Here is a 57,671-nt window from a genome sequence, read left to right on the forward strand (position 1 = left end):
AGCGCGTCGCCATCGCCCGCGCCTTCGTGAACCGCCCGATGCTGCTGATCGCCGACGAGCCCACCGGCAACCTCGACCCGCAGACCTCCGTCGGCATCATGAAGCTGCTCGACCGCATCAACAGGACGGGGACCACCGTCGTCATGGCGACCCACGACCAGAACATCGTCGACCAGATGCGCAAGCGCGTCATCGAGCTCGAAAAGGGCCGCCTCGTCCGCGACCAGGCGCGCGGCGTCTACGGATACCAGCACTGAGCCTGTAGCGAGTAGGAGAAAGCAGATCCCATGCGCGCTCAGTTCGTGCTCTCCGAGATCGGCGTCGGCCTCCGGCGCAACCTGACGATGACCTTCGCCGTCATCGTGTCCGTGGCCCTGTCCCTGGCCCTCTTCGGCGGCGCCCTGCTCATGCGCGAGCAGGTCAGCACGATGAAGGACTACTGGTACGACAAGGTCAACGTCTCCATCTTCCTCTGCAACAAGAGCGACGGCGCCACCTCGGCCAAGTGCGCCAAGGGTGCCGTCACCGCGCAGCAGAAGGAGCAGATCGAGTCCGATCTGAAGGAGATGGACATCGTCGAGACGGTCCATCACGAGTCCGCCGACGAGGCCTACAAGCACTACAAGGAGCAGTACGGGGACACCGCGATCGCGTCGGTCGTCACCCCGGACCAGATGCAGGAGTCCTTCCGGGTCAAGCTCAAGGACCCCGAGAAGTACAAGGTCGTGGCGACCGCCTTCGCCGGGCGCGACGGGGTCGAGTCCGTGCAGGACCAGCGCAACATCCTGCAGAACCTCTTCGACCTCATGAACGGCATGAACATCGCCGCCCTCGGCGTCATGGGCCTGATGCTGGTCATCGCGCTGATGCTGATCGTCAACACCGTCCGCGTCTCGGCCTTCAGTCGGCGCCGCGAGACCGGCATCATGCGGCTGGTCGGCGCCACCAACTTCTACATCCAGATGCCGTTCATCATGGAGGCCGCCTTCGCCGGTCTCCTTGGCGGCGCCGTCGCCTGCGTGATGCTGCTCGTCGGCCGGTACTTCCTGATCGACCACGGCATCGCGCTCGCCGACAAGATGCAGCTGGTCAACTTCATCGGCTGGGACGCCGTCCTCGCCAAGCTGCCGCTCGTCATCGCGATCGGCCTCCTGATGCCCGCTCTGGCCGCCTTCGTCGCGTTGCGCAAGTACCTGAAGGTGTGACAGTTCACTCGGCGTGACCCGATGGCGCCGTACGGCCAACCGCCGTACGGCGCCATCCGCTTGTCCTAGAGTGGGCGACATGCGTGCCGGTGCCGGCCCCGAATTCTGTCGACGGCCCCGCGGAGTTCTCCGTGGGGCCGCCTTGACGTTGGTCTTCGCCGGCGTGCTCGGCACGGCCGCGGCCACCGGCTCCCTGCCGCGGCGGGAGGACGCCCGCGAGGCCGCCCCCGCCCCGACGGCCACCCGCGCCACCGTCGACCGGGCGGCGCTCGCCCGCGCCGCCGCCGAGGCCGTCGCCGACGGCAAGTCCGGCAAGAAGGCCGCCGAGGACTTCGTCAGCCGCAGCGGCGACCGCTGGAGCGCCGTCTACGACAAGCGGGAGTACGCCGAGTTCGAGCAGGCCCTCGACGGCGCCTACACGGGAGTGGGCCTCTCCGCCCGGAAGGCCGCCCCGGACCGCGTCGAGATCAGCCGCGTCCAGTCCGGCGGGCCCGCCGAGCGGGCCGGGCTGCGCCCCGGCGACCGGCTCACCGCCGTCGACGGGCGCCGGATCGGCGGCCTCTCCGTCTCCGAGATCGTCTCCCTGCTGCGCGGCGACGGCGTCCCCGGCACCACCGTCACCCTGGGCCTCGAGCGCGGCCGCGCCACCTGGACCCAGACCCTGCGCCGGGCCCGCCTCGCCACCGACCCCGTCACCGTCCGCCGGCTCGACGACGGCACCCTGCTCATCCGGGTCGCCGCCTTCACCAAGGGCACCGGCGAGCGAGTAAGAGCCGCCGTGCGCGCCGCCCCGCCCCGCGCGGGAGTCCTGCTCGACCTGCGCGGCAACTCCGGCGGACTGCTCGCCGAGGCGGCCGGCGCCGCCTCGGCCTTCCTCGACGGCGGCCTCGTCGCCACGTACGACGTCGACGGCGAACAGCGCGCGGTGTACGCGGACGGCGGCGGCGACACCGCACGGCCCCTGGTGACGCTCGTGGACGGCGGCACCATGAGCGCGGCCGAGCTGCTCACCGGCGCCCTGCAGGACCGGGGACGGGCGGTCACGGTCGGCTCGCGCACCTTCGGCAAGGGCTCCGTGCAGATGCCCAGCACGCTGCCCGACGGCTCCGTCGCCGAGCTCACCGTCGGCCACTACCGCACGCCCGCCGGGCACGCGGTGGACGGCCACGGCATCACCCCGGACGTCGTGGTCGGCAGCGCGGCCGGCGACCGGGCCGAAGAACGGGCCCGTACGGTATTGAGTGGCCTCGGAGGGGCCCCGTAGTGCGAAAATGACCGCACTATGGCAAAGGGACTCGTCAACGTGCAGGGCAAGCCTGCGAAGAAGAAGGCCCAGGACAAGGGGCCGGAGCGCAAGCTCATCGCGCAGAACAAGAAGGCGCGGCACGACTACCACATCCTCGACACCTACGAGTGCGGTGTCGTGCTCATGGGCACCGAGGTGAAGTCGCTGCGGATGGGCCGGGCGTCGCTCGTCGACGGCTTCGTGCACATCGACGGCGGGGAGGCGTGGCTGCACAACATCCACGTGCCCGAGTACTCCCAGGGCAGCTGGACCAACCACTCGGCGAAGCGGAAGCGCAAGCTGCTGCTGCACCGCGCCGAGATCGACAAGCTGGAGCAGAAGGCCTCCGAGACCGGTCACACGATCGTGCCGCTCTCGCTGTACTTCCTGGGCAGCCGGGTGAAGTGCGAGATCGCGCTGGCCAAGGGCAAGAAGGAGTACGACAAGCGGCAGACGCTGAAGGAGAAGCAGGACACCCGCGAGGCGAGCCGTGCCATCGCCGCGGCCCGGCGCCGGCAGCGCGCTGCCCAGGCGGCCCAGCGCGGCTGAGCCCGCCGGTCAGCCGCCGGGAATACGCTGGCGACCGTCGGCGTTGGTCGCGTACGATGGGCCACGCACCTCACAGAGGGTGCGCGGATTGAAAAATCAACATGGGGATGATCGGTTTCGACAGCGGATGTCGAAGCAGGGGAAGCGTGTCGAGGAAGCGGCAATGATCTCGTTAACCACGCGCCGAAACCAATAATCGCCAACACCAAGCGCGATTCCTTCGCCCTCGCTGCCTAAGTAGCGACTTGCGAAGTGTCAGCCCGGGGCTGTTCCCGACCCGGATCCTGGCATCAGCTAGGGAACTAAACCTTGATCCCGGTCACGGGGTGAAGAGGGAAATCAAACAGTGACTGAGCCCGTTCCGGACTTGTCTGGGTGATCCGGAGGGCCGAGAAACTCGTACCAGACTGCACACGGAGAAGCCCTGATTCCGCACCGTTGGACGCGGGTTCGATTCCCGCCATCTCCACCGAGAGCCCGAGGGGACCTGTCCCGCTCGGACACCTCATCCCATGTGGGCGAAGGCCCGGTGGTCCCAGGACCGCCGGGCCTTCGTCATGCCCGCCTCCGGCCCCCTTGTGGGCTTGGTCTGGACCTGACACCCTTCGGTCGCCGCCCCCCACGCCACGGCATCCCCGGAGGTACGTATGCGCCACAAGGGACTCCTCGCGGTCCTGCTCATGCTCCTCGCCCTCCTCGTTCCCACCGCGGGGCCGGCCACCGCCGCCTCGCCCGTCCAGGTCTACGGCGCCTGGCACTGCGGGGACGACTACTGCACCTGGTCCACCGTGCGCGACGTCGCCGAGTTCGACGCCAGGAACCACTGGCTGATCGACCGCGGCGACGGGCGGCCGTCGGTCAACCTGGTCGTCCTCAGCTTCGTCGAGCCCCTCAAGCTGCTGCACCGCACCAACGACGCCGGCACCGCGAACGGCGTGCCCGTCGGCATGAGCCGGGAGATCGTCCAGTACTTCACCTCGCACGGCGTCCGCGTGATGCTCTCCATCGGCGGCATCACCTACACCGACGAGTGGGACGCGGCCCTCGCCGAGAACGCCGGTCAGCTCGGGCGGAACGCGGCGGCCGTCGCCACCGACCTCGGCGTCGGCATCGAGATCGACTACGAGCAGAACACCGCCCCGAACCTGGCCGGACTGCAGGCCTTCATCGACGCCTACCGGTCCGTCCACCCGTACGACGCCACCGGCGCGGACCCGGCCGCGCGGCTCACCATCGACACCGCCGCCGGTGACCGCTGGCTGATCGACGTCAACCGCAAGGCGACGGCCGACTGGCTCCGTACGGACCGGCCGGTGCTCGACTACGCCAACGCGATGGTGACCGCCCGCCCCGCCTCGGCGAGCACCCACATCGCCAACTGGCAGGAGCACCTCGACGGCAAGTCCCAGTACTCCCCGCCGGTCGCGCCGCTCGCCCCCGCCAAGTTCACCGCGGGGCTCTACATCGCCTACGGGCGCAGTCCGCTGCCCGAGTGCACCGACTACGCGAACTCGCTGCAGAAGGCGACGGCGGACTGGGTGCGGAACGCGGCGCCGAACGGCGCCGGGACGTCGGCGGGACTGCTCGGGTACATGTTCTGGGCGGCGGAGAAGCCTTCCACCCGGGGGCTGGGGACCCAGGAGCCGGACGGCTGTGAGGGCGGCGTCGGGAGCGGGGCGACCGCGCTCGGGGCGCAGGTGCCGATGGGGCCGCTGCGGCAGAGCTGATCAGCGGCGTGCGCGGCGGCCCGTGCCGGTCGCCGCGCACACCGCGAGAGCCAGCGCCGCCGCCGCGGGTGGGACCAGGAAGCCGTACGTCGGGGCCGGGGCGTGCTCGGCGAGCCAGCCGCCGGTGGCGGAGCCCGCGGCGACGCCGCCGAGGAGGGCGGTCACCGCGAGGGTCAGGCCCTCGTTGAGCTGGGACGGCGGGGTGAGGCGCTGGACCAGGGCCATGCCGGTGAGCATCGTCGGGGCGATCGCCGCCCCCGCCGCCAGGAGGGCGCCCGCCAGGGCGAGCAGCGAGCCGGTGAGGGCGGCCGGCAGGGGGAGGGCCATCAGGGCGGCCATCACCCCGAGGCAGCTCGCGAGCCCGGCCGAGCGGCGGGCGTGGCCGTACACCAGGCCGGCCGCGCAGGAGCCCGCGGCCTGGAGGGCCAGGACGGGGCCGGCGGCCGGGCCGTCCACGTACGCGAGGGTGACCACCTCCATCGCACCGAAGACCGCGCCCGCGGCGAGGAAGACCGCGAGCAGCGCCGGCATGCCGGGGGCGCGCAGCGGGGAGCCGGCCGAGGTGCGCGGGGCGACCGGGGGCTCGGTGGCGCGCTGCGCGGCGAAGATCAGCATGCCGGTGAGGAAGAAGGCGGCGGCGACCAGCGTGCCGGCCTCCGGGAACAGGGCCGAGCAGAGGAACGCGGCCAGGACCGGGCCGAGCATGAAGCACAGCTCGTCGGCGGCCTGTTCGAAGGCGTTGGCGGTGTGCCGTGCGTCCGGGTCGTCCCGCAGGAGGTGGGCCCAGCGGGCGCGGGACATGCCGCCGGTGTTCGGGGCGGTCGCGGTGGTCATGGTGGCCGCGAAGAGGGTCCAGACGGGGGCGTGGGCGTGCGCGCAGAGCAGCAGCGTCAGCTGGCCGAGGACCGCCCAGACGGTCGCGGGCACCGCGACGCGGGCCTGTCCGTGGCGGTCGACGAGCCGGGCGATCCACGGCGCGGTGAGCGCGCCGACCACCAGGCCCGCCGCGCTGACGGCGCCGGCGAGGGCGTAGGAGCCGTAGACCCCGGCGATCATGACGACGGAGCTGACGCCGAACATGCCCGCGGGCAGCCGGCCGAGCAGATTGCCGAGGGTGAAGGCCCGGGCGCCGGGGATCGTGAAGAGCCGGAGGTAGGGGTTGGCGGGGGAGCGGGCCTCGGCACGGCCGGCTTCCAGGGCATGGCCGGCCTCGGCGGCCCGGTGGGCGGCGGGGAGTTCGTAGCGGGGGGCCAGGGCGGGGCCCGTGGGGGTGAGGATCAGGTCCGGGTGGGGCATGGAGCAAGCGTCCGGGGGCGCGCCCCCGGCGGTCCAACACCTATTCGGTGGTGATTCACGCACCTGCGTTGTTAGATACCGGCCGTGGCCTCCTCGTACGACCTCGACCCCCGTCTCCTGCGCGCCTTCGTCGCCGTCGCGGCGGAACTGCACTTCACCCGCGCCGCCGGACGTCTCTTCGTCGCCCAGCAGGCGCTCAGCCGGGACATCCGGCGGCTCGAACGGGAGCTGGGCGCCGAGCTGTTCGTGCGCACCACCCGGCAGGTCGCGCTGACCCCGGACGGCGAGCGGCTCGTGCCGTACGCGCACGCGGTGCTCGCCGCGCACGACGAGCTCGCGGAGGCCTTCCGCGCCGAGCCGCGCCCGCTGCTCGTCGACCTCAACAGCGCGGGCCTCGGTCACGAGCGCGTCGTGCACCGCGCGCGCGAACTCGCCCCGGAACTGGAGCTGATGGCCCGCTACGAGAGCGGCCTGACCGGCGCCGTCCAGGAGATCCTCGCCGGGCGGCTGGACGCCTCCTTCGGACGCTACGGCGGGCTCGCGCCCGGCCTGCGGGCCCGTCTGGAGGCGCAGTTCGTGCGGTACGAGCCGATGGCCGTGCTGCTGCCCGAGAGCGACCCGCTCGCGGAGCTGGCCGAGGTCCCGCTCGGTGCCCTCGCCGGCCGTGCCGTCTACGCGGGCGCCGGCAACGACCGCACGCCCGAGTGGACCGAGCTCGCCGCCGGGCTCTTCGCCGGGCACGGCATCCGCGTCGCCCCGCCCGCGCCGCTCGTCGTCGGCAAGGAGGAGTTCCGCCGGGTCATGGCCAAGGCTCCGACGCCGGTGCTGGCGGTGGTCGACTTCCCGCCGATGCCCGGGAGCGTCCTGCGGCCCCTCGTCGACCCCGTGCCGCTGTCGCCCGTGAGTCTGGTCTGGCGCAAGGGGTTGCGGCATCCTGGCCTCGACGCCCTGCGCCGGGCCGCCGCCGAGCTGTCCGCAAAGGAGGGCTGGTACGAGCGCCCGGCCGGTTCCTGGCTGCCGGAGGGGGAGGTGCTGGGGGCGCTCACAGCATCCGCGAGCGCCGGGTGAGAGCAAGGTTCCGCACCCGTCACCTCCCGCCACCGTCCTGAAACGCGGCCTTTCTAGCGTCGCCGGAAAGACATACGACACCGTGGAGGTACGACATGGGCGGCCGGTGGATCGAACGGTGGGAGCCGGAGGACGAGACGTTCTGGCGCGAGGGAGGAGAACGGATCGCGCGCCGGAACCTGTGGTTCTCGGTGCTCGCGGAGCACATCGGCTTCTCCATCTGGACCCTGTGGTCCGTCATGGTGCTGTTCATGGGGCCCCAGTACGGCGTCGACCCGGCGGGCAAGTTCTTCCTGATCGCGACCGCCACCCTCGTCGGCGCGTTCATCCGGGTCCCGTACACCTTCGCCGTCGCCCGCTTCGGCGGCCGTAACTGGACCGTCCTCAGCGCGCTGCTGCTCCTGCTGCCGACCGGCCTCGCCTACGCGGTGATGGAGCCGGGCACCTCGTACGGCACGTTCCTGCTGGTCGCCGCCCTCACGGGGGTCGGCGGCGGCAACTTCGCCTCCTCCATGACCAACATCAACGCCTTCTTCCCGCTGCGGAAGAAGGGCTGGGCGCTGGGTCTGAACGCGGGCGGCGGCAACATCGGCGTCCCCGTCGTGCAGCTCGTCGGTCTCCTGGTCATCGGCACCGCCGGCGCCCTGCACCCGAGGATCGTCCTCGGCGTCTACCTGCCGCTGATCGTCGTCGCCGCCGTGTGCGCCGCGCTGTTCATGGACAACCTGGCGCCGGTCAGGAACGACACCGGGGCGGTCAAGGAGGCCGTGCGGGCCCGCCACACCTGGATCATGGCCTTCCTCTACATCGGCACCTTCGGGTCCTTCATCGGCTACAGCTTCGCCTTCGGCCTGGTCCTGCAGACCCAGTTCGGGCGCACCCCGCTGCAGGCCGCCTCGCTGACCTTCGTCGGCCCGCTGATCGGGTCGCTCGTCCGGCCGGTCGGCGGCGCGCTCGCCGACCGGTACGGCGGTGCCCGCATCACCCTGGCCACCTTCGCCGCGATGAGCGCCGCCGCCGGAGTCGTCCTCTACGCCTCCGTCGCCGCGTCCCTGGCCGTCTTCCTCGTGGGCTTCATCGCGCTCTTCGCGCTCAGCGGCCTCGGCAACGGCTCCACGTACAAGATGATCCCGGCGATCTTCCTGACCCAGGGGCACCGCAAGGGCCTGTCGGGCGAGGTGGCGGAGGCGTACGGGCGGCGGCTCTCCGGCGCCTCCATGGGGCTCATCGGCGCGGTCGGCGCGCTCGGCGGCCTCGGCATCAACCTCGCCTTCCGCCAGTCCTTCCTGACGGTCGGCTCCGGCACCGGCGCCTTCGTCGCCTTCCTCGCCTTCTACGCCGCGTGCATGGTGGTCACGTGGGCGGTATACCTTCGCCGGCCCGCCGCCCTGGCGCCCGTCCCCGACACCGCCGCCGGTGCCGAGCCGACGGAGGCCGGGACGCGCGAGGCCGCCGAGGTATGAGCCGGGCGCCGGGACACGAGCCGAGGGATGCGTCACAGTGGCCCGGCACGGCCGTAACGACCAGGAAATACGCGTGAACCGATACCGACACGCGGCCCCGGCACCCTCGGCCGACAGGGACGAGGACGACAGGGGCGAGCGCGACATGGACGAGCAGCGGGAACAGGGCCCCCTGGCGGGCTTCACCGTCGGGGTCACGGCGGCACGGCGAGCGGACGAGCTGATCGCGCTGCTGCGCCGCCGGGGCGCCGGCGTCGTCCACGGCCCCGCGCTGCGGATCGTGCCGCTCGCCGACGACACCGAACTCCTCGCCGCCACCAAGGACCTGATCGACCATGTGCCGGACGTCGTCGTCGCCACCACGGCGATCGGCTTCCGGGGCTGGGTCGAGGCGGCCGACGGCTGGGGCTTCGGCGAGCAGCTCCTCGACCGGCTCCGCGGGGTGGAACTCCTCGCCCGCGGGCCCAAGGTGAAGGGCGCGGTGCGGGCGGCCGGACTCACCGAGACCTGGTCGCCGTCGTCCGAGTCGATGGCCGAGGTCCTCGACCGGCTCCTCGAGGAGGGCGTCGCCGGCCGGCGGATCGCCCTCCAGCTGCACGGGGAGCCGCTGCCCGGCTTCGTGGAGGCGCTCACGGCGGGCGGGGCGGAGGTCGTGCCCGTCCCCGTCTACCGCTGGATGCCGCCCGAGGACCTCGGCCCGCTCGACCGGCTGCTCGACGCGACGGTGGCCCGCGCGCTGGACGCGGTGACCTTCACCAGCGCTCCGGCCGCGGCCTCGCTCCTGGACCGGGCGCGTGAACGAGGGCTGCTCGACGAGCTGTTGGCGGCGCTGCGGCACGACGTGCTCGCGGTGTGCGTGGGCCCGGTGACGGCGCTGCCGCTGCAGGCCCTCGCCGTCGACACCCACCAGCCCGAACGCTTCCGGCTCGGCCCGCTCGTGCAGCTGCTCTGCCAGGAGCTGCCCGCCCGGGCCCGGGTGCTGCCGGTCGCCGGACACCGGATCGAGATCCGCGGCCACGCGGTCCTGGTCGACGCCGCCCTGCGCCCGGTCCCGCCGGCCGGCATGGCCCTCCTGGGCCTGCTGGCCCGCCGCCCGGGCTGGGTCGTGGCCCGTTCGGAGCTCCTCCGCGCCCTTCCGGGCGCGGGCCGCGACGAGCACGCGGTGGAGACGGCGATGGCCCGGCTGCGGACGGCGCTCGGCACCCCGAAGCTGATCCAGACGGTGGTGAAGCGTGGCTACCGGCTCGCACTCGACCCGGTGGCGGACACCAAGTACGGGGACGCCGACGAGGCCGGCCGACCGGTCTCCTAGGCGGGCGTCGTCGTACCGCGGCGGCTCCCGGTGTACGCGGCGTCGTGCCCGTTCCGCCGGCCCCGGGCGTGCACGGCCAGGGCGCGCAGCAGGCAGCCGAAGCCGGCCAGGGTGAGGGCCGCGCGGACCAGGTTCCAGGCCACCCAGGGACCCTCGAAGGCGGCGCGGGCCCGCACCGGGTCGGCGGCCGCGGCGAGGGCGTCGTTGAGGGGGACGTTCGCCGCGGAGGTGACGACGAGGACGGCCGCGTAGAGGGCGAGCGCGGCCCAGGTCCACCCGCGGGCGGGCCCGGCGCGGTGCTGCCGGGCGGCCACCGCCGTGAGGAGCAGCGCCCCGAAGAACGGGGTGAAGAAGACCGGGTTCTGGATCACGTCGTTGATGTTCCGCATCACCTCGACGTAGACCCGGTCGTCGCTGCGCGCGAGCGCCGGCATCACCGAGCACGCGTACGCGAACCAGATCCCGGCGACCAGCCCGGTCGCCGCCGTCGCCGTGCCGAGGACCGCCCCGGCGCCCTGTCCGTTCCTGCTCTTCTGCGTCATGCGCCCATTCAAGGGGCGGCGGCCGGGGCGGGGACATCGTCGCGCGTCGCAGGGGCATACGCGGGCGTCTACGGGACGCGGGCCCGCAGCATCGGGGCCCGGGGGTGGGACTTCCCGGGCCCGGGTCGGAAGATCATGATGATCAGGCGGGAGCCCGGCGCCGTCAGGGGCTGGGCGGCGCAGATGGTGACGTGGCCCGGGCCCAGGAGGGCGTGGCGGAGCGGGCGCTCGTCGCCGTCCGGGTGGATCGGGGCCCCGCCGGCCTCCCACAGCGGGCCGAGGTCGGGGTCGGCGCGGACCTCCCGCTCGATGCCGCGCAGGGTCTCGTCCTCGTGGCGCACGGCCAGGGCCGCGCGCAGCTGGGGGAGGACCAGCGGGGCCCACACGGTGCGCCAGTCGGTGATCGTGGTGTCGCGGGCCTCCTTGTCCAGGAGCATCCAGCGCATCGTGTTCGCGGGGGCGCGGCCGCCCGGGTACAGGTCGGCGAAGTGCCGGTTGTACGCGATCAGGTTCCAGGAGGCGTCGGTCACGTACGCCATGTGGCCGATGCCGTCGACGGCCTCCTGCCACGCGCCCGGGATCTCCAGGCCGGAGGAGGCGTGCAGCGGTCCGGGCGGGTCGCCGATCCCGGCGTAGCGGCAGAGCAGCACCCATTCCTGCTCGTTGAGGCCGAAGAGGCGGGCGACCTGCCGCAGGTAGTCGACCGGCGGGTTCGGGTAGCGGCCGGTCTCCAGGCGGTTGTACGTGTCGACCGCGCGGCAGGTGAGCTCGTCGACCTGGTGCTGGGACAGCCCGCGGGCGCGCCGGCCGCGGCCGGTCGGCCGGGACAGGCCGTGCGTCTCGGGTGCGATCAGTTCGCGGCGCTCCCTGAGGAGGGCCCGAAGCGCCGTCTTGTTCACCGCACCCCCCGATAAGTCCGTGTGTGAATTGGTAGGAAAAACGGTCCGTAGATAATAAACAGTTGAACGTTAATGCTGTGGGGGCCCCGTGCTGACCTGCACGGACGCACCCGGACAACCGGACGGCCCTCCCCCGAGCGGTCCGGTTTCCGGTCGGCCCGGGCGGCTCCCCCGTACGCCCGGGCCGACCCGTTCCGGCGTGCCGCCGGCCGCCGCCGCGGGTCCGCCCGAAGTACCCCTAGCCACCCGCCCCGTCCGTGGGCACTCTGGTCGAGACGTTCCCGGACCAGGGGGTGGCAGGAGCATGACAGTGCGGTTCGACTCCGGACGCGTCTGCCTGGACCTCGCCGCCGAGCCCCTCGACCACCCCGAGGCCCTCGCCCGCCTCCTCCGCACCACCGGCCTCGTCCCGCCCGGCACCCGGCTGCGCGCCCTCGACGCGCGCTGGCTCGCCGCCTTCCGGGAACTGCGCGACTGCGTCGCCGAGCTCGTCGGCGCCCAGGTCGAGGGCCGGCCCGCCCGGCCCACCGCCCTGGAACTGCTCAACGCCCTCGCCGCCGCCTCCGCGCCGCCCGCGCCCCGGGCCGTACGCACCCGGTCCGGTGCCCTCGTCCGCACCCTGAGCGGCGAGCCCGACTGCCGGGCCCTGCTCGCCGCGGTCGCCCGCGACGCCGTCGACCTGCTCACCGATCCCGCCGCCCGCGCCCTGCTGCGCCGCTGCGAGGGGCCCGGCTGCCGGCGCTGCTACCTCGACACCTCCCGCGGCCGGCGCCGGCGCTGGTGCTCCAGCGAGGTCTGCGGCAACCGGGCCCGGGTCGCCCGGCACCGCGCGGCCCACCCGCGGCCCGCTCGCCACCAGGCCTGACACGGCACCAGGCCTGACACGGCACCCCCCGGTGGCGTAGCCTCGAAGGCTGCCCAGTGCACGTGAGAAGGGGGCCCGGTGGCCGCGCAGGAAGCCGTCGACACGGTCAGAGACCGCGAGATCGGTGTCGAACAGGAACATCTGGATCGGGTCTACCGGCGTCTCGAGGAGAAGATCCACGAGGCCGAGTTCCTGATGAACGACGCCGCCCAGCGGGGCCAGGTCGGCACACCCGGCGCCCTCGCCGAGCGCGACGCCCAGGTCTTCCGGGCCGGAATCCACCTCAACCGGCTCAACAACGAGTTCGAGGACTTCCTCTTCGGGCGGATCGACCTGCTCTTCGGCAAGGACGGCAAGAAGGGGCCCGACGGCGCCTACACCTCCGTCGAGCCCGCCGAGGACGCCGTACGCGCCGACGGCACGGCGGACATCGGCGAGACCCTGCACATCGGCCGCATCGGCGTCCTCGACGCCGACTACGCCCCGCTCGTCATCGACTGGCGCGCCCCCGCGGCCGCCCCCTTCTACCGCTCCACCCCCGTCGACCCCGGCCGGGTCGTGCGCCGCCGCGTCATCCGCTCCAAGGGCCGCCAGGTCCTCGGCGTCGAGGACGACCTCATGCGCCCCGAGCTCCAGGCCACCCTCGACGGCCGGCCGCTCCCCGTCATCGGCGACGGCGCCCTCATGGCCGCGCTCGGCCAGGCCCGCGGCCACACCATGCGCGACATCGTCGCCTCCATCCAGGCCGAGCAGGACCTGGTCATCCGCGCCCCCGCCGCCTCCGTCACCTACGTCGAGGGCGGGCCGGGCACCGGCAAGACCGCCGTCGCGCTGCACCGCGCCGCGTACCTGCTCTACCAGGACCGGCGCCGCTACTCCGGCGGCATCCTCATCGTCTCGCCGACCCCGCTGCTCGTCTCGTACACCGAGGGCGTGCTCCCCTCGCTGGGCGAGGAGGGCCAGGTGGCCATCCGGGCCCTCGGCTCGCTGGTCGACGGCGCCGAGGCCGACGCCTACGACGAGCCCGCCGTCGCCCGGGTCAAGGGTTCCTCCCGGATGGTCGCCGTGCTGCGCAAGGCCGCCCGCGGCGCCCTGGAGACCCCCGCGCCCAAGCCGGCCGGGGGACAGGGCGGCGGACAGCTCGCGCTGGGCGAGGACGAGGCCCCGCAGGCCCCGGCCGGCACCCCGACCCTGCTCCGCGTCGTCGCCTTCGGCCGCCGCCTGGAGCTCGGCGCCGACGAGCTCCGGCGCATCCGGCACAACGTCCTCGGCGGCACCGCGCCCGTCAACCTGCTCCGTCCGCGCGCCCGCCGGCTGCTGCTCGACGCGCTGTACGCCAAGTCCGGCGCGGCCGGCCGGCACAGCGACCCCGAGCTCGCCGCCGAACTGCGCTCCTCCTTCGACGAGGACGTGTCCACCGAGGACTCCTTCCTCGGCTTCCTGGACGCCTGGTGGCCGGAACTCACCCCGCGTCAGGTCCTCGACGCCATGGGCGACGAGAAGCGGCTCGGCCGCTGGGCCCGCCGGATCCTCAACCCCGGCGAGGTGCGCCGGCTCGCCCGCTCGCTGCGCCGCCCCGGCCTCTCCGTGCACGACGTGGCCCTCCTCGACGAGCTCGCCATGCTCCTCGGCACGCCGTCCCGGCCGCGCAAGAAGCGCGAGTACGACCCGCTGGACCAGCTCACCGGCCTGGAGGAGCTGATGCCGGTACGGGAGGAGACCCAGCGCGAGCGGGCCGAGCGGCTCGCGGCCGAGCGCACCGAGTACGCCCACGTCATCGTCGACGAGGCCCAGGACCTCACGCCCATGCAGTGGCGCATGGTCGGCCGGCGCGGCCGGCACGCCACCTGGACGGTCGTCGGCGACCCGGCCCAGTCCTCCTGGTCCGACCCGGACGAGGCCGCCGAGGCCCGCGACGAGGCCCTCGGCACCCGCCCGCGGCGCCGCTTCGAGCTCACCGTGAACTACCGCAACCCGGCCGAGATCGCCGAGCTCGCCGCCAAGGTCCTCGCGCTCGCGATGCCCGGCAAGGAGTCCCCGAAGGCGGTCCGCTCGACGGGTGTCGAGCCCCGGTTCGTACCGGTGGGGGAGAAGGGCGAGCTGGCCGAAACCGTACGGTCGGAGGCGGAGCGGCTGCTCACCCGGGTGGACGGCACGGTGGGCGTCGTGGTCGCCATGGACCGGCGCGCGGAGGCCGCCGGCTGGCTCGCCGGGCTCGGCGACCGGGTGGTGGCCCTGGGCTCCCTGGAGGCGAAGGGCCTGGAGTACGACGCCACGGTGGTCGTCTCGCCCGCGGAGATCGCGGACGAGTCGCCGGCCGGTCTGCGGGTGCTCTACGTGGCGCTGACCCGGTCCACGCAGGCGCTGACGGTGGTCGCGGGCGACCGCGACCTGCCGGACGCGAACGGGGTGCCGGACCTGCTGCGGGACTGATTTCAAGTCAACCCGCGCCGGAGGAATCACGTGCGCGGGTGGTTTGTTAGCCTGGTCGTGGCACCGGCTCGATCCAAGCCCCCGGGCCCAACCTTCGTCCCTCAGAGGGACCACTTGCCGCGAGGCGAGCATGGCGGGTCGGTGCCGCTCACGTGTGGAGGCCCTCGTCACCTTCGGGTGACGGGGGCCTCTTCTGTTTCTCCGGTGTCTCTCGTATGGTGGAAACTACTTTCCGAAAACGAAAAGACCGTATTACCTGCTACCGGCAGGTAGGTGCGACGATCGGAGGGCGCCGCCGGGCAACCAGCCGGGCCGGCGTAGCAACGAAGCTAGGGAAAGCAGAGGAACACGGCCATGGCAACGGCGCCCAGCGTCTCGTACTCGATGACGGTCCGCCTGGAGGTGCCCGCGAGCGGCACCGCGGTCTCCCAGCTCACCACGGCCGTCGAGACCCACGGCGGCTCCGTCACGGGCCTCGACGTGACCGCCTCCGGCCACGAGAAGCTCCGTATCGACGTCACCATCGCCGCCACCTCCACGGCGCACGCCGACGAGATCGTGCAGCAGCTGAGGACGATCGAGGGCGTCGTCCTCGGCAAGGTCTCCGACCGTACGTTCCTGATGCACCTCGGCGGCAAGATCGAGATGGCGTCGAAGCACCCCATCCGCAACCGTGACGACCTGTCCATGATCTACACCCCGGGCGTCGCCCGGGTGTGCATGGCGATCGCCGAGAACCCCGAGGACGCCCGCCGCCTCACCATCAAGCGCAACTCCGTCGCGGTCGTGACCGACGGTTCCGCCGTCCTCGGCCTCGGCAACATCGGCCCCAAGGCGGCGCTGCCCGTCATGGAGGGCAAGGCCGCCCTCTTCAAGCGCTTCGCCGGCATCGACGCCTGGCCGATCTGCCTCGACACCCAGGACACCGACGCCATCGTCGAGATCGTCAAGGCCATCGCCCCCGGCTTCGCGGGCATCAACCTGGAGGACATCTCCGCGCCCCGCTGCTTCGAGATCGAGGCCCGGCTGCGCGAGGCCCTGGACATCCCGGTCTTCCACGACGACCAGCACGGCACCGCCATCGTCGTGCTCGCCGCGCTCACCAACGCGCTGCGGGTGGTCGGCAAGGGCATCGGCGACGTACGGGTCGTCATGTCCGGTGCCGGCGCCGCCGGTACGGCCATCCTCAAGCTGCTCATCGCGGCCGGCGTCAAGCACGCCGTCGTCGCCGACATCCACGGCGTCGTCCACGCGGGCCGCGAGGACCTGGTCGACGCGACGCCCGACTCGCCGCTGCGCTGGATCGCCGACAACACCAACCCGGAGGGCGTCACCGGCACCCTCAAGGAGGCCGTCGTCGGCGCCGACGTCTTCATCGGCGTCTCCGCCCCGAACGTGCTGGGCGCCGAGGACGTGGCCGCCATGGCCGAGGGCGCGATCGTGTTCGCGCTCGCGAACCCGGACCCCGAGGTCGACCCGGCGATCGCCCGTCAGACCGCCGCCGTCGTCGCCACCGGCCGCTCCGACTTCCCGAACCAGATCAACAACGTGCTGGTGTTCCCGGGTGTCTTCCGCGGTCTGCTCGACGCGCAGTCCCGCACGGTGAACACCGACATGATGCTGGCCGCCGCGAGCGCCCTCGCCGACGTCGTCACCGAGGACGAGCTCAACCCGAACTACATCATCCCGTCGGTCTTCAACGACAAGGTCGCGGGAGCCGTCGCCGGCGCCGTCCGCACCGCGGCGAAGGCCGCCGGCGCGGGCGCCAACGACGGTGCCGGCTCGCTCCTCTGACGGACGGGACGGCGGGCGCCCCGGCGGGCGCCCTGGCGGTCCGCGGCGCGTGTCGCGGGTCGCCGCACCCGAAACCCGCCTTTAGGGTGGTAGTCCGGCTCCGCACGGTTCGTGTGGAGTCGACGCTACGTCACCACCACGGGGCACTGGCGCTTTTCGTGTGACCCCAGAGGGTGCCGGATTGGCGTTCCCGCCGCTGGTGGGGGCAGGATGCGTCTGGGCGCGAGGGTCTGTCACCAGACCCGGGTCCGGGCACTGTCCGAGGGCCCTGGCAGCATCGGCTTCGCAGTGCCCATCATGCGGCTCCGCCGCGTGGCCCGCCTCACAGGCAACCCGCCTCACAGGCAAGAAGAAACACGGGAGTAACGAAATGAACCGCAGTGAGCTGGTGGCCGCCCTGGCCGACCGCGCCGAGGTGACCCGCAAGGACGCCGACGCCGTTCTGGCCGCGCTCGCCGAGACCGTCGGTGAGGTCGTCGCCAAGGGCGACGAGAAGGTCACCATCCCCGGCTTCCTGACCTTCGAGCGCACCCACCGTGCCGCTCGCACCGCGCGCAACCCGCAGACCGGCGACCCGATCAACATCCCGGCCGGCTACAGCGTGAAGGTCTCCGCGGGCTCGAAGCTCAAGGAAGCCGCCAAGGGCAAGTAAGGGCCTGCAGGCAGCGCGCTGAGGCCGCCCAGGCGGCCTGAGGCAAGCGGAGAGGGCGGCCACCCTGTCTGGGGGTGGCCGCCCTCTCGTATGCCCTCAGAGGCGCCCGCAGGCCGCTCAGACCAGCGCGCTGCCCGGGAGCTCGACCTTGGCGCCGAGCTCGACGAGCTTCTCCATGAAGTTCTCGTAGCCGCGGTTGATCAGGTCGATGCCGTGCACACGGCTCGTGCCCTGGGCCGCGAGGGCGGCGATCAGGTACGAGAAGCCGCCGCGGAGGTCCGGGATGACCAGGTCGGCGCCCTGCAGCTTGGTCGGGCCGCTGACGACCGCCGAGTGCAGGAAGTTGCGCTGGCCGAAGCGGCAGTCCGAGCCGCCCAGGCACTCGCGGTACAGCTGGATGTGGGCACCCATCTGGTTGAGCGCGGACGTGAAGCCGAGCCGCGACTCGTACACCGTCTCGTGCACGATGGACAGGCCCGCGGCCTGGGTCAGGGCGACCACCAGCGGCTGCTGCCAGTCGGTCTGGAAGCCGGGGTGCACGTCCGTCTCCAGGGCGATCGCGTTGAGCGAGCCGCCCGGGTGCCAGAAGCGGATGCCCTCGTCGTCGATCTCGAAGGCGCCGCCGACCTTCCGGTACGTGTTGAGGAAGGTCATCATCGAGCGCTGCTGCGCGCCGCGCACGTAGATGTCGCCCTCGGTGGCGAGTGCCGCCGACGCCCAGGAGGCCGCCTCCAGGCGGTCGGAGAGGGCATGGTGGTTGTAGCCGCCGAGCTTGTCGACACCGGTGATCCGGATGGTCCGGTCGGTGTCCATGGCGATGATCGCGCCCATCTTCTGCAGCACGCAGATGAGGTCCTCGATCTCGGGCTCCACGGCCGCGTTGGACAGCTCGGTGACGCCCTCGGCGAGCACCGCGGTGAGCAGCACCTGCTCGGTCGCGCCCACGGAGGGGTACGGGAGGCGGATCTTGGTGCCGCGCAGCCGCTGCGGGGCCTCCAGGTACTGCCCGTCCGCCCGCTTCTCGATCGTCGCGCCGAACTTGCGCAGCACGTCGAAGTGGAAGTCGATCGGCCGGCCGCCGATGTCGCAGCCGCCCAGGCCCGGGATGAAGGCGTGGCCGAGGCGGTGCAGCAGCGGGCCGCAGAAGAGGATCGGGATGCGGGAGGAGCCGGCGTGGGCGTCGATGTCGGCCACGTTGGCGGACTCGACGTGCGTCGGGTCCATGATCAGCTCGCCCGGCTCCTCGCCGGGGCGGACCGTCACACCGTGCAACTGGAGGAGTCCGCGGACCACGCGGACGTCACGGATGTCGGGCACATTGCGCAGCCGGCTCGGCTCGCTGCCGAGCAGGGCGGCGACCATCGCCTTGGGCACGAGGTTCTTCGCGCCGCGAACGCGGATCTCGCCCTCCAGCGGGGTGCCGCCGTGGACAAGCAGGACATCGTCTGTGCCGGTCATGAATCTCGCGTTCCGGGTCGTCGGTCGGGTGGCCAGAGAAAAGGGTAAGGGGCAAGGCAACCCCACTTGGGTGGCTGAGGGTGCCTGGCGAATGTAATGAATTCGGCACAACACCCTCCGTCCCCGTGATCTTGCGGAGCGTCACCGTCCACTTGTTTCCGACGACCCGCCAGGAGCCCGGGCTGACCTGCGGTGGCGCACACCTACCCCGGACCCGCCCGTACAACCCCCCGTAATCGCCGAAGATGCGGGATCATGTGTCGCATGACCGAGGTGTCCTCGCTCACAGGGCGACTGCTGGTCGCCACGCCCGCGCTGGCGGACCCGAACTTCGACCGCGCGGTGGTCCTGCTGCTCGACCACGACGACGAGGGCTCCCTCGGCGTGGTCCTCAACAGGCCGACCCCCGTGACGGTCGGCGACATCCTCGCCCCCTGGGCCGAGCTCGCGGGCGAACCGGGGGTCGTCTTCCAGGGCGGCCCGGTCTCCCTCGACGCGGCCCTGGGCCTCGCCGTGATCCCCGGTGACGAGGGCCCGCTCGGCTGGCGCCGGGTGTACGGGGCGATCGGCCTCGTCGACCTGGAGACCCCGCCCGAACTCCTCGGCCCGGCCATCGGCGCCCTGCGCATCTTCGCCGGCTACGCGGGCTGGGGCCCCGGCCAGCTGGAGACCGAGCTGGGCGACGGCGCCTGGTACGTCGTCGAGTCCGAGCCCGGCGACGTCTCCTCCCCGCGCCCCGAGACCCTCTGGCGCCAGGTCCTCCGCCGGCAGCGCGGCGAACTCGCGATGATCGCCACGTATCCGGACGATCCCTCGCTGAACTGAGGGAGTCGGGCGGGCGTCCGCGCCCCGGGTCTTTCAGTACCCTTGGCCTCATGAGCACTCTCGAGCCCGAGCGCGGGGCAGGTACGGGAACCCTCGTCGAGCCGACGCCGCAGGTGTCCCACGGTGACGGCGACCACGAGCGCTACGCCCATTACGTCCAGAAGGACAAGATCATGGCGAGCGCCCTCGACGGCACTCCCGTGGTGGCACTGTGCGGCAAGGTCTGGGTCCCGGGGCGCGACCCCAAGAAGTACCCGGTGTGCCCCATGTGCAAGGAGATCTACGAGTCCATGGGCTCCGGTGGGGACAAGGACAAGGACAAGGGCGGCAAGGGCAAGTAGCGCCTCGCGGCGAGTAGCCCCTGGCTCCGAGCAGCGCCGCCGGCTCCCGGTAGAGCCCCTGGCCCCCGGTCGTCGGAACGGCCCCCGGTGCGTGTACCACTCCGTGGTCGCGCACCGGGGGCCTTTCGCGTTGCACGGGGTGCTTCCGGCGGTCACAGAGTGGTTGAGACCACTTGTCGTGGTGCGGGACCGCCCCTAACCTCACGCGTGTTGTGCAGTACGAAACGCTCGTTGCGTATGTTGCAACACACTCGGAGGGGAACCGCCGTGAAGCTTCCTGCCCGCCTCGCCGTACCCATCGCCCTCATCACCCTCGCCGCCTGCGCCCCGCAGACCTCCGGCGGCACCGCCACGACCGACGCGAAGACCGGCACCCTGCGCGTCTGGCTCTTCCGCGAGGTCGACAACAAGCCCAAGGAACAGGTCGTCGAGCAGGTCGTCGCCGCCTTCGAGCGGCAGCACGAGGGGGCCGACGTCGAGGTCGAGTACATCCCCGTCGACACCCGCGCCCAGCGCGTCAAGGCCGCCTTCAACGACCCGGCGTCCGCGCCCGACCTCATCGAGTACGGCAACACCGACACCGCCGGCTACGTGAAGGACGGCGGACTCGCCGACGTCACCGCCGAGTTCGGCGCCTGGCCCGACGCCGAGGACACCGACCCGACCGCCCGCGCCTCCGTCACCGTCGACGGCAAGGTCTACGGAGCCCCGCTCTTCGTCGGCGTCCGCGCGCTCTACTACCGCACCGACGTCTTGAAGGAACTCGGGCTCACCGCCCCCAAGAGCCAGGACGAACTGATCGCCACCGCCAGGAAGGTCCGCAAGGCGAGGCCCGAGCTCTACGGGCTCGCCGTCGGCGGCGCCTACACCTACGGCGCCCTGCCGTTCGTCTGGGCCCACGGCGGCGAACTCGCCACACAGGACGGGACGTCCTACCGGGCGGCGATCAACAGCGAGGCCGCCCGCGCCGGCATCGCCGCGTACGCCTCCCTCTTCGGCGACGACAACTGCCCCGCCGCCAAGTGCGCCCAGATGGGCGGCAACGCGACCGTCACCGCCTTCGCCTCCGGCAAGGCCGCCATGGCCATCGGCGGCGACTTCAGCCACGCCGCCGTCGAGGCGGGGGCCGTCAAGGGCGCCTACGCCGTCGTCCCGCTGCCCGGCGCCGCCCCCGGCACCATCGCCCCCGCCTTCGCCGGCGGCAACAACCTCGGCGTTCTCAGGAGCACCTCCCACCGCACCCTCGCCGTCGACCTGATGCGGCGGCTCGCGGGCAAGGACACCCAGGGCCGGCTCTTCGACGCCATGGGCTTCCTGCCCACCTTCACCGACGTCCGGCAGCAGGCGGCGCGGAAGGAGCCCTTCGTGAAGCCCTTCATCGACACCCTCGGCGCCGGCGCCAGGTTCGTCCCCGCCTCGCCCGCCTGGGCCCGGATCGACGCCTCGCTCGTGCTGCCGACGATGTTCCAGGAGGTCGTCAGCGGCCGGAAGGACGTCAGGACCGCCTCGGACGACGCCGCCCGCAAGATGGACGCGGCCTTCGCGGCGGCCCGCTGAGACCGGGGCCCCGCGATGACCACCAGCGCCTCCCTCCGCACGCGCACGGAGGAACCCCCAGGACCCGCCGGCCGCCCCCGATCCGCCGGGCCCCGGGCCCGGCGGGCCGCCGCCCGCCGCCGCTCCGGCTCCCCCTGGACCCCCTGGCTCTACCTGCTCCCCGCCCTCGCCGTCCTCGGCGGGCTCCTCGTCTACCCCGTCTACCAACTCGGCCTGATCTCCTTCCTGGAGTACGACCAGGCCCAGGTCAGCGGTGGGGAGCCGACCTCCTTCCAGGGCTTCGGCAACTACACCGCGCTCTTCGCCGACCCCCAGTTCCGGCAGGTCCTCCTCGCCACCGTCCTCTTCGCCGCCGCCTGCGTGCTCGCCACCCTCGCCGTCGGCTGCGCCCTCGCCGTCCTCCTCACCCGCGTCCGCGCCCTGCCCCGGCTCGCCCTCCTGCTCGCCGCGCTCGGCGCCTGGGCCACCCCCGCCGTCACCGGCTCCACCGTCTGGGTCTTCCTCTTCGACCCCGACCACGGGCCCGTCAACCGGGTCCTCGGCCTCGGCGACTTCTCCTGGACCTACGGGCGCTACAGCGCCTTCGCCCTGGTCCTGGCGGAAGTCGTCTGGTGCTCCTTCCCCTTCGTGACGGTCACCGTCCACGCCGCCCTCGAGGCCGTCCCGGCCGAGGTCCTGGAGGCCGCCGCCCTCGACGGCGCCTCCACATGGCGCACCTGGCGCTCCGTCACGGCCCCCATGCTTCGGCCGGTCCTCGCCGTCGTCACGATCCAGTCGGTCATCTGGGACTTCAAGGTCTTCACCCAGATCTACGTGATGACCGGAGGCGGCGGCATCGCCGGCCAGAACCTGGTCCTCAACGTGTACGCGTACCAGAAGGCGTTCGCCTCGTCCCAGTACGGCCTCGGCTCCGCCATCGGCGTCGTCATGCTGCTGATCCTGCTGGCGGTGACCCTGGTCCACCTCCGGCTGCTGCGCCGCCAGGGAGGAGAACTGTGAGAGCCCCCGGACTCCCGATCCGCCGTCCCGGGCGCCTCGCCGCCGAGGCCGCCGCCCTCCTCGTCGCCGCCGCCGTCGCGTTCCCGCTCTACTGGATGGTCCTCTCCGCCCTCAAACCGGCCGGCGAGATCCAGTCGACCCGACCCCGGCCGTGGACCCTGTCCCCGTCCCTCGACTCCTTCCGGCGCGTCTTCGAACAGCAGGATTTCGGCCGTTACTTCCTCAACTCGCTCGTCGTGGCGGTCGCGGTCGTGCTCGCCTCCGCCGTCATCGCCTTCCTCGCGGCGACCGCCGTGACCCGCTTCCGCTTCCGGCTCCGGACCACCCTGCTCGTGATGTTCCTGGTCGCGCAGATGGTCCCCGTCGAGGCCCTGACCATCCCGCTGTTCTTCCTCATGCGGGACCTCGGCCAGCTCAACACCCTCGGCGCGCTGATCCTGCCGCACATCGCCTTCTCGCTGCCGTTCGCGATCTGGATGCTGCGCGGCTTCGTCAAGGCGGTGCCGGAGGCGCTGGCGGAACAGGCCGCGATCGACGGCGCGAGCCCCACCCGCTTCCTGTGGCAGATCCTCTTCCCGCTGGTCCTGCCCGGCCTCGTCGCGACGAGCGTCTTCTCCTTCATCTCGACCTGGAACGACTTCCTCTTCGCCAAGTCCTTCCTCGTCAGCGACACCTCGCAGTCGACCCTGCCGATGGCGCTGCTCGTCTTCTTCAAGCCCGACGAGAACGACTGGGGAGGAATCATGGCCGGGTCGACCGTGATGACGATCCCGGTGCTCGTCCTCTTCGTACTCGTACAGCGCCGCCTGGTCTCCGGACTGGGCGGGGCGGTGAAGGACTGACGCGATGACCCGAGAGAACTCCGGACACGACCTGATCCCGGCGCCCGAACACGTCGAGGGGCCGTACCGCGACGGCTTCGCCCCGGACCGCGAGACCACCCTGAGCGCCGCCCCCGGCACCGAGACCACCGAACGCTGGCTGCGCGCGGTGCTCGGCGCCGCCTTCGGCCTTCCGCTGCGGCCGGCGGCCGTCGAGGGCGGGCCGAACGCCGTCACCCTGCGCCTCGACGACACCCTGGCGCCCGAGGCGTACCGGCTCAGGGTGGCCTCGACCCTCGGCGTCGAGATCACCGGCGGCGGCCCCGCCGGAGTCTTCTGGGGCGCCCAGACGCTCCGTCAGCTCCTCGGTCCCGCCGCGTTCCGCAAGGCACCCGTCGGCGGCCCGGCCCCCCGCATCCCGGACCAGACCGTCACCGACTCACCCCGCTTCCCCTGGCGCGGCCTCATGCTCGACGTCGCCCGCCACTTCATGCCCAAGGACGACGTCCTGCGGCAGCTCGACCTGATGGCCGCGCACAAGCTCAACGTGCTCCACCTGCACCTCACCGACGACCAGGGCTGGCGCGTCGAGATCAGGCGCAGCCCACGGCTCACCGAGGTCGGCGCCTGGCGGGCGCGGACCAAGTGGGGGCACCGGGCCTCGCCGCTGTGGAACGAGACGCCGCACGGCGGCTTCTACACCCAGGACGACATCCGCGAGATCGTCGCCTACGCCGCCGACCGGCATGTCTCGGTCGTGCCCGAGATCGACATCCCCGGCCACTCGCAGGCCGCCGTCGCCGCGTACCCCGAACTGGGCAACACCGACGTCGTCGACACCACCGCCCTCTCCGTCTGGGACACCTGGGGGGTCAGTCCGAACGTGCTCGCCCCCACCGACGACGTCCTCCGCTTCTACGAGGGCGTCCTCGAGGAGGTGCTCGACCTCTTCCCGGCCACGACCTCGCCCTTCGTGCACATCGGCGGCGACGAGTGCCCCAAGGACCAGTGGAAGGCCTCGGCGACCGCCCAGGCCCGGATCGAGGAACTCGGCGTCGGCGACGAGGACGGGCTGCAGTCCTGGTTCGTCCGGCACTTCGACCGCTGGCTCGCCGACCGCGGGCGGCGGCTCATCGGCTGGGACGAGATCCTGGAGGGCGGACTCGCCGACGGCGCCGCCGTGTCGTCCTGGCGCGGCTACGCGGGCGGTGTCACCGCCGCCGAGGCCGGCCACGACGTGGTGATGTGCCCCGAGCAGCAGGTGTACCTGGACCACCGGCAGGCCCCGGGCGAGGACGAACCCATGCCCATCGGCTACGTACGGACCCTGGCCGACGTGTACCGCTTCGAGCCCGTGCCGCCGGGACTCGCGCCCGAGGCCGCCGCCCACATCCTGGGAACCCAGGCCAACGTCTGGACGGAGGTGATGGAGAACCGCGCCCGCGTCGACTACCAGACCTACCCGCGGCTGGCCGCCTTCGCCGAGGTCGCCTGGTCCCGGCTGCCCGCTCCGGAGGCGCGCGATCTCGCCGGCTTCGAGCGCCGCATGACCGCCCACTACCGGCGCCTCGACGCCCTCGGCGTGGAGTACCGCCCGCCCGGCGGCCCGCGCCCCTGGCAGCGCCGTCCGGGCGTCCAGGGCCGTCCCCTCGAGGGGGCACCCCCGAACGTGTGAGACGCCCGGCCGTCCCCGGTGTGAGGCAGCTATCCCCTCGGCCTCACCCAAGAGTGGCGAAAAGGAAGTTACCGTCGCTCGTGGGATGTCACGTCACGTCCTGGACGGAACCGTCCTTCGCGGACCCTCGCGACGTACGGCTCGGAACATGTGCCAGAGTTGCCACGTCCAGGCAGTGAGCACGTACGGTACGCCCACACAGGCGTGACAGCCGGGGACGGTCGGGGATCACCGGGACACCGGGAAGGGGCAGCGGGTTGACCACGCACGCACCACAGACGGCATCACGGACGGCGCGGTCCGTGACGCTGCCCACCTCGCTCGACGAGGCCGTGGCGGCGCTGACGGCCATGCCGGCCGCCGTTCCCGTGGCCGGCGGCACCGACCTGATGGCCGCCGTCAACCGCGGGCAGCTCCGCCCCGCCGGTCTGGTCGGCCTGAGCCGGATCAACGAGATCCGCGGCTGGCAGTACCAGGACGGCCACGCCCTGCTCGGCGCGGGCCTCACCCACGCCCGGATGGGCCGTCCCGACTTCGCGGCCCTCATCCCCGCCCTGGCCGCCGCCTCGCGCGTCGCGGGCCCGCCGCAGATCCGCAACGCCGGCACGCTCGGCGGCAACATCGTCTCCTCCGCGCCCACCGGCGACTCGCTGCCGGTGCTCGCCGCCCTGGAGGCCGAGCTGGTCGTCGTCGGCCCGCTCGGCACCCGCGAGCTGCCGGTCAGCCACCTGCTGGCCGGGCGGGACCTGCTGGCCCCGGGCGAGCTGGTCGCCTTCGTCCGCGTGCCCCTGCTGCACGCCCCGCAGGTCTTCCTCAAGGCCACCGGCCGCACCGGCCCGGCCCGCGCCTCCGCCTCGGTCGCCGTCGTCCTCGACCCGGCCCGCCGCGGCGTGCGCTGCGCGGTCGGGGCGATCGCGCCGATGCCGCTGCGGCCGCTGGAGGCCGAGCAGTGGATCGCCTCGCTGGTGGACTGGGACGGGGAGCGGGGCCTGGCCCCGGAGGCGCTCACGGCGTTCGGCGAGTACGTCGCCGCCGCGTGCATTCCGGACCCGCAGGGCGACGAGCAGTTGCCCCCGGCCGTACTGCACCTGCGGCGCACGGTCGCCGCGCTGGCCCGACGGGCACTGGGGAGGGCGCTGTCGTGAGCGACGCACACAGGAGTCAGGCGGGCGGCGGCTGGGAGCCGATCCCGCAGAGCGAGGGCTACGACGGCGACGCGACCGCGTTCGTGCAGCTGCCGCCGGAGTTCATGCTGGAGGGCACGCCACTGGAGGCCCCGGGCCACGGCTACGTGCCGCCGATGATCGTCCCGCTGACGCCGCTGAACCCGCCGCCGGAGTCGGCGGACCCGTCGGGCGCGGAGGCTTCGGGCGTGGATCCGTCGGGCGTGGACCCGGCGGGCGGGTCGCCGTCGGGCGTGTCCTCGGGCGTGCACCCCTCGGCCGGGGGTGTGTGGCCGGTGGCGGGCGAGCCCGCCCAGGGGGCGCGCGCGCACGAGTTCCCGGCGCACGAGTTCCCCGCCCACGACTTCCCGGTCCATGACTTCCCGGCCCATGAGGGCCCGGCTCACGAGGCGTCCGGTCACGGGGCCTCCGGTCACGGGGCCTCCGGTCACGGGGTCTCCGGTCATGGGGCCTCGGGTCATGGGGCCTCGGGTCACGGGGCCTTCGCCCACGACGCCTCCGCCCACGGGGCCTCCGGTCACGGGGTCTCCGGTCACGGGGTCTCCGGTCACGACGTCTCGGCGCACGAGGCGTCCGGTCACGGTGCCTCCGCGCAGGAGCAGACGGGGCAGTGGACCATCCCGACCGTCGAGGGCGACGCCGAGGCCCTGGAGGACTCGGGCGAGTACACGGCCTCGCGGCTCGCGCAGTACGCCGGCAGCGCGCCCGCGACGCTGCCGGGCGGCGCCCCGGCGCCGTGGGCGGTACCGGAGCCGGGGCCCGAGCCCGAGCCCGTACACGAGGCGGAGCCCGAGGCGGCGGCCGTCGCACCGGAGCGGGAGCCGGAGCCGGAGCTCGCACCCGAGCCGGAGCACGAGCCGGAGCCCTTCGCGGCCGACCTGGCCGACCCGGCCCCCGCCGACTTCGGCCCTGCCGACCAGGCAGCCCATGCGGACCTGGCCGCCCCGGTCGACCTCGCCCCGGCCGACCCGGCTACCGCCGCCCCCGCCGCCCCCGTCGACATGTCGACCGACAGCGACGAGCACCCCCACACCTCGTACACGCTCCGCGTGAACGGGGCCGACCGGCCCGTCACCGACTCCTGGATCGGCGAGTCGCTGCTCTACGTCCTGCGGGAGCGGCTCGGCCTCGCCGGGGCCAAGGACGGCTGCTCGCAGGGCGAGTGCGGGGCGTGCAACGTGCAGGTCGACGGCCGGCTCGTGGCCTCCTGCCTGGTGCCGGCGGCCACGGCCGCCGGGTGCGAGGTGCGGACCGTCGAGGGCCTGGCCGTGAACGGCGAGCCGTCCGACGTGCAGCGGGCGCTGGCCAAGTGCGGCGTGCAGTGCGGCTTCTGCATCCCGGGCATGGCCATGACCGTGCACGACCTCCTGGAGGGCAACCACGCTCCGACCGAGCTGGAGACCCGCCAGGCGCTGTGCGGCAACCTGTGCCGCTGCTCCGGCTACCGGGGCGTGCTCGACGCCGTGAAGGAGGTCGTCGCCGGGCGCGAGGCCGAGGCCGGCGACGAGCCCCGTATCCCGCACCAGATCCCCCACCCGTTCGACGGAGGCACGGCGTGACCAGCGACACGACGACCACGGAATCGGCGGACCTCGGTCCCGGCGCCGGTACCGGCCTCGGTCTCGGCGTCTCGCTGCCGCAGGCCGACGCGCGGGCGAAGACCGAGGGCACCTTCCCGTACGCCTCCGACCTGTGGGCCGAGGGCCTGCTGTGGGCGGCGATCCTGCGCTCCCCGCACCCGCACGCCCGGATCGTGTCGATCGACACGACGGCCGCGGCGGAGATGCCGGGGGTGCGGGCCGTGGTGACCCACGCCGACCTGCCCGGCGCCGCCACGTACGGCCGCCAGGTCGCCGACCGCCCCGTCTTCGCCTCCGACCTCGTGCGCCACCACGGCGAGGCCATCGCCGCCGTCGCCGCCGACCACCCGGACACGGCGCGGCTCGCGGCCGCCGCCATCGCGGTCGAGTACGAGGTCCTCGAACCGGTCACCGACCCCGAGCAGGCCTTCGCCGCGGAGCCGCTGCACCCCGACGGCAACCTGATCCGGCACATCCCGCTGAGCTTCGGCGACCCCGAGGTCACCGGCGAGGTCGTCGTCGAGGGCCTCTACCGGGTGGGCCGCCAGGACACCGCCCCGGTCGGCGCGGAGGCCGCGCTGGCCGTGCCGCGCCCCGACGGCGGCGTGGAGATCTACACCGCGTCGACCGACCCGCACACCGACCGCGACCTCGCCGCCGCCTGCTTCGGCCTGCCGCCCGAGCAGGTCAAGGTGGTCGTGACCGGCGTCCCCGGCGCGACCGGCGACCGGGAGGACCCGGGCTTCCAGATCCCGCTGGGCCTGCTCGCGCTGCGTACCGGCTGCCCGGTCAAGCTCACCGCCACCCGCGAGGAGTCCTTCCTCGGTCACGCCCACCGCCACCCCACCCTGCTGCGCTACCGGCACCACGCGGACGCCGAGGGCCGGCTGGTGAAGGTGGAGGCGCAGATCCTGCTGGACGCGGGCGCGTACGCCGACTCCTCGGCCGAGTCGCTCGCCGCGGCGGTGTCCTTCGCCTGCGGCCCGTACGTCGTCCCCCACGCCTTCGTCGAGGGCTGGGCGGTCCGGACCAACAACCCGCCGTCCGGACACGTCCGCGGCGAGGGCGCCATGCAGGTGTGCGCGGCGTACGAGGCGCAGATGGACAAGCTCGCCGGCAAGCTGGGCCTGGACCCGGCGGAACTGCGGATGCGCAACGTGCTCGCCACGGGCGACATCCTGCCGACCGGCCAGACCGTGACGTGCCCGGCGCCGGTCGCCGAACTCCTCGCCGCCGTACGGGACTTCCCGCTGCCGCCGCTGCCCATGGACTCCCCGGAGGAGGACTGGCTGCTGCCCGGCGGCCCGGACGGCGCGGGCGAGCCCGGCGCGGTGCGGCGGGGCGTCGGCTACGCGCTGGGCATGGTGCACATGCTGGGCGCCGAGGGCACCGACGAGGTCTCGACGGCGACGGTCCGGGTGCAGGACGGGGTGGCCACGGTGATCTGCGCGGCCGTCGACACCGGCTCCGGCTTCGCGACCCTGGCCCGCCAGATCGTCCAGGAGACGCTCGGCGTCGACGAGGTCCACGTGGCCCCGGTCGACACCGACCAGCCTCCGGCCGGACCCGCGACGCACGGCCGGCACACCTGGGTCTCGGGCGGTGCGGTCGAGCGGGCGGCGAAGATGGTCCGCACGCAGCTGCTGCAGCCGCTGGCCCACAAGTTCGGCATGTCGACCGAGCTCCTCCAGATCACCGACGGCAAGATCACCTCGTACGACGGCGTCCTGTCCACCACCGTCATGGAGGCCATGGAGGGCAAGGAGCTCTGGGCCACCGCCCAGTGCCGCCCGCACCCCACCGAGCCCCTCGACGACTCCGGCCAGGGCGACGCCTTCGTCGGCCTCGCCTTCTGCGCGATCCGCGCCGTGGTGGACGTCGACGTGGAGCTGGGCGCCGTACGGGTCGTCGAGATGGCCGTCGCCCAGGACGTCGGCCGCATCCTCAACCCCGCCCAGCTCGCCACCCGCATCGAGGCGGGCGTCACCCAGGGCGTCGGCGCCGCCCTCACCGAGAACCTGCGCACCTCCCGCGGCCTGGTCCGCCACCCGGACCTGACCGGCTACGCCCTCCCGACCTCCCTGGACGCCCCCGACATCCGCATCGTGAAGCTAGTCGAGGAACGCGACGTCGTCGCCCCGTTCGGCGCCAAGCCCGCCAGCGCCGTCCCCGTCGTCACCTCCCCGGCCGCGGTGGCCTCCGCGGTCCGCGCGGCCACCGGCCGCCCCGTCAACCGCCTGCCGATCCGCCCGCAGGCGGCGGTGGTGGTGAACTGAGAAGAGCGGGGCGGGCCCCGCTGAAGACTCCGGCTCCCGAGGCCAAGTCGTAATCCGGACAAGGGTGTTGGGCCTGCAACCGGATGCTGTGCGCTGTCCGTCGTCTTGACTAGAGTGATTCACGGACTACGGCTCGACTCGTCGGTTCACGGGGGAGGAGCACCAGGCGTGGAAGCTTATGTGGACGGTGCGGGGGGCGCCTACGCCATGCGTGGCATGAGCAGGGAGGCGCTCCTCTACAACTCCGAGTCCATGATGGAGTTCAAGAAGGGCCTCGACGAGATGATCGTCGACCTCCTGGCCTCTCCGGCCGCTCCGAAGAACATGGGTTCCGATCCGGTGGCGCGCAGCCAGTTCGGCGGGGGCGGCGCCGCGTGGATCGAGGCGAACGAGATCTTCTCGTCGTACAAGGACGTGCTCGCGGAGCTGACGCGCCTCTCCGGAATCCTGTCCGACTGCCTCGAGGGCATGGGCATCGCCGTCGGCATCTCCAAGGACGGCATGGAGCAGACCGACGACGACATCCGGAGCAGGATGCTGGCCATCAGCCAGCGGGTCACGAACGCCAAGACCCAAGCCGACCAGAAGGCCGGCTACGACACGACCCCCTCCGGCAAGCCCGAGGGGACGGACACCACGGTGCCGCAGCCGCCCCCGGCGTCCACCGGCGGGCCACGGCCCACGGAGACGGCCGGCGGCGACGCGGACCTCGGCTAGCCGGCGCAGGGACTCGGGGACACGGGGAAGGGGCGACTCTCGATGGAGCAGAACGACAACAGCGGGGGCGGCAGCGGAACCGACTTCCGCTCCATGCCGCACCAGCAGATGATCGACTGGCTGGACCAGGCCAGCAGTTTCTACGTGCGCGACGCGAGCGACCGCCTGAAGCGGGCCGCGAAGAAGATGCGGGAGATCGCGGACGAACTGAAGAAGCGTCCCGGTGGTGTGCATTGGGAGGGCGAGGCCGAGAAGGCCTTCATGGAGTGGACCACCAGCCTGGCCAGCACCACCCACAGCCTCGCCGACTACAGCATCCACTCGTCGAACTGGCTGACCGAGGCCGCCGACGCGATCGCCACCGCCCAGAGCGCCATCCCGCGCTACACCTCCGTGGCCCAGGCCAAGGAGAACCTGGAGGCGGCGCAGAAGTACCACAACGACCCGGACTCCCAGACGATCGCGCGCAACGCTCGGGCCCAGATGGCGCCGGAGGGCGCCGACGCGAACGCGATCAAGGCGCAGGAGGAGACCAACAGACAGGCCGCAGCAGCCGAGATGGAGCGGCTCTCGGGCACGTACCAGTGGTCGAGCCTGCAGATGAAGAGCTTCCAGATGCCGTCGTTCCAGCCGCCGCCGGGGGAGTTCGTTCCGCAGGGCACGGACCAGAGGGACAGCACCACATACATCGGCTCCACAACACGGAGCGAAAACCGCGCGACCGATACGGACACGAGCACGACGACTACGCGCACCCAGCGTGACACCCGCTCGCTGCCCGACACCCAGGTGGTGCCGCCGTCGCGCGACATCACCGGACCCACACAGGTGATCCGGCCCGAGCTGCCCGTCGATCTGGGCATCGACAGCGTGAACACGCTGCCGCCGCCCACGACCGGCACGCCGCCGACCACGGGCGGGCAGCCGCCGCTTCCCAGGCCGGACACGAGCCTGACACCGCCGTTCACCGTCCCTCCGGGGCCGATCCCCGGGCCGCCCCCGCTGGCCAAGCCCGGACCGGGGACGCTTCCTCCGCTCAACGGCACTCGCATGCCGGTCGGTCCGGGAGGCAGGACCGGCTGGGGGCCCACCGGCCAGCTTCCGGCGATGCCCCGCGAGGGCATCAGCGGTGGGCGTCAGGTACCCGGCAATCCGGTCGGCCGGTCCACCACCGGAATCCCGCGCAGCACGGTGATCGGGCAGGAGCCCACGGGCCGCACCGGCAACGGCCTCGGCCGCGGCCCCGTGGGCGGCGCCGGCATGGGGCACCCGGCAGGCGGAACGGGCGGTGGGCACAGCGGCATCACTGGTGGCCGGCGTCTCGCCTCCGAACCGGGCGGAGTCGTCGGCGGCCGCGCGCAGCGGCCCGGTGCGTCCGGGCGCCCGTTCACGCCTGGCGGTTCGGGACTCGTACGCGACGGTGCGCAGGGCAGCGGACCGGTGGGCCGCGGCAGCTCCGTACCCGCTGCGGAGCGGCGCGAGGAGGAGCGGAGCGAGCGTCCCGACTACCTTGTCGAGGACGAAGAGACCTGGCAGCAGGGCGGGCGCCGAGTGGCGCCGCCCGTCATCGACTGATCGGCGCGAGGGAGCAGATGCGTACCAGCGGTATTCGACGGAGCCGGGTCCGGACCATCGCCTCGGCCGGCTTGGGCGTGCTGCTGGTGGGCATCGCTTCCGTTCCCGCGCACGCCGAATCGATCCGGGCCCAGCAGTGGTACCTGGACACCATGCACGCCGAAGAGATCTGGCAGATCAGCAAGGGCGACGGTGTGACCGTCGCCGTGATCGACTCAGGCGTGGAGAAGGACAACCCCGACCTGGTCGGCCGCGTGCTCGACGGAAAGGACTTCGCGCCCGACCAGCCCGGGGACGAGTTCACCGACTACACCGGGCACGGCACCGGCATGGCCGGCCTCATCGCCGGGACCGGCGCACGTGACGGCGGAAACGGAGCCTTCGGACTGGCGCCCAAGGCCAAGATCCTTCCCGTGCGGGTGCCGGGCATCGAGGCGGGCCAGGGAAGCATGAAGGACAGCGACGACGAGTTCAACCGAGTGGTCCCTCCGGCAATCCGCTATGCCGCGGACGCAGGGGCCAAGGTCATCAACATCTCCTTGGGGGCCGGCGCCGGCTCCCAAGGCCTCACCGACGCCGTGAAGTACGCCCTCGACAAGGGAGCCCTCGTCTTCGCCTCGGTCGGCAACAGCGCCGACAAGGGCAACGCGGTCGAGTACCCCGGCGCGACCCCCGGCGTCGTCGGCGTCGGCGCCATCGACCAGAAGCTGACCCGGGTCAAGAACTCCCAGTACGGCCCCCAGGTGGACCTCGTGGCCCCCGGCAAGGACACCGTGCACGCCTGCGGCGGCGGTACCGGCCTGTGCAAGTCGACCGGCACCAGTGACGCCACCGCCCTCGCCTCCGCCGCCGCGGCGCTCATCTGGGCCGAACACCCCGACTGGACCAACAACCAGGTCCTCAAGGTCATGCTCAACACCGTTGCGGCGCCCGACGACGGCGGCGGACGCAACGACTTCATCGGATACGGCGCCATCCGTCCCCTCCGGGCCCTGAAGACTCCGGGCGATCCCGGCCTCGCCGACGTGCGGCCCATCCAGGACCTGCCGGCGGCGCAGACCCCGTCGCCCTCCACCGCACCCGTCGCCACGAGCTCCACCCCTGCGCCCGCCCCGCAGGCGGACGAGGCCGCGGGTGGGAGCCGGACCGGCCTCTGGATCGGCCTCGGCGTCGGGGCGGCCGTGCTGCTCGGGGCGGCCGTCGCCGTGCCCGTGCTGCGCTCGCGGCGGCGTTGAGCCGTTCCTAGGCACGTCGATCCGTTTCGAGGCACGCCGAGCGGCGAAGGGCCCGGGTCCTCCTCAGCTCCCGAACACGGGCATCGCCATCACCCGCCCGGCGCGGGCGGCGAAGACGCGGTTGCCGCCGCTCGCGAGCTGGTACGCGCCGGTGCGTTTCATCGTGACGGTGAAGTAGAAGCGGTGCGTCTTCCTGTCGATGACCCGCAGATGGCTGTCGTCGGGCGCCGCGAGCCACACCGTCGTCCCCTCGACGGCCGGGGCGGTGAGGTTGCCACCGAGTTCGTCGAGGATCTCGTACCAGTCCGTGAGGGACGAGTCGGTGATGGTGCTCGTGCTGTAGCGGTAGGCGTTGTAGCCGTTGACGGCGTACACGGCGCCCTCTTTGGCGGTGGGGTTGCCCCAGCCCTGGGCCAGGGTGTTGCTGCTGCGGGCCTCCTCGCTCCAGATGACGAAGCCGTTCTCGAGTTTGCAGGCCGTCAGATGGCCGCCGGAAAGGTAGACCATGGCGCCGTCGACGGCCGGGGCGGCCCCGTTGGTCCCCTGGTCCTGGGCCTTCCAGGCGGTCTTGCCCGTGCGGGTGTCGACGGCGACGACGTGGCCGTCGAGCCCGTTCACGACGAGCCGGTTCTTGCCGACGGCGGCGGTGGCGGGGCTGCCGGCGGTGCTGGGGGAGGCCAGGGGGACGGTCCAGGTGGTGGCGAGGGACCAGGCGTCGACGGCGCGCAGTTCGTTCTCCCGGGTCACCAGGTAGACCTGCCGGGCGTCCGCGGCGAGCAGATGGGCGGCCGAGGCGTCCGTCCGCCAGACGGGCCGGCCCGTCGAGGCGACGAAGGCGTGCAGCACGCCGTCCTTGTCGAGGCCGACGACCAGGCGGTCCGCGACCGACACGTAACCGGCCCGCGCGTCCATGTCGGCGGCCTGCCAGCGCTGCTTGCCGTCCGCGACGGCGAGGGCGAGCAGACCGCCCGCCTTGGCATGGACGATCAGCACGTCACGGACCGGGAGCGGGGTGCGGCCGTCGGGTGCCGTCACGTCGAGCGGGCCCCAGAGCGGCTTCGGGGGCTCACCCGCCTTGGTGTCGATGAGGGAGATGTAGGCCGCGGTCGGGACCGCCGCGGCGGCGGGTACCTCGGCGGCGTAGTTCGTGGGCTTGTCCCCGCCCCTGGTCAGCCACCAGGCACCGGTGCCGGCACCGGCCACGAGGACACCCGCGCCGGCGGCGAGGAGGCGCCGCCGGGACGTCGCCCGGGGCGCCGCGGAGCTCGGGACGGTGGCGCCGTGCGCCGCGTCCAGGTCCTTGACCGCCGCCTCGCGTCGCCCGATGTCATCGGCGAGCGGGCCCCTGCGCCACGCGCGGTCGGCGCCCTTGGGCGCCGTGACGGCCGCGGTGATCCGGGCGGTGGAGGGGCGAAGCTCCGGGTCCTTCGACAGGCACGGACCGATGAGTTGCCACAGGGCAGGCGGGACCTGGCTCATGTCCGGGTTGCCGTGCACGACCTCGTACTGAACGGCCGCGACGTTCGGCGCGTCGAAGGCGCGTCGGCCGCTCGCGGCGTAGACGAGCACCGCGCCGAGCGAGAAGACGTCCGAGGCCGGACCGACCCGTCGGCCCAGGACCTGCTCGGGGGCCCCGTACCCCGGCGTCACCGGGATCTGGCCGGTGGTGGTCAGCGTCAGGCCGTGCTCGGGGCGGGCGATGCCGAAGTCGATGATTCGTGGACCGGACGAGGTCAGCACGATGTTCGCCGGCTTGAGGTCGCGGTGGACCAGGCCGGCCGCGTGGATGTCGTGGAGCGTACGGGAGAGGAAGTGCCCCAGGGCGCGGACCGTGGGCTCGTCCATCGGCCCGTACGCGCGCACGGCCTCCTCCAGCGTCGGTCCGGCCAGGAACTCGGCCGCGATCCAGGGCCGGCCGCCCTCCGTCTGCGCACTCAGGACCCGTGCCACGCCCTTGCTCGTGACGGCCCGGGCCATCTCGGCCTCGCGGACGAAGCGCTGGGCGAGCCCCACGTCGTGGGCGAGTTCGGGGCGGAGGACCTTCACGGCGGCGGGGCGGCCGGAGTTGTCCCGGCCGAAGTAGACCTTGCCCATGCCGCCCTCGCCGAGGACGCCGACGAGACGGTACGGGCCGAGACGGAGCGGATCGCCGGTGGCGAGGGGCTGCATGGTCACTGCGACGCTTTCTGGGGTCGACGGGCGGGCCGCCCGTCGGGCACGGGGGCACGGAAGGGAGGGGACGCGGGCTGGGTGCGGGCGAAGGACCCGACGGACTGGGCAGCGGGCGGACAACGGGGCCGGTACGCGAAGGCCCTACGCCAGGGGGAGTGCCACCGCGGTGGTCGCCCCGGCGCCGATGATCCGTTTTCCGCGCCGGTCCGCCACGTAGCGGGTGGCATCCGTCGGGAACACCCAGACCGAGCGTCGGGTGGTCAGGTCCACCGCGCTCAGGCCGCCCCGCACGGGAGCGTAGGCGTACTTCTCACCCACCACGGGGACGACGGCGAGGTTCGTTGTCAGCGTGCGGGCCGGCGGGGCCTCCGTCCAACGGCGGGCGCCCCTGTCCGCGCTGACCGCGACCAGACCGCGGTCGCCCTCCGTGGCGTACACCAGACCGCCGGCGACCACGGGCAGGCCGTAGAAGTACCGGTCCTCGCGGTGTTCCCAGGCCACCCCGCCGTCGGTGAGGCGCAGCGCACGCAGTCTGCTGCCGCCCAGGTAGACATGGGTGGAGTCGGTGGCCAGCTCCCCAGGAAGCGGCATCCGCTCTCCGCCGTCCTTCGGCATCGGGACGGTCCGCCGCCACAGCCGGGCCCCGGTGCGGGCGTGGCGTGCCTCGACGACGTAGGCGTCGGGGAACACCTTGCTGGTGACGGTGATCAGCCGGTCGGCCACGACCACCGCCAGCCGGATCCTGTCGGCGTCGTCGTCCGCGACGCGCCAGGCCTCCTTCCCCGTCCGCAGGTCGACGGCCAGCAGATGCCAGCCCTTCAGCTTCTGCTCCACGGAGTCGTCGCGACCGCCCCGCCGGGAGGCCGCGTACAGCATCCCGCCGGAGGCGGTGAGGAGCTTCGTGTACAGGGCACGTCCGTCGAAGCCCTTGATCTCGATGCGGCGGGCCGCCTCCTTGGGCTCCCGGGCCGCGTATGTCTCGATCTGCAGGACGCTCGGCCCCTCGACGCCGCCCTGGGAGACGTAGAAGCGCGTGCCGTCCGACGTCACCTGCCGGGGCTCCATCACCCAGTTGGTGTTCCAGAGCTCCTCGCCGGTCCGTACGTCCCTGACCCGGAACACGGCCGTCTCCACGAAACCGGCCACGTCACCGGCCGGCGCGGTGGCCAGGAACGGGGTGATGAGCTCATCGCGGTCCGAGGCATCCATGCGCCACAGCGGTGCCGGGGCACCGTCCGACGCGGTGGTCGCCGCCACGGGGGAGGACGGCGCTGCCGAAGGGCCGGAGGCCCCGGCTCCGGGCGCCTGGTCGTCGGACGACAGCCAGGTCCATGCACCGGCGGCCACGGCCGTCGAGGCCAGCACGGCGCCGCCGCCGCGCGTGAGCAGCCGGCGCCTGGAAAGGCCCGGGGCCCGGGTCGGTGCCGTCAGCGCGTACGGGTCGCCGGACGGGGCCGGGAGGCGGGGTGGGTGGGGGTGCCAGACGTCGGTGGCTCGGCGGGCGACGGCCGTGAGCACCGCCGGCGGGAGGTGGTCGGCGAACTCGCCGTGGCCGTCGTGGAGTTCGGCGATCAGGGTGTCCGTACTCGGCCTGGCCGCCGGGTCCTTCGCGAGGCAGGCCGTCAGGAGCGGGCGGAGCGACGGCGGGAGGGCGGACAGGGCCTCGGGATCGGGATCGGCGTAGCGGACCCGGTAGAGGAGATCCGCGGCCGCCCCCGTGCCGAAGGGCGGACGGCCGGTCGCCGCGAAGACCAGGACGCCGGCGAGCGCGAACACGTCGCCCGCCGGGGTGTGTTCCTGGCCGGAGGCCTGCTCCGGCGACATGTACGCGGGCGTGCCGGCCGCCGCGCCCGTCGTCGTGAGCCGCTCGTCGCCGGCGGCGCGGGCGATGCCGAAGTCGATGACCTTGGGGCCGTGGGCGGTCACGAGGATGTTGGAGGGCTTCAGGTCCCGGTGCACCACGTCCGAGGAGTGCAGCTGCCGCAGCGCCCCGGCCAGGGCGGCGCCCACGGCGCGGACCGTCGGCTCGGGGAGCGGCCCCGCGAGGGCGACCGCCTCGTCGAGCGGCGGACCGAGCACGTACTCGGTGGCCAGCCACGGGGTCTCCGCCAGCGGGTCCGCGTCGAAGACGGCCGCGCCGTGCTGGTCACCGATGATGCGGGCCGCGTCCGTCTCCAGCCGGAAGCGGGTACGGAACGCGGGGTCGGCCGCCAGCCGGGCGTGCAGCGTCTTCAGCGCGAGCGTACGGCCGCCCGGCGAGCGCGCCAGATAGACCGTGCCCATGCCGCCGGAACCGAGCCGGGCCAGCAGGCGGTACGCGGCGACGGCCGACGGGTCGTCGTGGGTGAGGGGGGAGAGCATGGGTCAGTCGGTTCCTCGGGTCCCGGTTCCATGTGTCAGGGGTCGTCAAGAGCCGTTCGGCACCGGCAGATCGGCCGCCAGGAGCGACGCCGACTGGTGGGCCAGCGCCGCCACCACCCGTGCGGGCAGCCAGCCCGGCGTCAGCAGCGAGGCCGCCGAGCCGAGCACCGTACCGTGCGGGGCCGGCGGGGCCAGCGCGGCCGGCAGCGCGGCGGCGGCCGGGCGCTGCGCCGGATCGCGGGTCAGACACGCGGTGATCGTGGCGCGCAGCGCGTCGGGGAGCTCGGAGCGCTCCGGCACGGTGTACCCGGTCGCCGCGTAGGCGAGCACGGCACCCAGGCCGTAGACGTCGTGCGGCGCGTCGGCGGGTGCCGCGGCGGGGCTTCCCGGGCCGGCCGGTGGCGCCGTCGGAGTCCCGGGCGCCATAGGAGCCGCCGTCGGGGTCCCCGGCCCGGCCGGTGCCGCCGTCTGAGTTCCCGGCGCCCTCGGTGCGGCCGCCGGAGTCCCCGGTGCGGCCGGTGCCGCGCCGGCCGTGCGCTCCGGCGCCTGGGCCTCCCGGTCCACCCGGTCCGTGGACCGCGCCGCCCCGAAGCAGGTCAGCAGCGGCCCGTCGGCCGTGAGCAGCACCGCGGCCGGGGCCACCCCGGCGTGGGTCACGCCCTGCGCGTGCAGCGCCGCGAGCGTCTCGGCGAGCGCCGCGCCGATCACCCGGACCGTTCCCTCGGGCAACGGTCCGCCGTGCACGGCGAGGGCGACGGGAAGGGGGAGGGCGGGCACGTAGGGGTGCGTGAACCAGGCGTCGTCCGTACCGCTGACGGCGTTCACCGGCAGCGTCCAGGGCGCTGTCAGGCGCTGGGCGACCTCGGCCTCGGCGCGGAAGAGGGCCGGGTCGCCGCCGGGGTGCGGGGCGCTGAACAGCACCGTACGGTCACCGTCCGCGGACCTGGCGACGAACCGGCGGTACGGGGCGACGGGAGTCCCGGCCGAGTTCGGCGGGTCGAGGCGCGTGACGAGACGGTACGGCCGTTCCATGTGCGAATCCCCCTGTAGTTCCCCTGCGCAGGGAGAGCCTACTCAGGGCGTGCGGGGGACAGGCGGGCGCGGTCGGGGCGGGCGACTTGGGGTGGTGGGCGCGGGGGCTCCGCTCGGGGGGTGCTGGGGGCACCCGGGGTGCCTGGGCGTGCTGGGGGTGTCCAGGGGTGCCTGGGCGTGCCGGGGGTGCCCGGGGGCGCTCTGCTGGTGATCGGGTGATCGTAGGACTTGACGGAAGCGGCTGCCCCGAAAGGGTGGCTCGTGCTCGCCGCCGCGGCCGGTGGCCGTTCAGGGGCGGCGCCGCGCCGAGGGAGCGGTGTTGACGCGGACTCCTGCGGGTGGCCCCGCCCATGAGTAACCTCTGGCGCTCCGGCAGCGAAGACGCGCTGGTTCGTGCGGGTGACCGTTGGGGGAGTCATGTCCTTCGAAGAGGAGTGGGCAGCGGAGCGGAGCGCCGCCGCGCACCGGGTGAGCACGAGGCTCAACCAGCTGTCTCCCGGCCCCGGGAGCGGTGGCGGTGGTGGCGGCATCGACCTCTGGGTGGAGCGGGATCACCTCGGCGCCATCGGGCACGCCGCCTTCCAGCTGCACGGCCGGCTCCTGAAGGACGGGAACCACGCGCGTACGGACACGTCGTCGGCGGCGACGGGCCTGTCTCGGAGCGGCTTCCGTACCGGATCGGCCATGGCGACCGTCCAGGAGACCTGGGCCTCCCAGCTCGGCACGCTCCTCTCCGCCTGCGCGCACATCTCCAACCACCTCGACTACAGCGTGGCCGCGCACGGCAAGGACGACGAGGAGATCAGAACGGCCCTCGCCGTGTCCAAGATCAGCGAGTACTTCAAGTAGGCGGGGGAGCCACGGTGTTGACCTTCGACGACCTGTGTCACGCACCCCTGGACAAGATGAAGGCCGCGGCCGACAGCTGGTTTGAGATGAGGCGCAAGCTGGACGTGCTCGCGGAGGACGCCCGCCGGACGATGGCCGCGAAGGCTAAGGCGGACGCCTGGCACGGCGTGAACGCCGAGGTGACCAAGCCCTTCATCGACAAGACCGCCAAGGAGTTCGAGGACGCGGCGAAGGCGGCCGACGGGATCCACAAGGTGCTCCAGGACGGCTACCGGACCTTCAGGAAGGCGAAGGCCGACCTGACGAGGATCGTCGAGGCGGAGGCGCCCCATCAGGGGCTCGTGGTGAAGAGCGACGGGGTCGTCGAGGCGAGGTACTCGGTGGCCAGGGACGCCGTCGCGCGGCCCGACCCGGAATCCCCCGCGTTCGACCTCAAGCAGCGTGAGGCGATCGCGGCGCTGCAGCGGCGCATCGACGCGATCGTCGAGAACTGCGACGACGCCGACGTGGCCTGCGCGACCGCGCTGCGGGCCAACATCACCGGCGACCAGCACAACTTCAGTGCCCCGAAGTACGGCAGCCTGGACGCGGAGGAGGCGCGGCGCGCGCTGGACCTGGCCGGGAAGGGCCGGGACCTCACCCACGCGGAGCTCGTACGGCTCAACGAGCTCCTCGCCGACAACCAGGGCTCGAAGGACTTCTCCAGGGCGTTCTACGACGGGCTCGGCGCCAAGGGGGCGCTGGAGTTCTTCGGCCGGCTGTCCACCGACACGTACGAGTACCCGGCCGTCGACAAGCAGCGCCTGGCGGACGTCCAGGCCCTGCAGCGCAACCTGGGCCTCAACCTCGCCACGGCGACGCAGGGCGGCGACGCGTGGACCGAACACTGGTCCACCGAGATGCGGAGGCTCGGTACCGAGCGCATTCCGCTCGCCAAGTACGACAGCAGCCCGGCGTTCGGCTACCAGCTGCTCGGCGGCATCATGCGGTACGGCGACTACGACCCGAAGTTCCTCGTCCCGATCGCCGAACACGTCACGCAACTCCACGCGAAGGACCCGTACTTCTTCGCCAACAGCAGGCCGACGATGGGCGGCTGGCTGGATAACCAGTACAACCCGTCGAGGGTCAACGGGGCCGGGTTCGATCCGATGATTCCGGTGCTGGAGGCGTTGGGGCACAGTCCGGAGGCGGCGAAGGAGTTCTTCTCCGGGAAGCCGACGTCGTACGAGCTGGACGGCAGTGCCGGCGGCACGCTCGACCTGGGCAAGAACAAGAGTGGCGAGGGTATCGACAACTACCTCGACTTCTTCGCCAACGAGAAGTACGAGTTCTTCGCCGACACCGCCGGTCACGACCCCGAAGACGTGAAGAAGGCAGCGGATTACATGCCGGACGCGCTCGGGCACGCCTTGGAAGCCGCGACGCTCGGACACGCGTGGGACGACCCCCACCCCGAGCTCAGGCGGGATGCGGCATCGGCCGAGATCATGGCGAACGTCGTCACGAAGTACGGGGGCGACGCCGAACTGCTCAAGAAGTACCAGTCCTCCATGGCGGACAGCCTCGGCAACATGGGCGCCGGCTATATCGACGATCTCAACTGGGCCTTGAGGAAGAACGATCCGACCAGTGTCTACGCGCCGGGTCTCCAAGGTAAGAGTCCAGAAGAAGCCGCGGCCATCATGAAGCTCCATCCGCAGTTCGGGGTAGAAGGCGCGACGAGGTTCCTGACCACCTTGGGCCAGCACCCGGACGCTTACGCCACGATGACGATGGCGGAGCGTGTCTACACCACTAGCGTGTTGGAGGCTCAGGTCGGTACCGATGGTCAGGTGGACGCAGGCGGTGCCCGAGAAGCCGTCCGCACTGGAGCCTTGTTCCAAGGGCAGCTGGACCAGTCTCGTGCGATGCAGATTGAGGCCGAGGGCATGAAGCTCCACGAGGACTACGAGAAGGCTCAGGAGAAGAAGGCCGCCTGGGTGGAGTTCGGCACGACGGCCGCCATTGCGGCGGGTGTCGCGTTCCTACCGGCCACCGCAGCCGCCGCAGGTGCCGCCGCGATCCTCGTGCCGCTTGCCGTCGACACGGGTTCGGGCGCCATGGAGCAGCTGGCAGGTCAGGTTGTCGGGGACTGGTCCGAGAAGTCCGTCGAGGAGCACAAAGACTCGACCGAGGACAAGATCCACGAGGACAGGAGGGCTGTCTACCTTGCCGGCCGATATAGCGCTGAATCCCCGATGGAGCATTTCGTCAAGGCGCACCGCTCTCATGTGAGCGGCGAACTCAAGCAGACTCTGATCGACTCCGTGATCATTGGCTACAGGGACGGCAACCTTTTCGTGGGGCAGGTCGGCAGCGCCCCGGAAGCAGGATGAGGAGTGACGGAGAACGGGGATCGTCATGCACGGATTGATCAAGTTCGTTGTTTTCGGGCTGGCAGCTGGACTTCTCGTAAGCGCCTGCAGTGGCGAGGCCACGGAGCGACAGCGTGTCTCCGCCGCCGACCAGTGTGACGGCGCACTTTCGTCCGACGCGGCCCATGCCCTGGAAATGGTGCTCCGGACCAAGAAATTCGACCACGATCCGGTGGGTGGACTGGATCGAAGTGTGGAGCAGTTGACCGCAGACTATGCGAAGCGGGAGCGATTGACGACGCATCCCCCTATGTGCCGTGCGTCAGCGCCAGGCAGTGTGGACCGGGTTGACATCGACTTCGGCCTTTACCGGGAAAGAGACCTCTTCGGAGACGTGCACCCTTATGGCCTTCACGCGTACGACATGGGCCTAGAAGCTCAGTCCGGACCGCAGAAGGCGTATCTCTTCGTCAGGTGTGCCAGCCCCCGCCTCGACGGGTCCCAAGAGCGCGCCGCCCGGATTCGGGGAGTGCTGAGATTCAGTAATGCCGAGCTACCCGACACCCCCGCCATCCGCGAAGCCAACCTCACCGTGCTCCACTCCGTCACCCTCGCCGTCGTCAAGAAGCTCCGCTGCGAGAACAGCGCCGGGCTCTCCGACAAGCCTGTCTTCAAGCCGAAGTAGAAGGAGCCGGTTCGCGACCGGGATCGCTCGGGCCGTCCTCCTCCCGGTCGAATTCCTCCGTGCAGCCGGCAGTCACGTCCCGAGTGAAGCAGGCGATGTAGTGCTCCGGGGAGCCGTGGAAGGAGAACACCATGTCCTGGCAGTCCACGCCGTCGAAGGTGACCTCGGCGAACGTTCCGGACAGGGACCAGGAGCCATGCTGCCGGGCGGAGATTCCGGAGCAGTAGAGGGTGCCGACGTTCGACTTGTCCAAGTCCTTGCCCGTGAACGTGCCGTCGGCTTTGAACTCGACCGTCGCCTCGCTCCCGTACGACGACCACACGCCCGTCAGCCCCTCGTCGTCGACCGCGACCGGGTAGACGGAGCAGGAGGTCAGCAGCAAGGCCGCCGCACATCCCCACGCGGCCCCCGTGAATGCACGTCGTATCCGCTGATGCTGTTCGGCAGCCATGCGGTCCTGCCTCTCGTGTCTCGCACATGCTCGGTGGCGACGCCTCAAGGAAGCGGCAGGCCTCATCTTGAACGTGTTCAAGTGTTGGTGTCAATCGGCCCGGGGCGCTTCCGCGACCGCGGGGCCCGGCGCCTGGCCGTGAAGGTCGGCGTGGAGGGGCTGTTGGTGGTGGGGGGGGTGGGGGGCGCCGGCCCAGGAAAAAAGGGCGGCACCCCTCGCGGGGTGCCGCCCTTTCGTTCGCCTGCTCAGAGGCGCTGGAGACCGTGGCGGGAATTGAACCCACGTAACTCGCTTTGCAGGCGAGCCCCTCAACCACTCGGGCACACGGTCGCGGTGGTGACAAGAAAGACGTTAGGCGGAGGTCCCGCGGGGCCTCAACGGTTTCGGGCGGGCCGCAACACGACTGCCATGCCGCGTTCACAGTGCCCTTCGGTCGTACGACCATCGGGCCGGTACGGATACGTCTCCGGACAGGGGCCAAAACCGGATACGGCCCTTACTCTGGGGCGTATGAGCGCCCTCGACCCCCGCGACACCGACGTCGCACCGAACCCCGCCGCCGCACCGCCCGTCCCGGTCGGCGGCGGATCCGTGCTCGACCGGGCCCATCGGGCGCTCAGCATCGGCATCGTCTCCGTCGTCCTCGTCGTCGCCTTCGAGGCGACCGCCGTCGGCACCGCCATGCCCGTCGCCGCCCGCGAGCTCGACGGCGTCTCCGTCTACGCCTTCGCCTTCTCCGCCTACTTCACCACCAGCCTCTTCGGCATGGTCCTCTCCGGGCAGTGGTCCGACCGCAGCGGCCCGCTCGGGCCGCTCGCCGGTGGCATGAGCTGTTTCGCCGCCGGACTCGTGCTCTCCGGCACGGCGGCGGACATGTGGCTGTTCATCCTCGGCCGGGCCGTCCAGGGGCTCGGCGGCGGCCTCGTGATCGTCTCGCTGTACGTGGTGATCAGCCGCGCCTACGAGGAGCACCTCCGCCCCGCGATGATGGCGGCCTTCGCCGCCGGCTGGGTCGTGCCCTCCGTCGTCGGCCCCCTCGCCTCCGGCACGATCACCGAGCACCTCGGGTGGCGGTGGGTCTTCCTCAGCATCCCCGTCCTCGTCGTGTTCCCGCTGGCCCTCGCCCTGCCCGCGATCCGCCGCACCGCCTCCGGGCCCGCCGGCGCCGGCGCCCCCGTGGCGCCCTGGGACCGGCGGCGGATCCGGCTGGCCCTCGGCATCTCGCTCGGCGCCGGCCTGCTCCAGTACGCCGGGCAGGAACTGCGCTGGCTCTCCGTCCTGCCGGCGCTCGCCGGCGTCGCGCTGCTCGTCCCCGCCGTACGGGGGCTGCTGCCGCGCGGGACGTACCGCGCGGCGCGCGGCCTGCCCTCCGTCGTGCTGCTGCGCGGGATCGCCGCCGGGTCCTTCATCGCGGCCGAGTCCTTCGTGCCGCTCATGCTGGTCACCCAGCGCGGTCTCAGCCCCACCCTCGCCGGGCTCTCCCTCGCCGTCGGCGGCGCCACCTGGGCACTCGGCTCCTGGGTCCAGTCCCGGCCGCGCACCGAGCCGTACCGCGAGCGGCTCGTCGTCGGCGGCATGGTCCTCGTGGCCGCCGCCATCGCGACCGCCCCCAGCGTCCTGATCACCGCCGTGCCGGTGTGGATCGTGGCGGTGGCCTGGGGCTTCGGCTGCTTCGGCATGGGCATGGTGATCGCCTCCACCAGCGTGCTGCTGCTCAAGCTGTCCCCGCCGGAGGAGGCGGGCGCGAACTCCGCCGCCCTCCAGATCTCGGACGGCCTGTCCAACGTCCTGCTCCTCGCCGCCGGCGGCGCCGCCTTCGCCGCCCTCGGCGGGGGAGCGGTCGGACATGCCGTCTCGGCCGACCCCACGACCGGCTCCCACCCCGCCGCCTTCGCCGCCGTCTTCCTCCCCATGGCGGCGGTCGCGGTGGTGGGCGCCTGGGTGGCCACCCGGCTGGGAGCGCCGGGCCAAGGGCAGCGACAGGACTAGGGCGGTAAGGGGCCAGGTCCCCCCTCCCACCGGTCAGGGGCTCGCGCCCCGTCCGCCCCCGTCACACGGAGTCGTGCGGCGTCCCCGCCGCGTCGCGGTGCACCCCCGTCGAAATCGCTCGCCTCCCCCTCCCCGGCCCCACTACCGTCCCCCCATGTCCCGAAGCCACCTCACCGTCACCCTCACCCACGCCCTCCCCCACCCCGCAGCCGCCGCCCTCGCGGATCTCGCCGACGCCCGGGGCGTCGGTGTCGACGAGCTCGTCGGGGAGGCCGTGCGCCGTTTCGTGGACGCCGAGGCGGCCCCCGTACGGCGCGAGGCGACGCGGCTCGCGCTGCGTCACCAGGAGCTGCTGAGGAGGCTCGGGGAATGAGCGGGAGCCGGTTCCTGACCGTGGCCGAGGTCGAGGAGATCGCGCGGATCGCGTTCACCGGGGACGACGACCCCGAGCTGCGCGCGCCCGGGCTGCTCGAGTCGGCCGTGCACCGGCCGCGGGCGCGCATGTTCGGGGAGAGCGCGTATCGGGACGTCCACGAACAGGCCGCCGTGCTGCTGCACGCGATCGCCTCGAACCATCCCTTCGTCGACGGCAACAAGCGGGCCGCCTGGCTGTCCGCCGCCGTCTTCCTCGGCGTCAACGGGGTCGATCTCGCCGACGTCGACCACGAGCGCGCATACGACCTGGTCGTCGCCGTCGCCGCCGGTGAGCTCGCGGACATTCCGGACATCGCCGGGCGGCTGCGGGAGCTGTGAGGACTGTCTCAAGGAGGGGCGGCGCGGGCTCGTTCCTACGGGGTCGAGCCGGTCGCACCGGTAAGGTGGCCCGGTTGTCATATCTGGACGAGCGTCGAACCGGAGATCGTGACTACCACCGCCACCTCCTCTCATCACCTCTCTCCCGCCTTCCCCGGCCGGGCCCCCTGGGGCACCGCCAACAAGCTGCGCGCCTGGCAGCAGGGCGCGATGGAGAAGTACATCCAGGAGCAGCCTCGTGACTTCCTCGCGGTCGCCACGCCGGGCGCCGGCAAGACCACCTTCGCGCTGACCCTCGCGTCCTGGCTGCTGCACCACCACGTGGTGCAGCAGGTCACGGTCGTCGCCCCCACCGAGCACCTCAAGAAGCAGTGGGCGGCGGCCGCGGCGCGGATAGGGATCAAGCTGGACCCCGACTACAGCGCGGGGCCGCTCAGCAAGGAGTACGACGGGATCGCCATCACGTACGCCGGTGTCGGCGTGCGGCCCATGCTCCACCGCAACCGCAGTGAACAGCGCAAGACCCTCGTCATCCTCGACGAGATCCACCACGCCGGAGACTCCAAGTCGTGGGGCGAGGCCTGCCTGGAGGCCTTCGAGCCCGCGACCCGCCGGCTGGCCCTGACCGGTACGCCGTTCCGGTCCGACACCAATCCCATCCCCTTCGTCACGTACGAGGAGGGCAACGACGGGATCCGGCGGTCCTCCGCCGACTACACCTACGGCTACGGGAACGCGCTCGGCGACGGCGTCGTCCGGCCGGTCATCTTCCTCTCCTACAGCGGCAACATGCGCTGGCGCACCAAGGCCGGTGACGAGATCGCCGCGCGGCTCGGAGAGCCGATGACCAAGGACGCGGTCTCCCAGGCCTGGCGCACCGCCCTCGACCCGCGCGGCGACTGGATGCCCAACGTCCTTCGGGCCGCCGACCAGCGCCTCACCGAGGTCCGCAAGTCCATCCCGGACGCCGGCGGGCTGGTCATCGCCTCCGACCAGGACTCCGCGCGCGCGTACGCGAAGCTCATCCGTGAGATCACCGGCACGAAGGCCACCGTCGTCCTCTCCGACGACGCCGGCGCCTCCGGCCGCATCGACGAGTTCAGCGACAGCACCGACCGCTGGATGGTCGCGGTGCGCATGGTGTCCGAGGGCGTCGACGTGCCACGGCTCGCCGTGGGCGTGTACGCGACGACGATCTCGACCCCGCTCTTCTTCGCCCAGGCCGTCGGCCGTTTCGTGCGATCCCGCAGGCGCGGCGAGACCGCGTCCGTGTTCCTTCCCACCATCCCCAGCCTGCTCGGTTTCGCCAGCGAGATGGAGGTCGAGCGCGACCACGTCCTCGACCGGCCCAAGAAGGAGGGCGAGGAGGACCCGTACGCCGAGTCCGAGAAGGAGATGGCGGAGGCGGAGAAGCAGCAGGACGAGGACACGGGCGAGCAGGACATGCTGCCCTTCGAGGCGCTGGAGTCCGACGCCGTCTTCGACCGGGTGCTCTACAACGCCGCCGAGTTCGGCATGCAGGCCCACCCCGGCAGCGAGGAGGAGCAGGACTACCTCGGCATCCCCGGGCTCCTCGAACCGGACCAGGTCCAGCTCCTCCTCCAGAAGCGGCAGGCCCGGCAGATCGCGCACAGCCGCAAGAAGCCGGACACCGAGGCCGACCTGCTGGAGCTTCCCGCGGAACGGCGGCCCGTCGTTTCCCACAAGGAGCTGCTCGAGCTGAGGAAACAGCTCAACACGATGGTCGGTGCGTACGTTCACCAGAGCGGCAAGCCGCACGGCGTGATCCACACCGAGCTGCGCCGCGTCTGCGGCGGGCCGCCGAGCGCCGAGGCGACCGCCGGCCAGATCCGCGAGCGGATCAAGAAGGTCCAGGAGTGGGCCACCCGGATGCGGTGACCACGGGGGCGGGGTCGCGGCGAGCTCGCGGAGCCCCGCAGACCGCGGCAGCCCGTGAACGAGGCCCGTACGCAGGCGGCGTACGGGCCTCGGTCGTCCCGCGCGGACGGGACGTGGCGGCGAGGACCGGCCCCCACGGTCGGGCCTCGCGCCCCTCCACGCTACGGTTCCGGCCGGGCCCGTCTTGTCAGCCAAAGTCCCCCGTTCGGCCGACTTAGGTCCCGAACCGCCCGTATCCGGTCGCACGCGCCCGGATTCTGGACGAGGTCTTCCGCTGAGCGGAGAGGCTCGCTACTGTCCCGCCTCAAGCAAACGCCCCGTGGCAGCGCCGCCGCGGAGCGCAGCCGGTGTACCCCGTCCTGCCGGCGGCCTCTGACGTGCGTCGCCGATGGGACCGGTGCCGCAGCTTTCGTACGAGTCCGCTGTCACTCACTCCGAAGGAGAGGGCGTCGTGACCGCGGAGACCTCCCAGACGCTCGACCGGGGACTTCGAGTCCTCAAACTGCTCGCCGACACCGACCACGGCCTGACCGTCACCGAGTTGTCCAACCGACTCGGTGTGAACCGGACCGTCGTCTACCGACTGCTCGCCACGCTCGAACAGCACGCCCTCGTACGCCGTGACCTCGGCGGCCGCGCCAGGGTCGGGCTCGGCGTGCTGCGCCTCGGCCGCCAGGTCCACCCCCTGGTGCGGGAGGCCGCGCTGCCCGCGCTGCGCTCGCTCGCCGAGGACATAGGGGCGACCGCGCACCTGACCCTCGTGGACGGCGCGGAGGCCCTCGCCGTCGCCGTCGTCGAACCGACCTGGACCGACTACCACGTCGCCTACCGGGCCGGCTTCCGCCACCCGCTGGACCGCGGGGCGGCCGGCCGCGCCATCCTCGCCGCCCGGTTGGGCGAGCTCACCGAACCCGGCTTCACGCTCACCCACGGGGAGCTGGAGGCGGGCGCCAGCGGAGCCGCCGCGCCGCTGGTCGGCGTGACCGGCATAGAGGGCAGCGTCGGCGTCGTCATGCTCGCCGACGCCGTGCCGGAGCGCGTCGGCCCCCGCGTCGTCGACGCGGCCCGGGAGGTCGCCGACGCGCTGCGCTGAGGCGCGCGCCTCGCGCGAACCGACCGGGTCACGCGAGGCCCCCGAGCACCCCACCGTGCCTGAGGCACCGACGCGCATGAGGTGCGTGAGGTACCTGAGGGGCTGACGCGCTCCTGGGGCGCCTGATGTGCCTCGGGGCACTGCGGGCCCTGGAGCGCTCCCGGATCGGTACCTGAGGCGCCCCAGGGCACCTCAGGGGGCGGGGGCGTGCGGGCGCCTCGAGGGCCGCGGGGGTGCGCAGGCACCTCACGGGTGCCGCGGGTGTGCAGGCACCTCCGGGGCATTCGCCGACTACGCGGCGCTCGTACCCCAGCTCCGTACCCCAGCTCCGTACCCCAGCCCCAGGCCGCCGGGCTCGTCACGGGCGCCACGCGGGCCGCGCTGGTCGGCACGGGCGAGCCGGCCCGGACGACGGCGACGGTCCGCCGGCACCTGGGCGCCTTCTTCGGCCACCACCCGGCCTAGGGGGCCCGGACAGCCCTTGGCTGGGGCCTCGCCGATCACGCCGGGCTCGGGGCTCCCCCCGGCTTCGGCCGGAGGTGCCTGGGTCGGCGGCGTCCCCGGCCTTCACCGGGGGTGCCCGAACTCGCGGCTCCTCCCGAGGCTTCGCCGGGAGGTCCCCGGGCTCGCGGCTCCGCCCGAGGCTTCGCCGGGAGGTCCCCGGGCTCGCGGCTCCTCCCGAGGCTTCGCCGGGAGGTCCCCGGGCTCGCGGCTCCTCCCGAGGCCGCTTCGCCGGGAGGTCCCCGAACTCGCGGCTCCTCCCGAGGCTTCGCCGGGAGGTCCCCGGGCTCGCGGCTCCGCCCGGGCTCCGCCCCGGCCTCGCCCCGAGGTCCCGGCGAAGCCCTTGCTCGTGGCGCGCCGCGCGCGAGCTCGGCTGCGGGCCGGTTCGAAAGACAGGATCCGGGCGGTGCCCCGGCGGCGGCCCAGTAGATTTGGGGCGTGCTCTCCCGTCTCGCTGGTCTCCCGCGCAACCGTGCCCTCGCGCTCTGCGCCCTGCCCGTCGTCGCGCTGCTCGCCGTCGCCGGGCTCGCGCCGCTGCCGTTCTCGATCGCACAGCCCGGCTCGACCGCCGACGTGCTCGGCAAGGACCAGGGGCGTGAGGTGATCACCATCTCGGGCGCCCCGGTCCGCGCGACCGAAGGGCAGCTGCGGATGACGACGATCCTGGCGACCGGTCCGTCGGAGTCGATCGACCTCGGCGAGGTGGCCGACGCCTGGTTCCGCACGGACCGGGCGGTTCTGCCGAAGTCCTCGGTCTATCCGCCGGGCAAATCCGACAAGGAGATCGAGCAGCACAACCTCGGTCAGATGAAGGAGTCGCAGGACGCGGCGACCCTGGCCGCCCTCGGCTATCTGAAGCTGGACCCGAAGAAGGTCAAGGTCCAGCTGCATCTCGCCGACGTCGGCGGACCCAGCGCGGGACTGCTGTTCTCCCTCGGCATCGTGGACAAGATCGACGGGGACGGCGACGGCGGCGAGCTCACCGGCGGCCGGACCGTCGCCGGCACGGGCACGATCGAGCCGGACGGCACGGTCGGCGCCGTCGGCGGGGTCTCCCTCAAGACGCAGGCCGCCGCCCGGGACGGGGCGACCGTCTTCCTGGTGCCGAAGGACGAGTGCTCCCAGGCCGAGGCGGAGCGGCCGAAGGGGCTCCGCCTGGTCCCGGTGACCCGGCTCAGCGACGCGGTGTCGGCTCTGCGGGCCCTGGAGCAGGGGCAGGAGTCGAAGGTTCCGAGCTGCTGACGGCCGGGCTGCCGCCGGCCGCCTCGGCGCGGGCCTCCATCTCCTTCCAGGAGGGGAAGACGAACGGGGCGAGGGTGGCGAGGAAGAAGATTCCGGCGCAGATCATCAACGTCACGGTGAGCCCCGCCCGTTCCACCAGGAGGCCCGCCGCGAGCCCGCCCAGTGGAGTGGTCAGCAGCACGCCGGCGGTACTGGCGCCGCCGACACGGGTGCGCAGCTCGTCGGGGACGATCTCGTAGAAGACGGTGGCGAGGATCGGGTTGAGCACCCCGGCCCCGAGCCCGCCCACGGCCATCGCCACGAGCAGCGGCGGGGTCGTGTCCGTGAACGCGGCGACCAGGTACGGCGGGGTGCCGACGAGCAGGAAGCCGATCGCGAACACCGGGCGGCGCGGGAAGCGGTGGCCGAAGGCCCCGTAGAGCAGCGCGCCGGTGAGGGCGCAGCCGCCGAACACGGCGACGAGCAGGCCGAGCGCGGCCGAACCGCCCAGGCTCTCGCGGGCATGGACCGGCAGGAGCACCGAGTTCCAGCTCTGCCCCAGGCCGTTCGTGATCATCACCATGAGGTTGATGCCCAGCAGCAGCCTGGTGCGCAGCATGAAGGAGTACCCCTCGCGCAGGTCGGCCCGGTAGGCGGCCGGCGACAGCGGCGGCGCCCCGCGCAGCGGCTCGGCGGACGGTATGCCCCGCAGGCCCGCGAGGACGAGCAGCGCGGAGACGCCGAACGTGGCGGCGTCGACGTACAGCACGGTGTCGGCGCCGATCAGCGCCACCAGGATGCCGGCGACCGCGGCGCCCGTCATGCGGGCCCCGCGCGACACGGCGTCGTAGAGGCTGGCGGCGCGGGCGAGCGGGGTGTCGGCGCGCCGGGCGAGGTCGGGGATGAGGACGTGCCGCGCGGTCTCGCCGGGCGCGTGGAAGAGACCGGTGAGCGCCATCAGGGCGCACAGCATCCAGAACCGCAGCACACCGGCCTGGTTGAGGAGGGGGATCGAGGCGAGCGCCAGGGCGCAGACGAGGTCGGAGGCGACGGAGATCCGGCGGCGGCCGATCCGGTCGATGACCGGGCCGCCGACGATGGCGGACACGACGACCGGCACGGCGGCGCAGAAGGCGACGAGGCCGGCCTTGCCGGGGCTTCCGGTGGTCTCCAGCGCGAACCACGGGACGCCGATGAGGGTGAGTGAATTACCGCTGATGGAGATGGCGTTGGCGGCCAGCACGGTGGCCAGTGGTGTGCGGGAGCGCACGGTGGATCCCCCCGGATGCGTTCGGTGCGGTCGGCTGGTCAGGCGGCGGCGGATATCGCGGCGCGAGCGGCGGCGGGCCGCGGGACGGCGAGCCGGAGACCGAACTCGACCAGCTTCCAGCCGAGTTGGACCCGAACGGGGGTGGCGGGGGCGGCGCCGGCCGCCGCGTCCTGGAGTTCGGCGGCGGTCAGGTGGTGCAGCGTGAGGTGGATGTCGGGGTGCATGGGCGGGGCCTTTCCGGTCGGGAGCGGTCAGTTCGAGCCGTGCTGGGGGAAGGCGTGCAGGTGCATCCGGACGCGCTGGGTGTCTTCGGCGTCCTGGTCGGCCGGGCCGCTGTACTCGTCGATGAGCTGGTGGATCCGCTCGTTGAGCTCGCGCTGCCGCTCGGCCGTGAGGTGCAGGGTGAAGTCGCTTATGTCGGAGGCGCCGCTCCACGTGTCCGGGAACTGGTGCCGGGTGCCCAGGTAGGTGTTGAGCTCCTGGGTGTGGATGTTGGCGATCTCGTGGAGGAAGACCTCGACGGCGCCCTGGACCTCCGGGTCCGGGTTCGTGACCAGAGCCTCGTCGAAGGCCGTGCCCCCCTCGGCCGCCTTCCACCACCGCTCCCGCCCCTTGCCCCGCTCCGGGGCGTCCTCGACGAAGCCGTGGGTGGCGAGCTGCCGCAGGTGGTAGCTCGTGGCACCGCTGGACTCGCCCAGTCGCTCGGCCAGCCGGGAGGCGGTGGCGGGGCCGTGCTGCCGCAGGGCGCGCAGGAGCTGGATGCGCAGGGGATGGGCGAGCCCGCGCAGGGAGCGGGGGTCGAGCACCCGCGGCGCGGGCTTCGCCTCGGGGCCGGGACCGGACTCGGCGGCCGGACCGGACTCGGTGGCGGCACCGGACTCGGTGGCGGCACCGGACTCGGCGGCGACACCGGACTCGGCCGTGGGTCCGGGGCTGCGGGTGGAGGCGGGGGCGGATTCGGGGGTGGGCTTCTCGGGCATGACTCCACACTAGAGTTGCAAAGAAGTCTCTGCAAGGGTTTTTTGCAGAGACTTCTTTGCAACTCTCGGTCGACCCCGTCGCGACCTCCGACGGGCCTGGTCAGCCCTCCGCCGCCGCCTGCTCCACCAGCGGGATGATCCGCAGCGGGACCGGGTTCTCCATGACGATCGCCGTGGACGCCCGCACGATCCCCTCGAAGCCGACGACCCGGTCGATCACCCGCTGGAGATCGGCGTTCGAGCGGGCCACGAGCCGGCACAGCATGTCCCCGTGGCCGGTCGTCGTGTGCAGCTCCAGGACCTCCGGCACGGTCGCCAGGTGCCCCCGCACGTCGGCGCCCTGCCCCTGCTTGATCTCCAGGGTCGCGAAGGCCGTCACCGGGTAGCCGAGGGCGGCGGGGTCCACCTGGGGGCCGAAGCCGCGGACGACCCCGTTCGACTGCAGCCGGTCGAGCCGCGCCTGGACCGTGCCGCGCGCCACCCCGAGCCGGCGCGAGGCCTCCAGCACCCCGATCCGCGGCTCCTCCGCGAGGAGCACGATCAGCCGTCCGTCCAAATGATCGATCGCCATCGTGGCCTCTCAATGGTCATCATGTACAAGTCGCACGCTCATACTGGCCGGTCGCTGAGCAGATTGACCAGTCGAACAAGAAACTATTGCGCAGCTTGCCGGACGGCGGGACTCTGCTGCCATGACTGAGACCATTGACCACACCCCGAGCACCGCGCGTGAGGCCGATCCCTTCCCGGTGAAGGGAATGGACGCGGTCGTCTTCGCCGTCGGCAACGCCAAGCAGGCCGCGCACTACTACTCCACGGCCTTCGGCATGAAGCTCGTCGCCTACTCCGGACCGGAGAACGGCAGCCGCGAGACCGCCAACTACGTCCTCACCAACGGCTCCGCCCGTTTCGTGTTCACCTCCGTCATCAAGGCCACCAGCGACTGGGGCCGCTTCATCGACGAGCACGTCGCCGCGCACGGTGACGGCGTCATCGACCTGGCGATCGAGGTGCCGGACGCGCGCGCCGCCTACGCCCACGCCGTCGAGCAGGGCGCCACCGGCCTCGTCGAGCCGTACGAGCTCAAGGACGAGAACGGCACCGTCGTCCTCGCCGCCATCGCCACGTACGGCAAGACCCGCCACACCCTCGTCGACCGCTCCGGCTACGACGGCCCCTACCTGCCCGGTTACGTCGCCGCCAAGCCGATCGTCGAGCCGCCGGCCAAGCGCACGTTCCAGGCCATCGACCACTGCGTCGGCAACGTCGAGCTCGGCAAGATGAACGAGTGGGTCGCCTTCTACAACAACGTCATGGGCTTCACGAACATGAAGGAGTTCGTGGGCGACGACATCGCGACCGAGTACTCGGCCCTGATGTCGAAGGTCGTCGCCGACGGCACCAAGAAGGTCAAGTTCCCGATCAACGAGCCGGCGATCGCGAAGAAGAAGTCGCAGATCGACGAGTACCTGGAGTTCTACGGCGGCCCCGGTGTCCAGCACATCGCGCTCGCCACGAACGACATCGTCGCCACCGTGCGCGCGATGCGGGCCGCCGGCGTCGAGTTCCTGTCCGTCCCGGACGCGTACTACGACACGCTCGGCGAGTGGGTCGGCGACACCCGCGTGCCGATCGACGAGCTGCGTGAGCTGAAGATCCTCGCCGACCGCGACGAGGACGGCTACCTGCTGCAGATCTTCACCAAGCCGGTCCAGGACCGCCCGACCGTCTTCTTCGAGATGATCGAGCGGCACGGCTCGATGGGCTTCGGCAAGGGCAACTTCAAGGCCCTGTTCGAGGCGATCGAGCGCGAGCAGGAGAAGCGCGGCAACCTCTAGCCGCTGCTCCCTTTGAACGGAGGGGCCCGGCCCGGGTGGACACCCCGGGGCCGGGCCCCTTCCACGCCCCGGGCGGGTACGGGGGGCTCGCCCGGGGCGGTATCCGTGGTGCGGCGGGGTGCCGTGGTGCCGTGGTGCCGGGGGCGTCGGGGTGGTCGGCCAGGTGCCGGGGTGTCGGTGGCGCGGCCGCCGGGTCGGTGCGGCGCCGTGGTGGGTGGCGTTCACGCGTGGGGAGCCTGGGCCCGGCAAGGGGCGACGTCCCGTGTGCCCACCCGTCCCGCCCCAGCGGGACGACTGCCCACACGGAGGGGGCGGCAGCCCGGGCGCCTGCCCGCTGCTGAGTGGGGCGGGGTCCGCGGCGAGACGGGGCGTGCGTGCCACGGAGCGGGGCGATCGCCCACACGGAAGGGGCGGGGGCCCGGGCGGGCCCGCAGCAGAGTGGGGCGGGGGCGGGGGTCCGCGGCGCGACGGTGCGCGCTGTCGCTCCGCGCGGCGCGACGGCGTGCGCGCCACGGAGCGGGGGCGGGGGGCCGCGGCGCGACGGTGCGCGCTGTCGCTCACGCTGCGACGGCGTGCGCGCCACGGAGCGGGGCGGGGGCGCGCGGTGGGCGTGGCAGGTCGTGCGGCGATGCCGGGCCTGCGGCGCAGCGGGGCAGGTGTGCGGCTAGCGCTGCTCTTCCGGGTGGGGTTCCTGGGGTGTGTCGGGAGCGGTGTCGGGGGTCTTCGCGGCTCCGGGGGTGTCCGGGGTCGTGTCCCGGGTCGTCGGTGTGGCCTGGTGGGCGTCCGGCGGGAGGTCGTTCGGTGGGGGGCCGAGGGTGGTGACGGCCTGCTTCGCGCGGGGGGCGAGGAGGGGGGAGAAGGCCGGGTTGACCCGCAGGGCCTCCGCGAGGTGGCGGCGGGCCGGGCCGAGGTCCTCCAGGGCCCGCTCGATCTCCCCGCGGTGGTACGCGAAGAGCGCGCTGCGCAGCCCCTCGTCGGTGGCCCTTCTGGCGTAGCCGAGGGCTTCCCTGGGCTCGCCCGAGCGGTACAGCGCCCAGCCCAGCGCGTCCGCGACCTGCACCGAACGGTGCCCCCGCGCCCACTCCGCCCGCAACCGCCGCACCGCCTCCGCCGGTTCGCCGTGGTCCGCCTCGAACAGGCCGAGCACCACCTCCGCGCGCACCCACGAGCCGGTCCTCAGGCGCTCGTACAGCGTCCTCGCGTCCCCGTCCATGCCGAGCGACTCGGCCAGCTCGGCCGCCTCCAGGACGTACTCCGGGAGCGGCAGCACCCGCAGCGCCGCCTGCCAGTCGCGCACCGCCTCCCGCGGCCGACCGAGGGCCGCGAGCGCCCGCGCCCGGCCCGCGAGCGACGGGCCGTGCTCCCGTACGAGACCCAGCGCCGTGCCGTACTGCGCCAGGGCCTCCGCCGGCTCGCCCCGCTCCCACTCCAGGTCCCCCAGCCGGGCCAGGGCCGCCGCCTTGTCCGCGGGCGTCTCGGCGAGCGCCACCGCGTCCCGGGCCGCCGCGTCCGCGTCCTCGCGCCAGCCGCGGTTCCGGAACAGCTGCGCCGAGCGCGCGGCGACCGCCGCCCCGGAACGCAGCTCGGTGAGGGCTTCCGTCGCCTTCCCGGCCGCCTTGTAGTCGCCCAGACCGTTGTACGCGTCGATGAGCACCGGATACGCCGACCAGCGCTTCGGGTTCGCCGTGCGCACCCGCTCGCCCCACTCCTTCGCGGACTTCCAGTCGCCGCGGGCGTTCGCCAGGGCGGCCAGGCCCAGCTGCGCGTCCAGGTTGCCCCGGGCGGCCGGCCGCACCGCGAGGGAGCGTTTCAGGGCGCTCTCCGCGCGCGGGAAGTCCGCCGCGTCCGCGCGCCGCAGCCCGCGCTCCGTGTAGGCCGCGCCCAGCTCGGCCCATGACGCCTCGTCACCGGGATGGGCCCGCAGCCACTTCTCCCGGTCGCCGATCAGCGCGACCAGATCCGGCAGCGCCGCCTGCGCCCCCGCGTTCGCCGCGGTCGCCGCCCGTTCGGCGGGCCCCGGCACCGCCGCCGGCGTCCGGCCGACCAGCTCGGGCACGTACAGCAGCGCCGTCGCCGCGAGCACCGCGGCCACCCCGCCGGCGAGGACCGTCCTCGACACGTTCTCGGTCTTCATGGCGCTCACTGTGCGCCCGGCCGCCGCTGTACGAAGAGCACACGAGCACCGGGTCCGGCGGGTTCACACCGATGGCCCCGGGTGCCACGCTGGACGCATGGACGATCTTCAGCGGAACGACCTCGTGGCGCGGCTGCGCGCCGGGCTCCCCGACGACGCGGTCCTCGCCGACCCGGACGTCACCGTCTCCTACGCCCATGACATGGCGAGCTTCTGCACGGCCGGCACCCCCGCGGCCGTCGTGCTCCCGCGCACCGTCGAGCAGGTCCAGCACGTCATGCGCACCGCGACCGAGCTGCGCGTCCCGGTCGTCCCGCAGGGGGCCCGCACCGGGCTGTCCGGTGCCGCGAACGCCTCCGACGGCTGCATCGTCCTGTCCCTGGTCAAGATGGACCGCATCCTGGAGATCAACCCGGTCGACCGGATCGCCGTGGTCGAACCGGGCGTGGTCAACGCCGTCCTCTCCCGTGCCGTCGCCGAACACGGGCTCTACTACCCGCCGGACCCCTCCAGCTGGGAGCAGTGCACCATCGGCGGCAACATCGGCACCGCGTCCGGGGGCCTGTGCTGCGTGAAGTACGGGGTCACCGCCGAGTACGTGCTGGGACTGGACGTCGTCCTCGCCGACGGCCGTCTGCTGCGGACCGGCCGGCGCACCGCCAAGGGCGTCGCCGGATACGACCTCACCCGGCTCTTCGTCGGCTCCGAGGGCAGCCTCGGCATCGTTGTCGGGGCGGTCCTCGCGCTCCGGCC

General features: G+C 72.8%; 49 protein-coding genes, 1 tRNA gene and 1 other RNA gene (2 of these 51 cut by a window edge). 37 read left to right on the top strand and 14 right to left on the bottom strand.

Annotation, left to right across the window (positions count from 1 at the left end):
• From ftsE to ACIGXE_RS00210, 6 genes are all read left to right on the top strand, one after another.
• Positions 1-257 carry the end of a cell division ATP-binding protein FtsE gene (gene ftsE, locus ACIGXE_RS00185; RefSeq protein ID WP_345487862.1) on the top strand. It extends 433 nt beyond the left edge of the window, so the window shows 257 of its 690 coding nt (coding positions 434-690); the start codon falls outside the window, past its left edge; its stop codon occupies positions 255-257.
• 30 nt (positions 258-287) lie between these two features.
• Positions 288-1,205, top strand: coding sequence for a permease-like cell division protein FtsX (gene ftsX, locus ACIGXE_RS00190; protein WP_399740643.1), 918 nt, complete (start codon positions 288-290; stop codon positions 1,203-1,205).
• Positions 1,206-1,284: 79 nt separating this feature from the next.
• The gene (locus tag ACIGXE_RS00195) at positions 1,285-2,469 is read left to right on the top strand and encodes a S41 family peptidase (RefSeq protein WP_399740646.1); all 1,185 of its coding nucleotides are present in this window, start codon (positions 1,285-1,287) and stop codon (positions 2,467-2,469) included.
• A gap of 18 nt (positions 2,470-2,487) precedes the next feature.
• Positions 2,488-3,039: an SsrA-binding protein SmpB gene (gene smpB / locus ACIGXE_RS00200; RefSeq protein WP_399740649.1), complete on the top strand. Its 552-nt coding sequence runs from the start codon at positions 2,488-2,490 to the stop codon at positions 3,037-3,039.
• 103 nt (positions 3,040-3,142) lie between these two features.
• Positions 3,143-3,511: a transfer-messenger RNA gene (ssrA, locus tag ACIGXE_RS00205) on the top strand.
• A 175-nt stretch (positions 3,512-3,686) separates the two neighbouring features.
• Entirely contained in the window at positions 3,687-4,766 is a 1,080-nt protein-coding gene (locus tag ACIGXE_RS00210; protein WP_399740651.1) for a hypothetical protein, read from the top strand.
• On the opposite strand, the gene ACIGXE_RS00215 is transcribed toward ACIGXE_RS00210, so the two are convergent.
• Positions 4,767-6,062 carry an MFS transporter gene (locus ACIGXE_RS00215; RefSeq protein ID WP_399740654.1) on the bottom strand — a complete coding sequence of 432 codons (1,296 nt, stop codon included), beginning with the start codon at positions 6,060-6,062 and terminating at the stop codon, positions 4,767-4,769.
• 84 nt (positions 6,063-6,146) lie between these two features.
• On the opposite strand from ACIGXE_RS00215, the gene ACIGXE_RS00220 reads away from it, so the two are divergent.
• From ACIGXE_RS00220 to ACIGXE_RS00230, 3 genes are all read left to right on the top strand, one after another.
• Positions 6,147-7,130, top strand: coding sequence for a LysR family transcriptional regulator (locus ACIGXE_RS00220; RefSeq protein WP_399740656.1), 984 nt, complete (start codon positions 6,147-6,149; stop codon positions 7,128-7,130).
• A gap of 95 nt (positions 7,131-7,225) precedes the next feature.
• Complete coding sequence (locus ACIGXE_RS00225) at positions 7,226-8,593, top strand: nitrate/nitrite transporter (RefSeq protein WP_399740660.1); 1,368 nt, start codon at positions 7,226-7,228, stop codon at positions 8,591-8,593.
• 145 nt (positions 8,594-8,738) lie between these two features.
• Positions 8,739-9,905 (top strand): uroporphyrinogen-III synthase, encoded by a 1,167-nt coding sequence (locus ACIGXE_RS00230; protein WP_399743652.1) that lies wholly within the window; start codon positions 8,739-8,741, stop codon positions 9,903-9,905.
• Here the strand turns inward: ACIGXE_RS00230 and ACIGXE_RS00235 are convergent.
• Both ACIGXE_RS00235 and ACIGXE_RS00240 read right to left on the bottom strand, forming a co-directional pair.
• A complete protein-coding gene (locus tag ACIGXE_RS00235; RefSeq protein WP_399740664.1) occupies positions 9,902-10,447 on the bottom strand; it encodes a DUF1772 domain-containing protein in 546 nt (181 codons plus the stop codon). The genes ACIGXE_RS00230 and ACIGXE_RS00235 overlap by 4 nt on opposite strands.
• A gap of 68 nt (positions 10,448-10,515) precedes the next feature.
• Positions 10,516-11,346 (bottom strand): helix-turn-helix domain-containing protein, encoded by an 831-nt coding sequence (locus ACIGXE_RS00240; protein WP_399740667.1) that lies wholly within the window; start codon positions 11,344-11,346, stop codon positions 10,516-10,518.
• A gap of 304 nt (positions 11,347-11,650) precedes the next feature.
• Here ACIGXE_RS00240 and ACIGXE_RS00245 point away from each other — a divergent pair, with 304 nt between their 5' ends.
• The 4 genes from ACIGXE_RS00245 (at position 11,651) to ACIGXE_RS00260 (ending at position 17,090) form a co-directional block, all read left to right on the top strand.
• Positions 11,651-12,211 (top strand): ABATE domain-containing protein, encoded by a 561-nt coding sequence (locus ACIGXE_RS00245; protein WP_399740670.1) that lies wholly within the window; start codon positions 11,651-11,653, stop codon positions 12,209-12,211.
• Between the two features lie 78 nt (positions 12,212-12,289).
• Positions 12,290-14,644 (top strand): HelD family protein, encoded by a 2,355-nt coding sequence (locus tag ACIGXE_RS00250; RefSeq protein ID WP_399740673.1) that lies wholly within the window; start codon positions 12,290-12,292, stop codon positions 14,642-14,644.
• A gap of 354 nt (positions 14,645-14,998) precedes the next feature.
• A complete protein-coding gene (locus ACIGXE_RS00255) occupies positions 14,999-16,438 on the top strand; it encodes an NAD-dependent malic enzyme (protein WP_399740676.1) in 1,440 nt (479 codons plus the stop codon).
• Between the two features lie 370 nt (positions 16,439-16,808).
• Entirely contained in the window at positions 16,809-17,090 is a 282-nt protein-coding gene (locus tag ACIGXE_RS00260; protein WP_017237029.1) for an HU family DNA-binding protein, read from the top strand.
• Between the two features lie 117 nt (positions 17,091-17,207).
• Here ACIGXE_RS00260 and murA read toward each other — a convergent pair whose 3' ends face one another.
• On the bottom strand, positions 17,208-18,548 hold the full coding sequence (gene murA, locus ACIGXE_RS00265) for a UDP-N-acetylglucosamine 1-carboxyvinyltransferase (protein WP_356066994.1): 1,341 nt from the start codon (positions 18,546-18,548) through the stop codon (positions 17,208-17,210).
• A gap of 264 nt (positions 18,549-18,812) precedes the next feature.
• Here murA and ACIGXE_RS00270 point away from each other — a divergent pair, with 264 nt between their 5' ends.
• From ACIGXE_RS00270 to mycP, 12 genes are all read left to right on the top strand, one after another.
• On the top strand, positions 18,813-19,373 hold the full coding sequence (locus tag ACIGXE_RS00270) for a YqgE/AlgH family protein (RefSeq protein WP_399740680.1): 561 nt from the start codon (positions 18,813-18,815) through the stop codon (positions 19,371-19,373).
• 50 nt (positions 19,374-19,423) lie between these two features.
• Entirely contained in the window at positions 19,424-19,714 is a 291-nt protein-coding gene (locus tag ACIGXE_RS00275; RefSeq protein WP_037879418.1) for a DUF3039 domain-containing protein, read from the top strand.
• 267 nt (positions 19,715-19,981) lie between these two features.
• The gene (locus tag ACIGXE_RS00280) at positions 19,982-21,271 is read left to right on the top strand and encodes an extracellular solute-binding protein (RefSeq protein WP_399740684.1); all 1,290 of its coding nucleotides are present in this window, start codon (positions 19,982-19,984) and stop codon (positions 21,269-21,271) included.
• A 15-nt stretch (positions 21,272-21,286) separates the two neighbouring features.
• Positions 21,287-22,270, top strand: a complete 984-nt coding sequence (locus ACIGXE_RS00285; protein ID WP_399740687.1) for a carbohydrate ABC transporter permease — start codon at positions 21,287-21,289, stop codon at positions 22,268-22,270.
• A complete protein-coding gene (locus tag ACIGXE_RS00290; RefSeq protein WP_399740690.1) occupies positions 22,267-23,112 on the top strand; it encodes a carbohydrate ABC transporter permease in 846 nt (281 codons plus the stop codon). Before ACIGXE_RS00285 ends, ACIGXE_RS00290 begins: the two co-directional genes overlap by 4 nt.
• A gap of 4 nt (positions 23,113-23,116) precedes the next feature.
• Positions 23,117-24,766 (top strand): beta-N-acetylhexosaminidase, encoded by a 1,650-nt coding sequence (locus ACIGXE_RS00295; RefSeq protein WP_399740692.1) that lies wholly within the window; start codon positions 23,117-23,119, stop codon positions 24,764-24,766.
• Between the two features lie 257 nt (positions 24,767-25,023).
• Positions 25,024-25,911 (top strand): FAD binding domain-containing protein, encoded by an 888-nt coding sequence (locus tag ACIGXE_RS00300; protein ID WP_399740695.1) that lies wholly within the window; start codon positions 25,024-25,026, stop codon positions 25,909-25,911.
• On the top strand, positions 25,908-27,509 hold the full coding sequence (locus tag ACIGXE_RS00305) for a (2Fe-2S)-binding protein (protein WP_399740697.1): 1,602 nt from the start codon (positions 25,908-25,910) through the stop codon (positions 27,507-27,509). The genes ACIGXE_RS00300 and ACIGXE_RS00305 overlap by 4 nt, the downstream gene beginning before the upstream one ends.
• On the top strand, positions 27,506-29,806 hold the full coding sequence (locus tag ACIGXE_RS00310; RefSeq protein WP_399740700.1) for a xanthine dehydrogenase family protein molybdopterin-binding subunit: 2,301 nt from the start codon (positions 27,506-27,508) through the stop codon (positions 29,804-29,806). The genes ACIGXE_RS00305 and ACIGXE_RS00310 overlap by 4 nt, the downstream gene beginning before the upstream one ends.
• Positions 29,807-29,974: 168 nt before the next feature.
• Positions 29,975-30,523, top strand: coding sequence for a hypothetical protein (locus ACIGXE_RS00315; RefSeq protein WP_399740703.1), 549 nt, complete (start codon positions 29,975-29,977; stop codon positions 30,521-30,523).
• A gap of 42 nt (positions 30,524-30,565) precedes the next feature.
• On the top strand, positions 30,566-32,098 hold the full coding sequence (locus tag ACIGXE_RS00320; protein WP_399740706.1) for a WXG100 family type VII secretion target: 1,533 nt from the start codon (positions 30,566-30,568) through the stop codon (positions 32,096-32,098).
• A gap of 17 nt (positions 32,099-32,115) precedes the next feature.
• Positions 32,116-33,333 (top strand): type VII secretion-associated serine protease mycosin, encoded by a 1,218-nt coding sequence (gene mycP, locus ACIGXE_RS00325; RefSeq protein WP_399740709.1) that lies wholly within the window; start codon positions 32,116-32,118, stop codon positions 33,331-33,333.
• 63 nt (positions 33,334-33,396) lie between these two features.
• Here mycP and ACIGXE_RS00330 read toward each other — a convergent pair whose 3' ends face one another.
• From ACIGXE_RS00330 to ACIGXE_RS00340, 3 genes are all read right to left on the bottom strand, one after another.
• Positions 33,397-35,502, bottom strand: a complete 2,106-nt coding sequence (locus ACIGXE_RS00330) for a serine/threonine-protein kinase (protein WP_399743654.1) — start codon at positions 35,500-35,502, stop codon at positions 33,397-33,399.
• Positions 35,503-35,646: 144 nt separating this feature from the next.
• Complete coding sequence (locus ACIGXE_RS00335; RefSeq protein WP_399740711.1) at positions 35,647-37,866, bottom strand: protein kinase; 2,220 nt, start codon at positions 37,864-37,866, stop codon at positions 35,647-35,649.
• Positions 37,867-37,911: 45 nt separating this feature from the next.
• On the bottom strand, positions 37,912-38,898 hold the full coding sequence (locus ACIGXE_RS00340; RefSeq protein WP_399740714.1) for a serine/threonine protein kinase: 987 nt from the start codon (positions 38,896-38,898) through the stop codon (positions 37,912-37,914).
• Positions 38,899-39,315: 417 nt separating this feature from the next.
• Here ACIGXE_RS00340 and ACIGXE_RS00345 point away from each other — a divergent pair, with 417 nt between their 5' ends.
• The 3 genes from ACIGXE_RS00345 to ACIGXE_RS00355 are packed head-to-tail and all read left to right on the top strand — an operon-like array spanning position 39,316 to position 42,789.
• Entirely contained in the window at positions 39,316-39,747 is a 432-nt protein-coding gene (locus ACIGXE_RS00345) for a hypothetical protein (protein WP_399740717.1), read from the top strand.
• A gap of 14 nt (positions 39,748-39,761) precedes the next feature.
• Positions 39,762-42,125 (top strand): hypothetical protein, encoded by a 2,364-nt coding sequence (locus tag ACIGXE_RS00350; protein ID WP_399740719.1) that lies wholly within the window; start codon positions 39,762-39,764, stop codon positions 42,123-42,125.
• 25 nt (positions 42,126-42,150) lie between these two features.
• Positions 42,151-42,789 carry a hypothetical protein gene (locus ACIGXE_RS00355; RefSeq protein WP_399740721.1) on the top strand — a complete coding sequence of 213 codons (639 nt, stop codon included), beginning with the start codon at positions 42,151-42,153 and terminating at the stop codon, positions 42,787-42,789.
• On the opposite strand, the gene ACIGXE_RS00360 is transcribed toward ACIGXE_RS00355, so the two are convergent.
• Both ACIGXE_RS00360 and ACIGXE_RS00365 read right to left on the bottom strand, forming a co-directional pair.
• Positions 42,776-43,171: a hypothetical protein gene (locus ACIGXE_RS00360; protein WP_399740723.1), complete on the bottom strand. Its 396-nt coding sequence runs from the start codon at positions 43,169-43,171 to the stop codon at positions 42,776-42,778. The genes ACIGXE_RS00355 and ACIGXE_RS00360 overlap by 14 nt on opposite strands.
• Before the next feature lie 324 nt (positions 43,172-43,495).
• Positions 43,496-43,570, bottom strand: a tRNA-Cys gene (locus ACIGXE_RS00365).
• A gap of 180 nt (positions 43,571-43,750) precedes the next feature.
• Here ACIGXE_RS00365 and ACIGXE_RS00370 point away from each other — a divergent pair.
• The 7 genes from ACIGXE_RS00370 (at position 43,751) to ACIGXE_RS00400 (ending at position 50,717) form a co-directional block, all read left to right on the top strand.
• A complete protein-coding gene (locus ACIGXE_RS00370) occupies positions 43,751-45,229 on the top strand; it encodes an MFS transporter (protein WP_399740726.1) in 1,479 nt (492 codons plus the stop codon).
• Positions 45,230-45,383: 154 nt separating this feature from the next.
• Positions 45,384-45,602: a hypothetical protein gene (locus tag ACIGXE_RS00375; protein ID WP_399740729.1), complete on the top strand. Its 219-nt coding sequence runs from the start codon at positions 45,384-45,386 to the stop codon at positions 45,600-45,602.
• Positions 45,599-45,982: a type II toxin-antitoxin system death-on-curing family toxin gene (locus ACIGXE_RS00380; RefSeq protein ID WP_399740732.1), complete on the top strand. Its 384-nt coding sequence runs from the start codon at positions 45,599-45,601 to the stop codon at positions 45,980-45,982. The genes ACIGXE_RS00375 and ACIGXE_RS00380 overlap by 4 nt, the downstream gene beginning before the upstream one ends.
• Positions 45,983-46,087: 105 nt before the next feature.
• Positions 46,088-47,881, top strand: coding sequence for a DEAD/DEAH box helicase (locus tag ACIGXE_RS00385; RefSeq protein WP_399743657.1), 1,794 nt, complete (start codon positions 46,088-46,090; stop codon positions 47,879-47,881).
• Between the two features lie 451 nt (positions 47,882-48,332).
• Positions 48,333-48,974 (top strand): helix-turn-helix domain-containing protein, encoded by a 642-nt coding sequence (locus ACIGXE_RS00390; protein ID WP_365339541.1) that lies wholly within the window; start codon positions 48,333-48,335, stop codon positions 48,972-48,974.
• 261 nt (positions 48,975-49,235) lie between these two features.
• The gene (locus tag ACIGXE_RS00395) at positions 49,236-49,439 is read left to right on the top strand and encodes a hypothetical protein (protein WP_399740735.1); all 204 of its coding nucleotides are present in this window, start codon (positions 49,236-49,238) and stop codon (positions 49,437-49,439) included.
• Between the two features lie 474 nt (positions 49,440-49,913).
• Positions 49,914-50,717 (top strand): S16 family serine protease, encoded by an 804-nt coding sequence (locus ACIGXE_RS00400; protein ID WP_399740737.1) that lies wholly within the window; start codon positions 49,914-49,916, stop codon positions 50,715-50,717.
• Here the strand turns inward: ACIGXE_RS00400 and ACIGXE_RS00405 are convergent.
• The 4 genes from ACIGXE_RS00405 to ACIGXE_RS00420 form a co-directional block, all read right to left on the bottom strand.
• Complete coding sequence (locus tag ACIGXE_RS00405; RefSeq protein ID WP_399740740.1) at positions 50,650-51,966, bottom strand: MFS transporter; 1,317 nt, start codon at positions 51,964-51,966, stop codon at positions 50,650-50,652. The two genes, ACIGXE_RS00400 and ACIGXE_RS00405, sit on opposite strands and share 68 nt — an antisense overlap.
• A 38-nt stretch (positions 51,967-52,004) precedes the next feature.
• Entirely contained in the window at positions 52,005-52,190 is a 186-nt protein-coding gene (locus ACIGXE_RS00410) for a hypothetical protein (RefSeq protein ID WP_399740743.1), read from the bottom strand.
• Positions 52,191-52,217: 27 nt separating this feature from the next.
• On the bottom strand, positions 52,218-52,946 hold the full coding sequence (locus ACIGXE_RS00415) for a helix-turn-helix domain-containing protein (protein ID WP_399740746.1): 729 nt from the start codon (positions 52,944-52,946) through the stop codon (positions 52,218-52,220).
• Positions 52,947-53,046: 100 nt separating this feature from the next.
• Positions 53,047-53,517, bottom strand: a complete 471-nt coding sequence (locus ACIGXE_RS00420) for an Lrp/AsnC family transcriptional regulator (RefSeq protein WP_399740749.1) — start codon at positions 53,515-53,517, stop codon at positions 53,047-53,049.
• Between the two features lie 121 nt (positions 53,518-53,638).
• Between ACIGXE_RS00420 and hppD the strand changes: the two genes are divergently transcribed.
• The gene (gene hppD / locus ACIGXE_RS00425) at positions 53,639-54,784 is read left to right on the top strand and encodes a 4-hydroxyphenylpyruvate dioxygenase (protein WP_399740751.1); all 1,146 of its coding nucleotides are present in this window, start codon (positions 53,639-53,641) and stop codon (positions 54,782-54,784) included.
• A gap of 664 nt (positions 54,785-55,448) precedes the next feature.
• Here the strand turns inward: hppD and ACIGXE_RS00430 are convergent.
• Positions 55,449-56,918 (bottom strand): hypothetical protein, encoded by a 1,470-nt coding sequence (locus tag ACIGXE_RS00430; protein WP_399740754.1) that lies wholly within the window; start codon positions 56,916-56,918, stop codon positions 55,449-55,451.
• A 97-nt stretch (positions 56,919-57,015) separates the two neighbouring features.
• Here ACIGXE_RS00430 and ACIGXE_RS00435 point away from each other — a divergent pair, with 97 nt between their 5' ends.
• On the top strand, positions 57,016-57,671 hold the beginning of the coding sequence (locus tag ACIGXE_RS00435; protein WP_399740757.1) for an FAD-binding oxidoreductase. Its footprint extends 727 nt past the window's final position; 656 of the gene's 1,383 nt are visible here — the first part of the coding sequence; its start codon is at positions 57,016-57,018; the stop codon falls past the right edge of the window.

This window comes from Streptomyces sp. NPDC053431 (assembly GCF_044544925.1).
GTDB lineage: Bacteria > Actinomycetota > Actinomycetes > Streptomycetales > Streptomycetaceae > Streptomyces.

Bases quoted from the DNA above. Each gene is read 5' to 3' on its own strand.
- ftsX (WP_399740643.1), top strand. From the start codon at position 288: ATGCGCGCTCAGTTCGTGCTCTCCGAGATCGGCGTCGGCCTCCGGCGC.
- ACIGXE_RS00195 (WP_399740646.1), top strand. From the start codon at position 1,285: ATGCGTGCCGGTGCCGGCCCCGAATTCTGTCGACGGCCCCGCGGAGTT.
- smpB (WP_399740649.1), top strand. From the start codon at position 2,488: ATGGCAAAGGGACTCGTCAACGTGCAGGGCAAGCCTGCGAAGAAGAAG.
- ACIGXE_RS00210 (WP_399740651.1), top strand. From the start codon at position 3,687: ATGCGCCACAAGGGACTCCTCGCGGTCCTGCTCATGCTCCTCGCCCTC.
- ACIGXE_RS00215 (WP_399740654.1), bottom strand. From the start codon at position 6,062: ATGCCCCACCCGGACCTGATCCTCACCCCCACGGGCCCCGCCCTGGCC.
- ACIGXE_RS00225 (WP_399740660.1), top strand. From the start codon at position 7,226: ATGGGCGGCCGGTGGATCGAACGGTGGGAGCCGGAGGACGAGACGTTC.
- ACIGXE_RS00230 (WP_399743652.1), top strand. From the start codon at position 8,739: ATGGACGAGCAGCGGGAACAGGGCCCCCTGGCGGGCTTCACCGTCGGG.
- ACIGXE_RS00235 (WP_399740664.1), bottom strand. From the start codon at position 10,447: ATGACGCAGAAGAGCAGGAACGGACAGGGCGCCGGGGCGGTCCTCGGC.
- ACIGXE_RS00245 (WP_399740670.1), top strand. From the start codon at position 11,651: ATGACAGTGCGGTTCGACTCCGGACGCGTCTGCCTGGACCTCGCCGCC.
- ACIGXE_RS00255 (WP_399740676.1), top strand. From the start codon at position 14,999: ATGGCAACGGCGCCCAGCGTCTCGTACTCGATGACGGTCCGCCTGGAG.
- ACIGXE_RS00260 (WP_017237029.1), top strand. From the start codon at position 16,809: ATGAACCGCAGTGAGCTGGTGGCCGCCCTGGCCGACCGCGCCGAGGTG.
- murA (WP_356066994.1), bottom strand. From the start codon at position 18,548: ATGACCGGCACAGACGATGTCCTGCTTGTCCACGGCGGCACCCCGCTG.
- ACIGXE_RS00270 (WP_399740680.1), top strand. From the start codon at position 18,813: ATGACCGAGGTGTCCTCGCTCACAGGGCGACTGCTGGTCGCCACGCCC.
- ACIGXE_RS00275 (WP_037879418.1), top strand. From the start codon at position 19,424: ATGAGCACTCTCGAGCCCGAGCGCGGGGCAGGTACGGGAACCCTCGTC.
- ACIGXE_RS00285 (WP_399740687.1), top strand. From the start codon at position 21,287: ATGACCACCAGCGCCTCCCTCCGCACGCGCACGGAGGAACCCCCAGGA.
- ACIGXE_RS00295 (WP_399740692.1), top strand. From the start codon at position 23,117: ATGACCCGAGAGAACTCCGGACACGACCTGATCCCGGCGCCCGAACAC.
- ACIGXE_RS00320 (WP_399740706.1), top strand. From the start codon at position 30,566: ATGGAGCAGAACGACAACAGCGGGGGCGGCAGCGGAACCGACTTCCGC.
- mycP (WP_399740709.1), top strand. From the start codon at position 32,116: ATGCGTACCAGCGGTATTCGACGGAGCCGGGTCCGGACCATCGCCTCG.
- ACIGXE_RS00330 (WP_399743654.1), bottom strand. From the start codon at position 35,502: ATGCAGCCCCTCGCCACCGGCGATCCGCTCCGTCTCGGCCCGTACCGT.
- ACIGXE_RS00335 (WP_399740711.1), bottom strand. From the start codon at position 37,866: ATGCTCTCCCCCCTCACCCACGACGACCCGTCGGCCGTCGCCGCGTAC.
- ACIGXE_RS00340 (WP_399740714.1), bottom strand. From the start codon at position 38,898: ATGGAACGGCCGTACCGTCTCGTCACGCGCCTCGACCCGCCGAACTCG.
- ACIGXE_RS00345 (WP_399740717.1), top strand. From the start codon at position 39,316: ATGTCCTTCGAAGAGGAGTGGGCAGCGGAGCGGAGCGCCGCCGCGCAC.
- ACIGXE_RS00355 (WP_399740721.1), top strand. From the start codon at position 42,151: ATGCACGGATTGATCAAGTTCGTTGTTTTCGGGCTGGCAGCTGGACTT.
- ACIGXE_RS00370 (WP_399740726.1), top strand. From the start codon at position 43,751: ATGAGCGCCCTCGACCCCCGCGACACCGACGTCGCACCGAACCCCGCC.
- ACIGXE_RS00375 (WP_399740729.1), top strand. From the start codon at position 45,384: ATGTCCCGAAGCCACCTCACCGTCACCCTCACCCACGCCCTCCCCCAC.
- ACIGXE_RS00380 (WP_399740732.1), top strand. From the start codon at position 45,599: ATGAGCGGGAGCCGGTTCCTGACCGTGGCCGAGGTCGAGGAGATCGCG.
- ACIGXE_RS00410 (WP_399740743.1), bottom strand. From the start codon at position 52,190: ATGCACCCCGACATCCACCTCACGCTGCACCACCTGACCGCCGCCGAA.
- ACIGXE_RS00415 (WP_399740746.1), bottom strand. From the start codon at position 52,946: ATGCCCGAGAAGCCCACCCCCGAATCCGCCCCCGCCTCCACCCGCAGC.
- ACIGXE_RS00420 (WP_399740749.1), bottom strand. From the start codon at position 53,517: ATGGCGATCGATCATTTGGACGGACGGCTGATCGTGCTCCTCGCGGAG.
- hppD (WP_399740751.1), top strand. From the start codon at position 53,639: ATGACTGAGACCATTGACCACACCCCGAGCACCGCGCGTGAGGCCGAT.
- ACIGXE_RS00430 (WP_399740754.1), bottom strand. From the start codon at position 56,918: ATGAAGACCGAGAACGTGTCGAGGACGGTCCTCGCCGGCGGGGTGGCC.